Genomic DNA, 57,671 nt, shown 5'->3' on the forward strand with positions numbered 1-57,671 from the left:
TACTTAACATCAATACTAAAATAAGCACTGATGCTGGTACCCAAATCCACCATCTGAATTCAAGAGTTTGCGGATTTCTTGCATAACTGACAAGAGTCCCTAAACTCGGTGTGCTCTCAGGGAAGCCAAATCCTAGGAAAGACAACCCTGATTCCAGCCCAATATTCGCTGCCAAATTCAATGTCATCGTAACGATGATTAACGAACTTAAATTCGGCAGAACTTGTGTGAACATAATTTTAAAATTAGATGTTCCAAGTGTTTTCGAAGCTTGTACGTAATCTAGTTCTTTTTCTTGAAGTGCTTTCGAACGAATTAATCTGGCTATTCCCATCCATAAGAAAGCAGTCATAATTAAAGAGAATGTAAGAATACTATATTTCGGAACAATTGCAACAAACACAATAACAATCATTAAAAAAGGTAAAACTTGGAAGAAATCCAAAATCCTCATCATAATATTATCAACGGTTCCTCCAAAATAACCTGCTACTAAACCATAGATAATGCCAATAGCACCAGTCATTAGCGTAACTAAAATTCCAATAGATAAAGAGTTACGTGTTCCAATAATTAATTGACCAAATACATCCCGTCCACCATAGTCTGTTCCAAGTAGAAACTCTTCGGAAGGCGGCTGATGAATTGAAAATAAATCAACCTTTACTATTTCTCTTACATCCAACAGTAACGAAGTTCCATACACTATAATCATTATGGCTACAAGAAAAATTAATGAAAACAATGCTACTTTATCCCGTACAATCTCCCGGCCGACAATTCTCCAGCCCGAAGGACTTTTAACGATTTCCGTATCTTTTCCAAGGTCTATTTTATTTGTTTCCATTTTGCTCACCTCACAGTTTACGATGCTTATTTAATCCGAATACGCGGGTCAACTAGGCTTAAAATAATATCCGATATCAATGTCCCCAAGATGGTTAAAATTCCAAATAATAATACAAGAGATGTTACAACACTATAGTCACGAAGAAGAATGGAATTTAAGAATAATTGCCCCATACCTGGATACCCAAAAATGTTTTCGATAAAAATGGAGCCTCCGATTAGCCCAGTGATTTCATATCCGAAGAAAGCCGCAATCGGTAACAGTGAATTTCTTAAAATATGGCGATTATACACTCTTGATTCAGATGCACCTTTTGCCCTTGCCGTTAAAATAAAGTCCTTTTGCTTCGTATCAATAATTTCACTTCTTAAATACTGAACAGTCGATACGGTCGTGATCAATGCCATTGATAACGCTGGAAGCAGCATATGATACAGTTTGCTCATTACATATTCAAATGTTCCAGGTGTCAGCCCTGGCGTGACACTGCCTCCTGTTGGAAACCAGCCGAGATGAAAACCAAAGATCCACAGCATCACAAGCGCGAAAATGAAAAGCGGTGCTGCAAAACCAATATACGTATAACCTGTAATTAAACGATCCGCCCACGAATCATTATAGCGTCCACTCGTAATCCCAAGTGGAATCGCAATTAAATATGTTAACACTAAAGTCAGAAGTGAAAGCCAGAATGAATTTACAATTCTTTGCCACACCAACTCTGAAACGGGCATTTTAAAGTGAAAGGATTGGCCTAAATCACCTTTGAATACTCCAGCAACCCAGCTCGAGTATTGCTCATACCACGGATCATTCAGTCCTAACTCTTCCCGTTTTTCGGCGATCGTGTTCGGATCAATATTTGGGTCAATCAACCCGGTTAAAGCGTCACCAGGCATCATTTTTGCTAGCATAAATACGATAATACTGAGTAAAATTACTTGTGGAATCATTATCATGATTCGTCGTATAGAAAATTTCCACATAACAATCAACCTTTCTCAGGCAAAGCCACTAGATGTGTATCCGATACGGGCTGTAGTTGAAAGGCCAAGCCCTCGTCATCAAAGTATTGATTATATGCCTGTTCGTACTCGTTCTTAACTTCTTGGCGGAATTGCAGGTGCTGCTGCCGATTTCGTGGATTCATATCAGGAATCGCTGCAACCAGACGTTTTGTGTATATATGCTGCGGATTATTAAAAATATCCTCTTTCGTCCCAGACTCTACATATCTACCTTTATACATAATGCCAATTTGGTCGCACATATGTTTGATTACTCCTAAATCATGGCTAATAAACAAATAGGTTAACCCTAGTTCTTTCTGAATTTCCTTCATGAAATTTAATACTTGCGCTTGCACAGAAACATCAAGTGCAGATACAGGCTCGTCTGCAATAATTAGTTTAGGCTTCAATGCAATCGCTCTTGCAATCCCAATCCTTTGTCTTTGTCCACCTGAAAACTCATGGGGATATTTGAGAATACTCTCCGGACTTAAACCGACAAGCTCCAATAATTCTTGAACTCTCTTTGTTTCTTCCCCTTTCGTTAACTTTTCATAGTTTCGTAAAGGTTCAGAAATAATATCAATAACCCGTTTTTTAGGATTTAACGAGGAATAGGGATCCTGAAAAATCATTTGAATATCTCTGCGTATATCCTTACTTGCTTTATTTAAATTGGTGATATCATGTCCTTCGAAAAAAACTTGTCCAGAGGTAATTTTATTTAGACCAATAATAGACCTTCCTGTCGTTGTTTTACCGGAGCCAGATTCGCCAACTAACCCATAAGTTTTTCCTTTTTCTATAGAAAAATTTACCCCATCTACTGCTTTGATATGAGCCAATGTTCGACCAAATAGCCCACCTTTCACAGGAAAGTGAACCTTTAAGTCCTTTACTTCAAGATACGACATGCCGATTGCCCTCCTTATCTCGATCAGGGAAATGAAAATCCTTATAACAAGTGCAGCGGACAAAGTGCCCTGGGCTTACTTCATGTAGTTGAGGGTTTTTCTCATGGGCTGAATCCGCAATCCACGGAATTCTCGCACTAAATCGACAGCCTTCTCGCGGTAAATTTTGCAAAGCCGGAACTACACCTTGAATAACATGCAGGGTGGATTGCTCCTCATTTGCCGTCGGCACCGAATTCAAAAGTGATCTCGTATAAGGATGCAAAGGGTTTTCAAATAGTGTATAAACATCAGCTATTTCAACAATTTGACCTGCATACATGACGGCGACTCGATCAGCCATCTCGGCTACCACTCCTAAATCATGAGTAATCAGGATAACGCCAGCTCCAGACTCTTCCTTCAATTCCTTTATTAAATCTAGAATTTGCGATTGAATCGTAACATCGAGTGCAGTCGTTGGTTCATCTGCAATTAACAGTTCCGGGTTATTAGCAATTGCCATTGCAATAACAACCCTCTGTCTCATCCCACCTGATAGCTCATGAGGAAACTGATTAAAAACATGTTCAGGGCGGGGAATGCCAACTTTATTCAATAATTCTATTACTCTCTCTTTTCGTTTTTCCGCAGAATTTGTTCCATGTATGAGCAGTATTTCTCCAATTTGCTCTCCAATAATCATGAGTGGATTCAAGGCTGTTAAAGGATCCTGAAAGATCATCCCCATATCCTTCCCACGTAGTTTATTCAATTTACTCGTCGGTAAATTCGCAATATTCTGACCTTTAAAACTGATGTTTCCTTCAATTTTTGCTCTGCTATGTAGATTCATAATTGAAAAGGCTAAAGCACTTTTACCGCAGCCTGATTCGCCGACAATAGCCAGTAATTCATTTTTATTAACTGTTAAAGAAACTCCATCTACTGCTGGATAATAGTCATCTTTAATTCGAAAAGATGTCCGTAAATTATCTATTTTTAAGATTGGCTCGCCCAAAATAAATCCCCCTACCCTTTCACATAAAACTATGAATAGTGAACTTAAGCTTTTTTAAAAGCCCTATTTTAAAGGCAAATTTGTGTTTTGCCCGTTATTCAAATTATTCTGTTTATTCTTTCGACTGATTAAAATATTATTACAATTTTGTTAAAATAGCAAGAGTTTTTTTACAATTATCAAAGTTCTCTTTATTTATAAATTTTAAAACGCTTGTCCAATAAGGTTTCATTCAGGTTATACTTATTTCATTATATGAAATTTTCGGAATTCGAATAAAAATTTATTTTTTCAGAAAAGTTTCCGTCTTTAGGCATTGCTTTTGTAAGATGATATCCAAGCGCATAACCAAGCAGCTTCGGGTAGCCCCTTTTCCCAAATAAAATCCTGTCATGAAGTGACTGCTCCCTCTTTATTTCAATAATTTTCTCTTTTAGCCCTTGCCAGTATTGCTCTAATTCTTTCTCCTCATAATAATCGCACCATTTTGCCCGATATTTGCTGCCGCAGTAGTACTCTACAGCATATTCTGCAAGCCCCTCTAATATGATGGAATCTAGTAAATTATAGTCAATTATTTCCTTTTTTTGCTTATTCATCCTGCAAACATGGTGGTATTCATGGACAAACAAAGCTTCCAATTCCATCTGGTCTTCAAGTGGAGATAAAAACAAAAACATTTTCTTTTTAAAGGAAACACCGCCTTTATCACCAAATCTGCGATCAATCGGAAATATATAAATATTCACTTCGGGCCCATTCCATAGTTTTTGATATTTCGTTAATAACTTTCTCACTTCTGCCCATATCTTATTTTTTTGTAATCTTTGAAAATAGTCCCACGTCCTTCTATTCGGTGTATACATTCCAAACTGGACTAGATATGAATATAAATCGGGCTTACCCGAATCAATTTGTTCGCATATTTTACTCGGATGATCAAAATTTTCATTTAGCCATTTATCAGTTTCAACAACTCCCACATGCTCCACCCCCAATTTTTCATTAGTTTATGAAAATAAGATTAAAAACGAGACTGGAAGCAGATAAAAAAAACTTAAGAATATTCCTTCTCGACGGTCTCTTGTTACTTTTGAATGGAGCTGCAGTTCCACTTTGTCTACAGCAGTTCTTTTGTTTCTGCACCGGGCAGCCAGATTTTTATAATGCTTCCCTTCAGTGCAAAGAAAAAAGGGTTCAAAAAAGTGAAACACTTTTTTGAACTCTTTCTCATTTCCCCATTATTAACTTTTATTCTTCATATTTGCGAAAAACGATGGTTGCATTATGCCCACCAAATCCCAATGAATTACTGAGAGCAGCATGTACTTCCTGCTTTCTAGCAACATTTGGAACATAGTCTAAATCACATTCTGGATCTGGTGTTTGTAAATTGATTGTTGGTGGTAAAACAGAGTCTTTTAGAGCCAATACGGTGAAAATAGCTTCAACTCCGCCAGCAGCTCCAAGCAAATGACCTGTCATCGACTTCGTCGAACTCACGGCCAGCTTATTAGCATGATCACCGAACACTTCCTTAATGGCTAATGTCTCAAATTTATCATTATAATCTGTACTCGTCCCATGGGCGTTAATATAGCCAATATCTTCTGGCTTAAGCTCAGCGTCCTCGATCGCCATTTTCATCGCTCTTGCTCCACCTTCTCCACCTGGTGCGGGAGTTGTAATGTGATATGCATCTCCTGTTGCGGCATAGCCTACGATTTCAGCATATATTTTGGCGCCCCGTGCTAACGCATGCTCTAATTCTTCAAGCACAACAATTCCCGCTCCTTCTCCCATGACAAAGCCATCTCGATTTAAATCAAATGGGCGGCTTGCTGTCCCTGGATCAGGATTTGTAGACAGTGCCTTGTTTGCACAGAAACCAGCCATTGCCATTCTAGAAATAGGTGCTTCTGCTCCTCCAGTTACCATCGCATCTGCTTCACCACGTTGAATGACCTTAAAGGCATCGCCTATCGAATTTGTACCTGTTGCACAAGCGGTAACCGTACAGGAATTAAATCCTCTTGCTCCCAATGTAATTGAAACCTGACCTGCTGCCATATCAGGAATCATCATCGGAACAAAGAACGGACTCACTCTACGGTGGCCTTTGTTTAAGAATGTTTCAAATTGATTTTCAAACGTCTCCATTCCACCGATGCCTGAACCAATCCAAACACCGACACGATGTGAATTATCATCATTAATTTCTAATCCTGCATCTTTAACCGCCATCAGTGAAGCTGCGACAGCATAATGGGTGAAACGGTCCATTTTTCTAGCATCTTTTTTATCAATAAAGTCTTCAACATTAAAATCCTTAACCTCTGCCACCACTTTGGCAGGATAATCATCTGGGTTCAGTCTTGTTAGGATCCCAACACCTGAAATCCCTTCTTGAATCTTCTTCCAAGTTGTCTCAGCATCATTTCCAAGTGGAGTAACGGCGCCAATTCCCGTTACAACTACTCTTCTCTTCGTCATTTTATCCTTCTCCTTTGCACATAAATAGGTATGCTATCTTCCCCATCTTAATGCTATTGCTCCCCAAGTTAAGCCTCCACCGAAGCCAACCATTACAATAACATCATCATCTTTAATTTTTCCAGCTTCAAGCTCTTCGACAATTGAAATCGGAATCGAAGCTGCCGAAGTATTACCATATTTATGAACCGTTTTTGACATCTTTTCAAGTGGAAGCTCCAGCCTTTGTCTTGAAGCCTCCATAATTCGAATATTCGCTTGATGAGGAATGAGCATGTCTACATCTTCTTTTGTCAATCCAGCTTTATCCAGTACATTGACACTGCTTTCACCCATCTGCCTTACAGCAAATTTAAATACTTCTCTACCATTCATCATAATATATTCGTCTTGATATAGGTATTTTCCTCCTGTACCATCCGCTCCTAATTCAAAAGCTAAAATCCCATGGTTTTCCGATACTTGACCGATAACAGCCGCTCCAGCACCATCACCAAACAATACGGCCGTACTGCGATCGTCCCAATCCATGATCTTCGATAACTTTTCTACCCCAACTACTAGAACATACTTATATGCTCCACCTTCGACAAATTGCTTCGCTGTTACCATGCCATACATAAACCCAGCACATGCTGCACTTATATCCATCGCTGCGGCATTAACTGCCCCAAGCATCTCTTGAATTTTACATGATACAGATGGGAAAGGGGTATCTGGCGTCACAGTAGCGACCAAAATTAAACCAATTTCCTCCGGTGAAATATTTGCATTCTCAATCGCCTTTTTCGCTGCCCTATATGCCATATCAGAGGTATCTATATTGTGATCAGCAATTCGCCTTTCTTCAATTCCTGTTCTTGTGCGAATCCATTCATCAGAGGTATCCATTTTCTTTTCTAAATCCGTATTTGTAACAACATTATCCGGAAGAAATCTACCAATTCCTATAATCCCTGCGTTCATTCCTTATCTCCTTTCATCCAAAAAAGATGTAAGATTTTATTTATTATCCCGATTCATTTTTCCTAAAAAAGATTAGCCAGCCATTTTTTATTATCAATTATTATGACTTGGTACTAATTATTTTATCAAGATACATCGTTTCCTGCAACTTTTTTCGCCAGTATATTAGTTTCCTTCAAACTCCACGTTTGTCTATACCATTACAAATTAATAAGAATAACTTAATATGGGATAAAAATAAGGAGGTGCTAGAAATGGAGGAGAAAAACACAAAAACGGAAGTAACTGATCGCTTTTCAAAATTCATGTTTGGAGAACGAAGCACACCTATTGTTGAGAGAACAACAGAAAATGAACAAAATAATTGGGACTGGATTCTCGGTGCACAGACAAGCAATAAAGCAAAAGCAGTAGGCAAAAGCAGTCATCATAACGGAATCAATAAGTCAATTGAACAATTTTTACAAAATGTTGATTACATGAAAGTAATGCATCATGTCGATACATTAATGACATCGACAAAGGAGCTAAAACCACTTTTAAATAAACTCAAGCCAGTTCTTGAACATTTCATTTCAAAGAAATAATAAAAATAAAAACTGCCTATCTATTTAAACAGGCAGTTTTGTTTAAGAATGTAAAATTATCGATAAATTTCATAATAGCAATTTCAAATATTTTTTTTGGGCAACTTACCTGTTTCCTTATACGTATCGATCATTTTGTTAAGGGTATCGATAAACTCTTGATCGACTAGCGGACTAAATTTCCCTAATGAAATAACATCATCTTGAAAATCAAAAGTGAGATTACCTGATTCCAATTTCCCTTTGTTAAATTGTTCTGCCACCAATTCGTACAATGAGTCGACATGCTGAATCGTACTCGTCAATACAGTTGATTCACCTAAATCGGACTGATCAGAAATATAACCGATCGCATAAAGCCCCTTTTCCTTTATCTTTTCAATAACTGGAACGTTATAACCATCACCAGCAGGATAAATGACATCGACGTCGTTATGAAGCATTTCGTCTAGAAGTAACTGGGCACGTTCATCATCATCCCATTGCCATACAAATTTAATGTCCACTTCAACATCGTTGTTTGCGAAAACCGCTCCCTCATAAAATCCCTCGACCTCAGGCTGCCATTCATATGCAGCAATAATCCCCACATGATTTGTGCTTGTCATATGACCAGCGACCATTCCGCCAAAATAGCCCATAGCATAAGCATCAAAATTCAAGCTTGTCGTATTTTCCTGAGTCGCATTTCCATTAAAACTGACAAAATGAATATCCGGATATTCTTTTGAAAGCCTATTAAAATAATCAGCATACTCATTACCATGGCCAAAAATTAAATTAACACCTTTTTGATCAAATTCCTTTACAGCTCTTTGGACAACCGCTTCTGAATTCATGCCCTCTTTATAGTACACATCCACATTAAAGTGCGATTGGATTTTTAACATACCTTTATAACCTTTTGTACCCCAAACCTGATCATTCACGGTTTCCGGCACTAATAATCCTGCTTTTTTTAGTTCGCCTGTTCTTAATGTTTGTCCACACGCTGAAAGCGTAAAAAGGCATAAAAGAATCATCCCAAAACATGCTAATATCTTTTGCATTCTTTTTCCGCCTCTCAGATAAAATCGAAGATCAATCTTTCGTCCTAGTCGAAATGATGTAATCATTTTAATTCTACATTTATCAGGCATAATTGGGAAGAATTTTTTCTTTAACTCTACATTCCTAACGTTTCAATTATATTTTTCTGTTTTATTAATCCCATTTCAAATGATGTTGCTTGATGAACGATGACCTCACATCCATCGTCTCCCCTGTCAATTGTTCGAACAGGCACTTCTTCTATTTCTAATAACTTTGCACACTTTTCCCAAGCATCTGACACCGCATTTTTCAAAATATATCGTTTCTCGTCTTGCTCCATTAGCTTTAAAATATTGGCAACAACATCCTCAACGTATAAAGCATCAGCGGTCCACTCTCTTGCAGTCAACTTCCATTCATCTCTTTTTTTAACAAATGTTTGTTGAAAGAGGAACGCTTCAGACTGCCATGGTCCATATACGGTAGGTAAAAAAAATTCCTGTACGAACTGATTTTGCTTTTTTACAGACGAAATTAACTTTTCTAAATTATTTCTATTATCCTTAAATTCTTTATTAAATATGGAAAGAGGGAGTAAAAAAATGATTTTTTCGCGATTTTGCAGCAACAACTGATTTTCAGTAAGCGCAACTAATTGCTCTTCATCCTCCCGCATAAAAAAATCATAATAATCCACGATCAGGGGCGTTGATTCAAAGCCTTCCCCATTGAAGGAATTAAACTTCTCCTCCAAAAAATTCGCATTCCTCCCAATTTGTAACCGTTTTTCTTCTATTAAGTATGATTCTTTTTTTTCTTTGTTCAAATGAACACCAACAACTTCCATTCCTTCTTCCAACATTTTCTTAGTAAAATGAAATCCCAAAAACTCAAATGTTCCAATCATAATTACCTTGTCCATAGCAAAAAGCCTCCCTGAGTAAACTCTTACTCCATCATATGCTGCGGGAGGCTTGATTATTTCAAATGACAATCGAACAAGTTTTAAGGATATTTTAAAGAATGCCTTCATGTGTTTTCATAAAGGTAATCATATAATAGTCCATCTGTGCCTTCTTTTCAGGAAGAAGATAGCTGATTGTAATCGGCACTTCTTCGCTTTTCCATATCACGGAAAGATTCTTTAATAATGTTGATTGTTTATAGGCTCGATTTCCTGACAAAACATGAATAATTTTCGTCGGGATATCCGAATGAAATTGGGGACTGGCAAATTCAGGACTGCTTATAATTTCAATAATTTGCTTACTTTCCTTATCGAACGAATAGGAAAGCTCTTTTAATAATTTTTTGTAGAAAAACTTATGATCCTTCTCTTGCTCTAAATGATGCTTTAAAGATAAGACGGGATTTAATAATACAACAGAGCGTATATTGCCGTTCATTTCCTTAATAAGCTTTAGTGCAACTAAAGCTCCCATCCCTTCAGCTAAAATGTGTATTTTGCTATTAATAATTTCAGTGCGAATAATATATTCATATAGGCGCTTTGCCAAATTAACAGCTTTTTCACTTCCCCAATTTTTCCCATATAAATTTGAATAAAATACGGTGTACCCCGATTTCTTAAAACTCTCAATCAATCTTTGCTTCCCTTCATTTTGTGTCCAAAAACTCGACTTCTCATCAACATAATGACGTTCATCACCAATAATAAGGATACCGAAACCAGTAGGTTTTTCGGGATAATGAATCATGTTCCATTCGGTATCCAGCTTAAAGTTTCGGTGCTCCATACGAAAAACTCCTTCTGTGAATTTACTCTTATTAATGTATGAAGTTATGTTTAAAGTGAAAGGGGGTTCGCCCATATTTACATTATTTCTTTACGCTCTTTTTTGCAGTGCTATTTTTAACACCTTAATCGTTCGGTACCAAACTGGCTTCTTACATTCATCAACCTGATTCATCCCCGATATAGCTGCAAAAACCAATCGTGATAAAAAGCTGTGAAAGCTTGGCTATTTATTTACTTTCCAAACCCAAGCTAATATAAGGTATACAAGTAAATATGAAAGCGGTGCATCTCCTTTTACGTCAAAGTTTTACTTTATCAATTGGAGCCACTATGGTAGAATAAAACAGATGTTATTTAGGTAAGAGGTGATTACGGTGAAATACTTTTGGACTTTTTTCTGGACATTCGCTCTAGTTCAAATGTTAACGTACGTAGCAAGCTCAATGATCGGAGTACAATATGAGTTTGTAACTGGTGCCATCTTAGGCGTAGTGGCTACCATTTTTATTTTAATTTTGCCTGCCATTATTCCTAATGAACCAAGTGGAAAAGAAGGGATTCATTAATTAAGGTTGTTTTTTACAGCATTGCCTTGATGATGAATAAGTGAGAAGTACACGAAGCAATAGTACAGTCATACAACAGGCTCGCATGAAAAAGACAAGCCCTTAGTGGAGCGATCATTCTTTAAAGCAACATCTATACGCTTAGGGTAAAAAAGTCATCCTGATTTCAGAGGATGACTTTTTTGTTGCGATTTTTATCTATCAATGGTTGATAATTTGATTGTATCGTTTTGAAGAATGATTTGTACAGCACTATTTTCCCCAATGTGACCAGCAATAATTTCTCTTGCCAGCATCGTTTCAACATTTCGTTGAATAAAGCGTTTCAACGGCCTCGCTCCATACACCGGATCAAATCCATTTGCTGCAATATATTCTTTAGCACCCTCGGTTATGCTTAATTGAATTTGTTGAGCCTCTAATCTTCTCTGTAATTCTGCAATCAATTTTACGACAATCATTTTTATATCTTGCAATGACAAAGGTTTGAAAAGGATCGTTTCATCAACCCGATTTAAGAATTCTGGTCGAAAATGCCCTCTTAACTGTGTCATGACTTGATTTTTAACGTCTTCAGAAATAAACTCATCATTTCGATCTTCTAATAAAAAATTCGAGCCAATATTAGATGTCATAATAATAACGGTATTCTTAAAATCAACGGTTCTTCCCTGGGAGTCAGTTATCCGCCCATCATCAAGCATCTGCAGCAATATATTGAATACATCTGGATGAGCTTTTTCGATTTCGTCCAGCAATATGACTGAATATGGTTTTCTGCGAACAGCTTCCGTTAACTGACCACCTTCCTCATACCCGACATAGCCTGGAGGTGCTCCAACCAATCTTGAAACAGAATGTTTCTCCATATATTCAGACATATCAATGCGAATGATTTGCTCCTCACTATCGAACAAAGATTGTGCCAATGCCTTTGCAAGCTCGGTTTTTCCTACACCAGTAGGACCAAGGAAGATAAACGAGCCAATCGGCCTGTTCGGATCTTTTATCCCCGCTCTTGCTCTAAGAACGGCATCAGATACCAATATTACCGCCTCGTCTTGTCCGACTACACGCTCATGGAGAATTTGTTCAAGGCGCAACAGTTTTTCCCTTTCACCTTCCACAAGTTTTGCCAATGGAATGCCTGTCCACCTTGCAACAATATTGGCAATTTCCTCTTCTGTCACTTCTTCACGCAAAAGTCTTTCATCCGCTTGCTTACTTACTTCATCTTCCAACTCTTTCAATTCTCTTTCAAGGGACGGGATTCGTCCATGGCGGAGCTCAGCAGCTTTATTTAAATCATATTGATTTTCAGCCTCTTCTAATTCTCTTCGCAATCGTTCCAATGTCTCTCGCTTCTCTTGTACTTGTTGAATACTTTCTTTTTCAGCCATCCACTTGGCTTTCATTGAATTGGCTTTATCACGCATATCTGCAAGCTCTTTTTGCAAGGTAGACAATCTAGTTTTGCTTTGATCGTCTTCTTCCTTTTGCAAGGCGGCCTCTTCAATTTCTAATTGCATCACACGACGTGTAACCTCATCAAGCTCTGATGGCATTGAATCAATTTCTGTTCGAATCATCGCACAAGCTTCATCAACAAGATCAATCGCTTTATCAGGTAAAAAACGGTCTGAAATATAACGATCCGATAACATGGCCGCTGTTACAAGAGCGCGGTCATGAATATTTACCCCGTGATGGATTTCAAACCTTTCTTTTAAGCCACGGAGAATGGAAATCGTATCTTCCACATCGGGTTCCTGTACAAGGACTTGCTGAAAGCGTCTTTCGAGCGCAGGATCTTTTTCAATATACTTACGATGCTCATCTAAAGTGGTTGCGCCAATACAATGTAATTCACCACGGGCGAGCATTGGTTTTAACATATTGCCAGCATCTATGGCTCCTTCCGTTTTTCCTGCACCGACAATGGTGTGGATTTCATCAATAAAAAGGAGAATTCTCCCCTCGCTTTTTTTGATTTCATTTAGAACTGCTTTTAACCGTTCTTCAAACTCTCCTCGAAATTTAGCCCCAGCGATGAGTGAACTCATATCAAGTGAAAAAATCGTTTTATCCTTAAGTCCTTCCGGTACATCTTTCCGTACAATTCTTTGTGCTAATCCCTCGACAATGGCCGTTTTTCCAACACCTGGCTCACCAATTAAAACGGGGTTATTCTTTGTTTTACGCGAGAGAATCCGTATCACATTTCGGATTTCCCCGTCACGGCCAATGACCGGGTCAAGCTTGCCAGCCTTCACTTCCGCCACCAAATCTCTCCCATATTTATTTAATACATCGTATGTGGCCTCAGGATTTTGTGAAGTCACTCTTTGATTCCCCCTTATTTTTTTTATTTCTTGAAGCAAAGCATCATATGTGATCCGTTCATTCTTCAAAATTTCACCAATGCTAGATTGCTGATAAATCATTGAAGCAAGCAACACATGTTCAACGGAAAGAAATTCATCTTGAAGTTTTTCCATCTCCCGCTCCGCCTCAGTTAATAGTCTTTGCAATCTAGTTGTGATATAGAGCTTACCTTGCTCTACCCCACTTCCAGATACTTGAGGTTTTTTATGAAGCAATTCATTTATTTTTTGTTCAAATTTTGCAGAAGGAAATTGGATTCTCTCTAGAATAGCAGCGACAAGGCTCTCATCTTGCTTCAGTAAAGCTAAAAACAAATGGTCTTCATCGACCTCCTGATGCTCATTTGAAACGGCTAAAGACTGGGCACTAAACAATGCCTCTTGCATTCGTTCCGTCATTCTGTTCAAATCCATTTTAACTCCTCCTTTGACCTATTTTGACCTTTACTTCATTATAAGCCTTTTTCTGCATATGTAAAGCCACCCATTGAAGAGGGTGGCAAAGGTACATAAAATTTCTGAATTATAAAGTAAAATGACACCAGCCCATGAGTGGAGGGTGTTTAAATCAGCTTTATTACAATCACAAAGACGGATAGGTACGATGATCAACCTGAATCTCTAGGTTTTGTTTTGTAAGTCCAGTGGCGATTATGATTTGAGTTTTCAGGGAAGTGATCACCTGCTTTGAGTTTTATCTTTTTCGGATTCATGACACCATCGCCCTCTTCACCAATCTCTACATATATTCCATTGTTCGGCGCCTTTTGACCTGCACGAAATTTATGGCTCTGTCCCATAGATACTCTCCTTTCCTTTTTGATAAGATTATTATTTCCTTCCATGAATCTTTCATGAATCTCAATGAATGAAACTTTCTATTTTTCTTTTTCGTCTATACTTTACGTACATGAACGCGAATAGGTGTGGTATAGTAGAATCTGTGAATTTTGTTTAAAATCAGGAGGCATATTATGGATTTTTTTGAAATTGTTAAATACTTTCTTTTAGGACTTTTACAAGGTTTTACCGAACCGATTCCGATTTCATCAAGTGGGCATTTAGAAATTGCTGGTCATTTTCTAAACGTTGAAATTAAGGGATTAAGCTTTGCTATTCTTGTAAATACAGCATCATTAATCGCTGTCCTGATTATTTATCGCAAAGATATTTGGAGACTGATTGAGAATGGGCTTGCTTATGTCATAAGAAAAGAAGAATCAGCTAAATCAGATTTTCGCTTTATTATTTACTTAATCATTGGAACAATCCCAGCTGGTGTGGTGGGGATTTTATTTGAAGATTATATCTCATCGCATTTAACAGGCATTAAAGTTACAGGTGCTACTTTATTAATTACAGGGATTGCTTTGTGGCTTATTCGTAATCTACGTGGGCGTAAAAACGACGCAGATTTGACTATGCGTGATGCAATAATTGTTGGACTTGCACAGGCAGTTGCTCTCATCCCTGGAATCAGTCGTTCTGGAGCAACAATTGTTGCAGCGATGGGTTCAGGAATGAAGCAGGAAACTGCTTTAAGATATTCTTTTCTATTATATATACCCGTTAGTGTCGGTGGTATGATTCTTGGATTTAAGGATATATTGGGCGACGAGAATCTTGCTCAATTAGCATTGCCTTATACATTGGCATTTTTTGCTTCATTAGTTGCATCGTATTTTTCCCTAAAGTGGTTTATGAATATTATGGCAAGAGGAAATCTTAAATATTTTGCCATTTACTGTTTTATCGTTGGACCATTAGTATTATTGTTAACTTAGTTGTATTAAATCATTTTACAAAACATATTTTCATGGTGCTTGGCCATTTTTTAGTTCTTGTGCCTTTAATGGTAATCTTTTTTTAGTTTTTGAGCTGTATTGCAGATTACCCAGACGATAGACAAATAATAGAGCAGCCGACTGTTGGCTGCTCTATTATTTGCTTGACAGTATTGTATCTCAACAAGAACCATCTCATTGTGAAATTATTTTAAAATTTCCACTAATAATGCTTTCTGTACATGAAGTCTGTTGCCTGCTTGCTGAAATACAAAAGAGCGAGCCCCATCAATCACTTCTCCAGCAACTTCTTCACCTCTATGGGCAGGCAGGCAATGAAGGAATAAATAATCTTCCTTTGCTCCTGCAACAAGCTTTTCATTCACTTGAAAACCCTTGAAGTCAAGTAGTCTCTGTGCATTTTCAGCTTCTTGGCCCATACTCGTCCACACGTCCGTATAAATGACATCGGCTCCAGCAACAGCTTCTACTGGATCATTCGTGACCGCAATCGCTCCACCACTTTCAAAAGCAAATTTCTTTGCTAATTCAACAACTTTCTCTTTTGGCTCATAGCCAACAGGGGTCGCAACAACTAGATTCATCCCTGTTTTTGCTGCAGCAATCATCAAAGAATGGGCAACATTATTTCCGTCACCTATATATGCCATTTTAACCCTCTGCAATTTTCCTTTTTCCTCTTCAATCGTTAATAAATCAGCTAACGCCTGGCATGGATGATACAAATCAGTCAATCCATTAATAATCGGGATCGTTGCATGCTCAGCAAGCTCTACGACACGCTCATGAGAAAATGTACGGATCATAACAGCGTCAATATATTGTGAGAGTACTTTTGCTGTATCCGAAATCGGTTCTCCTCTACCAAGCTGCATTTCTTGGCCATTTAGATGAATCACTTGACCACCTAATTGCAGCATCCCTGCTTCAAAAGAAACTCTTGTGCGGGTTGAAGGTTTATCAAAAATTAATCCCAATATTTTACCTTTTAGAACAGGGGTCGCTTCTCCAGATAGATAGGCCGCCTTTAATTCCTTTGCTTTTTTTAACAGTCCTGTAATCACTGCAGGAGAATAATCAGCTAATGTTAGTAAATCTTTGCCCTTAATACTTGTGATTTCATCTTTCGCTTGTAATGATAACATCTTCACTTCCACTTCCTCTCCCATTTCACAACTCTTCCTCACACTTTAACAATTAATGAAGAATGCCAATCCTCCAATGCTTTTATCTCAAAATCCTTTACTTTTAAAGCTCGATTATACGCTTTAAGACTCTCCGGTTCAGTGAAGCTTATAATCCTCCTCTTCGTTGCATATTCACGCAATCGTTTATCTTCAAGCTCTTCCTTCGGATTAAAGTAGGCAATCGTCGGTTCCCCCAACAGCTCTTCACTGTCAGACACGACAAGTTCGAAAGGTTCAGCTAAATCAACGAGCTCAATATTTTCTTTCACCACAATCCTACCCGAAGGCCGAATTGCCTGATGGAAAGCTTTTCGCAAAGCTTCTCCCTCCGAGGTTCCTAAACTAATTCCTTCACCAGTGGAACGCATTTCCGCGCTAACCTTCGAATCCATCCCTTTTAAAGCATAATTAGAGAAGACAGGGTATTTTACACAAACAAACGGAATCGCCATTAAATTTTGTTCTTCATCAGCTTTCGACACTTTATATTTCCCAAGCAATATTTTTGTCGCTATTTGCACAAGCGGAACACCTGTTACTTTACTAACGATCGGTACAGTTCTACTAGCGCGAGGATTAACTTCAAGTACATAGACATCATCATCCTCAATGATGAATTGAATATTCATTAGTCCTTTATAATGCAAAAAGGTAGCGATTCTCTTTGCATAATCACTTATTTTCCCTCTAACTGTAGGTGATAGTCTTTGTGCAGGAAGGACAGATAAACTGTCGCCTGAATGAACTCCTGTTTTTTCAATATGCTCCATAATCGTAGGCATAATAATAAACTGTCCATCTGTGACAAGATCAACCTCTGCTTCGGTTGCATGAAGAAACTCATCTACTAAAAACGGGTAACGCGCCAGCCCCTTATCCATATATTCCTGCAATTCAATTTCATTTTGAATGATTTCCATTCCTTTTCCGCCTATAACGAAGGACGGTCTCAATAAAACAGGATACCCGATTTTCCCCACCGTTTTCACTAATTCATCTCCATTATGAACGATGTCTCCTTGTAAATGGGGAATAGCCAAATCGTCTAGTAGCTGATAAAAAAGTTTGCGATCTTCGAGTACATCAATAACATCTGATTTTGTTCCTAAAATATTTACATTCCACGCCTCAAGCTCTTTCGCTAAATTGATCGCTGTCTGTCCTCCAAGCTGGATAATACAATCAGTTACTCCTTCAGCATCGATCACATTTAAAATATCCTCCAGCATTAACGGTTCAAAATACAATTTGTCTGCTGTTGCAAAATCAGTGCTAACCGTTTCAGGATTATTGTTGATCATAATCGTTTCCACCCCTAGCTCTTTAAGAGCAAAGACGCCGTGAACGGAACAATAATCAAATTCCACTCCTTGACCAATGCGGATCGGCCCACTTCCAATAATGAGAACCTTTTGTTTAGAAGATGTAATTTGTTCATTTTCGCCAAAATAAGTCGAGTAATAATAATTTGATTTTGCTTCAAATTCTGCTGCACAAGTGTCGACCATTTTATAAGAAGGGACGATTCCATATTCTTGTCTTTTCATCCTTACAGCCTTTTCAGTTACGTTCCAGCATTTGGCTAAATAGCTGTCACTGAAGCCTTTTTCTTTAAAAAGCTGAAGTTCGTTTCTTGAAACTTGTGTAAAACTCGTGGCATCAATCATTCTCTCAATTGAAACAAGTTTTTTGAAATAGGATAAAAAGAAATGATCTATTTTAGTTATAGTATGAAGTTGTTCGATGTCATAGTCTCGGCGCAAAAGCTCCAATAAGATAAAAAGTCTTTCATCATTTTGTTGGAGTAGCTGCTCGATTAATTGCTCTGTGTTACTGCTAGATAAGCCCGGTAGCTGTAAATCCAGCACATCAATCTCTAAGGAATGGATCGCCTTAAGCAGTGCACGTTCAAAGCTCCGATCGATGCTCATGACTTCGCCGGTAGCTTTCATTTGTGTACCAAGCTTTCGTTCGATTTTTGGAAATTTATCAAAGGGCCATTTTGGTATTTTCACAACGACATAATCAAGCGCTGGCTCAAAGCTCGCAAATGTATCTCCCGTAACGGGGTTAATAATTTCATCTAATCTGTAGCCAACAGCTAGCTTGGCTGCCATACGGGCAATCGGATAACCTGTTGCTTTTGAAGCAAGAGCAGACGAACGACTTACCCTTGGATTCACCTCGATTAAATAATAATTTTTACTCCTCGGATCAAGGGCAAACTGAATATTACATCCACCAATAATCCCCAGTGCAGAAATAATCTTGATGCTTGCCGCGCGCAGCATTTGATATTCATCATCTGTTAATGTTTGTGACGGCGCTACAACAATTGAATCGCCTGTATGGATGCCAACCGGATCGAAGTTTTCCATATTGCAAATGGTAATACAAGTATTGGCTCGATCACGCATGACTTCATATTCCACTTCTTTAAAACCAGCGATGCTTCTCTCAACTAAGCATTGGTGAATAGCACTTTCCTGCAATCCACCTGAAACAAGCTGAGTAAGCTGCTCTTCATCTTCAGCGATTCCACCACCTGTTCCTCCAAGGGTATAAGCTGGTCTTACAATAATGGGAAAATCAACCTTCTGTGCAAATTGTTGCGCTTCTTCAACAGTGTGGACAATTTCACTTTCAGGCACCGGCTCTTGTAAATCTTTCATAAGCTGACGAAACGCCTCTCGATCCTCTCCTCTTTTTATGGAATCAATTGAACTTCCAAGCATTTTAACTCGATACTTCTCCAGAATACCTTGTTCACTTAATTGAAAAACTAAGTTTAATCCAGTCTGTCCTCCTAATGTAGCTAATAACCCATCAGGCCGCTCTTTTTCAATAATTTTTTCTAACACATCCACTGTTAATGGTTCAAAATAAATGCGATCGGCAAAGTTAGAATCAGTCATGATCGTAGCTGGATTATTGTTGACGAGTATGACTTTGTAGCCTTCTTCTTTCAAAGCAATACAGCCTTGTGTACCTGCATAATCAAACTCTGCTGCCTGCCCGATAACAATCGGTCCTGATCCGATAACTAATATGGTTTCTATGCTGGTGTCTTTAGGCATATAATGCGGCACTCCTCTTGTTTTCAGTTATCATCTGTAGAAATTCATCAAAAATATAGTCGCCTTCTGATGGACCGGGATTTGCCTCCGGATGAAATTGCACTGTTTGCAGTGGCAAATCTTTATGAATTAAGCCCTCAACAGATTGATCGTGTAAATGATAAAACCTGCCCACTAATCCCGTTCCTTTTATGCTATCCTCATCAACCACATAACTGTGATTTTGAGATGACATAAATACTCTGTTTTTTTGATAATCCTTAATTGGATGATTGGCACCTCGGTGACCAAATAATAGTTTTTTCGTATTTCCTCCCAATGCTAAAGCAACAAGCTGATGTCCCAAACAAATGCCAAGTGTCGGATACGTTTCAACAAGCTGGCGGATCGTTGGCAATACGTCCTGCAGTTGTTTTGGATTCCCCGGTCCATTCGATAACAGAACCCCATCAGGAGCAATAGCCGTAACTGCTTTGTAAGATGTATTGTATGGGACAACCGTTACTTGGCAATCTCTTTTAAGCAGTGATGACAAAATTGAATTTTTTGCGCCGAAATCGATCAAGACAATATGAAGACTGCCTTTCCCATACGTTTTCATTCGTTTTTCTGACACATGTGAAACCTTTTCCGAATCTAATGATTGTCCGCCAAGTTCACTATTTTCTTGTTTCTTTGAAATAAGAGCTGGCATAGAACCATAGGCACGAATCTTCTTCACAATGGCACGCGTGTCAATATGAGATAGTAGAGGAATTTCCCACTTTTCAAGATACTCTTGAAGAGAGTAAGCTGCTTGATAATGGGACGTTTCCATATTGGCTTCATATACAACAACGCCTGCAACATGAGGTTTCTTGCTTTCAAAATCCTCCTCATTAATCCCATAATTTCCAATAAGCGGATATGTGAAAACAATAATTTGATCCTTATAGCTCGGGTCTGTCAGAACCTCTTGGTAACCGGTCATTCCAGTATAGAAGACAACCTCTCCCTCTATCTGCTGTATCGGAATATTCGTATTCCAGTTTCCTTCATATATATCTCCACTTTGCAAGTGTAAATATCCCTTCATAGCAAACACCTCAAACCTATACGTATATTTATATTCCAAATCACATATTTATGCATTTTCAGGATAAAAATTAAGCCTTTACAACAGGCTCTGCTATTGCTTCAACGACCTTTTTTAAATGAATAAGAAATTCATCAATTTCATGAATGGTTGCCGTTAATGGCGGCAAAAGCCTAAGAACATTTTCTCCTGCAGGTAGGGCAAGAACACCTTCTGTTCTTAATTCTTGTAAAATCGCCTGAATTGATTGTTTAAATTCGATTCCTATCATTAATCCTTTGCCACGAACTTCCTTCACTAAGGTGTTGCTTTGAAAAAACTTTGCTAACTGTGAGATTAAGTAATCGCCTTTATGTTCAACCTCTTTCAGAAAAACCTCATCAAAAATAATGTTCATCGTCGCATTTGCAGCCGCTATACTAATCGGATTACCGCCAAAAGTTGAACCATGGCTTCCAGGTCCAAAAAATGCTTTTAAGCTTTCCTTCCCCAAAACGGCACCAATCGGAACACCACTTCCCAAACCTTTCGCGGAAGTGACTATATCAGGATTTAAGGAAAAATGTTGAAACGCAAATGGTCTTCCTGTTCTCCCAATTCCAGTTTGAATTTCGTCAACGATAAGGAGGGCATTCTTTTCATGACAAAGCTTTTCAACTGCCTGTAAAAAGCTTTTATCCCCAACATGAACTCCACCTTCTCCTTGAATAATTTCTAACATCACAGCAGCGACATCGTCAGTGAATATTTCCTTTACAGAATCGATATCATTATAGGTTGCATAGGAGAATTTCTCCAGCATAGGCCCATACCCAGACTTGATTTTATCTTGACCTGTTGCTGACATTGTCGCAAACGTTCGTCCATGAAATGATTTCTTAAACGTAATAATTTTTGGCTTTCCTGTCGCCTTTCGTGCTAATTTAATTGCCGCTTCATTCGCTTCGGCCCCACTGTTTGCAAAGAATACCGCATCCATCTCAGCGGCCGTTGCCAACTTTTTAGCTGCTTGCTCTTGCTCACCACTAGCAAAAAGATTAGACACATGCCAAAACCGATTGAGCTGATGTTCAATCGATTCCTTTACTACCCGAGGTCGATGACCGAGATTGCAGACACCAATTCCCGATGTAAAATCCAGATACTGTTTCCCTTCGCTATCGGTTAAATAGCTTCCCGCTGCATCAACAGGCTCTACATCCCAACGGGCATAAGTCGGAAATAAATAACTCATTTACATAACCTCTCTTTTCCAAGGATCTTTGTACCAAACCATTGCTCATTCTGATAAATTTTCTTCTTTCCAGTAACAATTCTTACGCTCTCAATTCCTTTTTGTAAAACGGACAACGCTGATGTGACCTTTGGGATCATCCCCCCATATATTTCACCCGAAGCGATGAGGTTTTCAACTTCTTCTGCTGGGAGAATTTCTTGGACTGCTCCGTTTACCATAATTCCTTCCACATCAGTGACAAATAAGCATTGTTCAACTTTAAGAGCATTAGCAACAGCTGCAGCTGCATAGTCAGCATTAACATTCAGCTTTATGCCAGCGTTCGTTATCGCAATTGGAGTGATGACAGGGATGATTCCTTGAGCTAAAATAGAGTCAATAAGTTCTCCATTCACTTCAGTAATTTCTCCCACATAACCTAATTCCTCCTTATTGAGATAGCATCCTTTTAGCAAGCCGGCGTCACTTCCATTTAAACCTAGTGCTGAAAGCTTATGGCTTTCTAGCATATGAACAAGTCTTCGATTTGTCTTGCCTGCTAATACAAGCTCGACTACTTCTAATATTTCTGCAGTTGTTTTTCTTAATCCATTAACATACTCTGCCTGAACATTCAATTGCCCCAACATTTGATTTATATCGGGTCCCCCACCATGAATAATGACAATACGATAGTTTTGTTTCTTCAATTCTTGAAGACTTTTAAAAAATTCTGCCGATAATTCTTCAAGGGTACTGCCGCCACATTTAATTAATATGATCTTCATGTTTCGCTCCCCTATGTTCGATAGCTCGCATTAATTTTCACATAATCATAAGTTAAATCACAGCCCCAGGCGGTACCACTTCCCTCTCCCATATGCAAATCAACAAAAATCTCAATAAAATCTGCTTTTAAATACTCGCTTGCTTCTTCCTCAGAAAATAAAATGATTTCGCTTTTATCAAGCATCTTCACTGGACCAATCGATATCGTGATTTTATTTGCTTTTGCTTTCGTATCCGCTTGCCCGATCGCCCCAATAATTCTTCCCCAGTTTGCATCGGCTCCATATATAGCTGTTTTCACAAGATTTGAACCCACAATTTGTTTTGCAATCTTACGTGCATCCTCCTCATCGTATGCCCCTGTTACATGTACCTCTACAAGTTTTGTAGCACCTTCACCGTCTTTGGCAATTTGCTTTGCTAAGCTTTCACAAGTTTTAGTTAAAAGCTGAATAAATACTTCCCATTCAGGATGTGATGGTGATAGCAATTGATTTTCAGCCAAGCCATTTGCCATTACAAGAACCATATCATTTGTTGACGTATCCCCATCAACGGTAATTTGATTAAAGGTATAATTAGTAACTTCTTTTAAAGCTGCATGCAAGTTTTCAGAAGTGATATTTGCATCGGTTGTAATAAAACCAAGCATTGTCGCCATATTCGGATGAATCATTCCAGAGCCTTTCGCAGCTCCACCCATGTGAACGATCATGCCGTCGATTTCAGCTTGAAAGCCACACTTTTTCATACATGTATCTGTCGTTAAGATAGCCGTCTGGAAGTCCATTGCATTGGTGGAAGCATTCCCTAACTGAATTTGCTCGATTCCTTTCTTAATTTTATCCATTTTCATATATTCGCCAATGACACCTGTAGAAGCAACAGCGACTAAAAATTCATCCACCTGAACTTTATGTGCGGCTAATTCCCTCATTTCATAGGCATCTTTTAAACCTTGTTCTCCTGTACAAGCATTGGCGCAAGCGCTATTGACAACCACTGCCTGCAATTTACCACTATGGCTTATGCTTTCTTTCGTGACAGCTATTGGTGCGGCTTGAAAATCATGTAAAGTATAAACTGCCGCACTCTCAGCAGGAACTTCACTAAAAATCATGCCCACATCTTTTTTAGCATATCTTAACCCTGCATGAATTCCACCTGTATGAAATCCTTGTGGTGATAAAATACTCCCATTCTCAATTTCTATTATTTTGGCCACCTTTATAAGTGTTTCCACCTTTTTTCCTCCTTATGATTATTTCTTTTCAAAGCTATTTCTTCGCCAATTTACGGATAGAGAGGCAGCATTTCTAAGCCTGTAGCCGGATTTAAACGATTGAGAATATTCGCATTTTGAACAGCCTGACCTGCTGCTCCTTTCATTAAATTATCAATGACAGAAACGATTGTTAATCTTCCTGTGCGCTCATCTACATTTAAACCGATGTCACAGTAATTTGAACCTTGCACTTCTTTTACAGCTGGATAGTTTCCATGCGGTCGAACTCTTACAAACGGTTTTCCCTTGTAAGCTTCCTTATACAAATCAACAAGCTGCTCTGTACTCGATTGTGCTCGAAGCTTAACATAGATCGTTGTCATGATTCCTCTCGTCATCGGTAAAAGATGGGTACTAAATGTAATCGGTTCAATGTTCTCATCCCATTCGAGTAGCTGTTGTTCGATCTCTGGTGTATGCTGATGTTCATTGACCTTATAAATCTTAAAATTTTCATTCACCTCTGCAAACAAGGAGGCTTTTGACAATGATTTTCCAGCACCAGAAGTACCTGATTTCCCATCAATAATAATGGAGTCAGGAACAATTAATTTTTCTTTAGCCACTGGTGCTAATCCTAATAGGACAGCAGTTGCATAGCATCCGGGATTCGCAATAAATCTTGCTTTCTCGATTTGTTTTTCATTCCATTCACTTAATCCATAAACAGCTTCTTCTACAATGGACTGATCGGCTCCTGTTTTTTTATACCATGCTTCATATTCACCTGGTTCTTTTAATCTGAGATCTCCAGATAAATCAATTACTCTTATATTGTGATGAAGAAATTGTGCAGCTAGCTTACTAGAAACCCCAGACGGAGTCGCCAGAAATACAAGATCACTGTTTAGTGAAATTTCCTCCACATCAATCTTCTCTAATTGTTTCCCTAATACTTGATAAAGATGGGGATACTCATGCCAGATTGGAACCTCATCCTTTGTAGAATGAATCGATTGTATCTTGAATACAGGATGATGATGCAATATTCGAAGTAGTTCAACACCACCATACCCTGTCGTTCCTATTATTGATATCTTCATCCTTTATCCCTTCCTCATCAAAATTATGTATATTTAATCACTTTTATTAATTTTTATTAATTTTATGTTGTTCTTATTATAAGAACTCATATCTCTAAAAGCAACCCGTTTTGATAAATTAATAAAAATATAGGTACGATTAACCGGAAGTGCTTTAAATTGGTTGACTATACATATGTTTATTTCTAAACTGTTTGTAGGGAGAAGTTTTTTTGCCTCACAGAAGGGGGTAATAGCATGCAAGCATTTACGAAAGTATCGAACGAGCTTCAATCCCTTTTAGAAACAGTCCATCATATTCGTAAAATGGAAAAGGGGACATATCTGTTTCAAGAGGGCAGCAAAGCAAAGGAGCTATTCGTTGTGATCAACGGAAAGATACAAATGAGCAAAATGATTCCAGACGGACGTGAGTTAACATTAAGAATGGCTTCTGCAGGAGATCTTATCGGTGAGCTCTCTCTGTTTTGTTCTGCCCAAACACATATGCAAAATGCAAAGGTAATAGAAAGTGGAGAAGTAGCCGTTATCTTCAAAAATGATTTAGAAAAAAAACTCGGGGAAGATCACGCCATTGCCTTAGAGTTTATGAGATGGATGAGTCAAGAACATCGCAAATCCCAAACAAAATTTCGCGATCTCGTTTTACATGGCAAAAAAGGGGCCCTCTATTCAACGTTAATTCGTCTTTCAAATAGCTATGGCATACACACAGATGCAGGAATTATCATTAATACATCGCTAACTAACCAAGAATTGGCCAATTTTTGCGGAACCTCCCGTGAAGTGGTTAATCGCCTATTAAGTGAGTTGCGTAAAGCAGACATAATCAGCATTGACAAAGGAATTATTACAATCCACGATTTAGATTATATAAAACTTGAAATTGATTGTGAAAATTGCCCTATCGATATTTGTAACATCGAATAGCTTAGCTTATAACAGCAAAAAATCGGTCTCATTTTTGAATTGAGACCGATTTTTTGCTGTTAAGTATTTTGGCTCATTTCGTGTGAGGCCAAGATTTCACACGAAATGAGCCAAACTTCACTATATCATCACTATTGTTTAACAAAACTAATCGCAAAAATAATCACGATAAAAAATAGAACGGAATTGACAATTTCAAGAATCCCGACTTTTTTCATTGAATAGGGCTTACCGTAAAAATATATTGCTCTTACCAAGCTTGGAACGTATGCAATAGCCACTATTGAAAAACCAATAAGGAGAAAACAAATCGGAACTAATCCATGATATATCCAGGAAATCCATTTATATACTATATTTTTCTTTTCTCGAATCATTGTTTTTACATAAAAAGTAGAGCCGATGAAAAATAGTATTGATGTAATAAAGACTAGAATGGTGGCTTCATTGATTTTCCCATTTGCTAAAAATCCACTTGCCAAGCCACCAATCGCAAATACAATGATAGCACTAAAATCATTCCATAATGCCCGATCCTGCTTCCTTTTCGAGAAATATAAATTAACAATAAAAAACGGTAGCATCAACAAACCAAAAATAGCGATGGAAGGTCTCGTCACGAAAGGGATCATCAAAAATAAGAATGCTGGAATTAAATAAATGAAAGTCCACTTTCGATAAAAGGAAACATTTTTTCCTTTTGCCATTTGCAGCATTGGAAACGTTGCAAAATATAACAGCAACCATCCGCTAAATAAAGGAATGTGCTGCCAGATAAAACCAGATGCTACGACTGAAAGCCAAAATGGTATGATTAACATGGCCCAAGCGCCATGCTGCTTTGGTAAAAATAATTTCATTAAAAAAGCACTCCTTTCTTTTCCTATCATAACTATATCGAGACAAGAAAAGAAGTGGAGTGAATGACATCACATATATAAAATTTGACACACAATGTTCATTTTAAGCCAGTTCTCATTGATTTCGACCAATTCCTTTAAAAAGTTGTATTGGCCTTGATAATAATCCGATATATTTAGAGAACGACAAAGCCAGCAATAATGTCAACAATAATAGGAAATGTGTGCGCGACAAAAAAGAGATACTGCCAATTAAATCGAGATCAGGCTGCAAATATATTAAGCTTCTAACCCAATAAAAGAGCTTCTCTGGCTCATTCGTCATACTGTAGAAGGCAATGACACCGAAACCTGAAAGAAAGCTTAATACCATTAACACGAGAATCATTCGATTGACGATCGCACCTAGCTTATAAAGAAACTTCATTTCCTCTTGTACCGAAGGCCCATTAACTCGCCAGATCAGCGCCATTCCCAAAACAGCTACTACGACATACGGATAGATTAACCATATGATTATTTGCAGTAAATCCATTTTTCTCTCTCCCTATCGCTCATAAAAGCCCTTACAAATATAGTAGTAAGATTCAAGGGAGAACACAGTGACAAAAGTTACGTTTTTGACAATTTTTTTAACATTTTTCGACTATTTTTTGAACTGCAAATAGTTGGCTAACCATTCATATCCAGCAGGATCATTGATAGAGAAACCTTTTATGTCTGTCATATTTTTGCTTGCTTCCAATAATTTCTCATCCCAATAAAAAATTACACGAATATTGTCAAGCTTCAAAAGTATTTCTACATCGGCTTGAGTTCGAATTAAAACTGCTTTTGGATATGGTTCTCTCTTATGCCCTTCGATTAATATAAGATCAGGACGAAAATAAGAAAGGAGGTGCAACTTCTCCTCAAGAGACCAATGGCTTTTTTCCGCATGCAACAGCAAATGTCCATCACCTTCTACAAGAGAAGCAACGGCACCAGCTTTCAAATGCTGATGCGAGTCCTTCTCTTCTTGAAAATCTGGTTTTCCGCCATGACCATGATGCTTTAATGTCACAATCGAGAGATTACTCTGCTGCAATTGTGAAAGCATTCTCTTGATAAAGGTTGTTTTGCCACTATTTTGATAACCTACTATTTGAAAAATAGTAGCATCTACCATGGCCACTCGCTTCCTTCATGATCTTCAAGCATGAGTACAGCTACTTCATCTCCAGCCGAAAATCCTCTCGTCCCACCTGGGAGGACGGTTAAAGAATTGGCCCCTGCTAAACTCATGACGATATTTGATTTATCCAAACCACTTGGGGTGACAATTAGCTTCCCGTCTGACACCGATAATTTACTTCGAACAAAACGAGTAAATGGATTTGCTTTGGGAAAATCGACATCAAGTATTGCTTTTTCTTTTCGGAGATGCGGTTTTGGCGAGAAAAGCATTTTCCGAATCACCGGTCTGGCAAAAAGCTCAAACCCTACATAGCAAGCAGACGGATTCCCTGATAAACCAAATAGAATCTTGCCGTCCAGCTCCGCTACTGTTGTCACACTTCCTGGGCGCATGCTTACTTTATTAAATAAAACCGAAGCATTAAGTTTTTCATAAATAGCAGGTAAATAGTCAAAATCTCCAACAGAAACACCGCCTGTTGTCACAAGCAAATCTACTTTATTTAGCGCTTCCTTTACTGCTGTAAAACAAGTATCAAAATCATCTGGAAGCGTACCGAAATATAAAACATCTGCACCAGCTCTTTCAATTTGTGCACTTATCATATACGAATTGCTATTCCGAATCTTCCCGGGCTGTAGCGGCTCATCTACAGATAATAATTCCGTCCCGGTTGCAAATAACCCCACCTTCGGCTTCTGTGCAACATGAACCTTCGCATAGCCAAAAGTAGCAAGCATCGCTTGAATGCCTGGGTTTATTTTTGTCCCTTTCTCTACTAAAACTTCCCCTGTTCGGGCATCTTCACCACGGCGAGAAACATTTTCGCCAGGACGATGCTTACGCTTTGTACTCATGTAGGACTTGCCATCTTTAATATAATCCTTTGCAAGCTCCAGCATGACAACACAATCACAAGACTCTGGCATTTGTGCTCCCGTCATAATTCTAACTGCCTGAAATGGACCAACATTTTTATTTGAGACAAGTCCAGCTCCAATATGATCAACTACTTCAAATTCTATCGGATTATCGCGGTTCGCCTCCTCTGTATCGATTGAACGCACTGCATAACCATCATACGGAGCCCGATCGAAATGAGGTACATCATTTGTTGCCAGCAAGTCTTCTGATAGAAAGCGCCCATAGCTTTCATTTACTGAGACATACTCAGATTTTCCTTCAATATTAATTGCCATAATACGAGAAACTGCTTCTCCAATCGGGATTGATTTTCTAAATTCCACCATCTCAACCACTCCATTTATGTACGTTAATTTTTTTATTGAGTCTCATTCATACCGGCTTACTTAACCTATATTTGCTAAATATGCCTCATAAAATTCATGACTGTATACTCTCTATTATAATCGTACATAAATGTGTTCTACAGGACAAATATCACAATATTGTGAGAGTGAAGGTTTTTATTATTTACAAGTTAAAAACGATGTTACTGACTAGATTGACGATGAATTTGATGTTACCTAATCCATTTAATCTTGCACTTAACTTTTCACCATTTTCATCAAGAGAAGTTGAACTCTGATTGCTTAAAAAAATCCATTCGTTCCTAACAAAATAGCTATTATCCTAGTTCAAGCCCCTGTTTTTTCAAGTGATTTACACCATTCGCCAGTTTGTCATCGACTATTTGAGCATCTTCTATATGCTTTACAATCAAGCCTTCGATTTCTTCAAAAATCCGACTTGTTAAATTCATTTCCTTTAATGTATTTTCACAATAACTATTTTGACTAGCGATAATGTCACTTGCATCACCCACCATTGTTTTGACGTGATCAATAATTTTTACCACTTCAGTCATTTTTTCTGTTGTTTTTTCACTTAATTCTATTCCAGAATGAACAAGATCAAAGCATTCTTTCGTATTATCGACTGCCTTTTCAATATCACCTTGAAAACTCTTCGTCAGTTCCATAATATTATGTGAGCTTGTTGACGTTTCTTCCGCAAGCTTTCGAACTTCTTCAGCCACAACTGAAAATCCTTTTCCATATTCTCCCGCCCTTGCTGCTTCAATTGATGCATTTAAAGCAAGCAGGTTCGTTTGCTCTGCAATTCCTTTTATTAAATAGACAATGTCGTCAATTTCTTTTGATCGCTTTCCTACTGTCATAATAGAGTCCATATTGGTTTTAATTTCCCCACCAAGCTTTTGCATTAAACCTTCTAAATCCTTAACAATCAATTGGCCTTCCTCACCGCGTTGCTTGAGTATGTCGGCAGATTGATGCAATTCTCTTCCTGTTTCATTTAACTGATTCGCACATTGACCTGAACTTGTTACCAATTCGCTGACTGTTTCGAAATGACCTTTAATTTGTTCCACTAGAGCTCCAAGTAAACCATGCTGCCCATTCACGGTTTCATGCTGTTCAATCGTTGTAACCAGCTCTTCTTGAAGCTCATTCATCAATAAGGTCAGCACCTCTTCTTTCTCCCTTACCGTTTCATGCAAATTATTTATTTCATCTTTCAATTGTTGATTCTCCATCAATAATTTTTTCATCTGGCTGCGTTTAAACATCCTTGCTTCCTCCGTTCTGCGAAAACATCTCTGTCTTTCATTCATCATGGCACATTATAAAAATGACCTAAGTGACATTGGTCACATATTTTATCAGAGCCATTTAACGAAATTTGAAATTTCCCTGATTTATATAATCAGGTCTATATTCCTATTCTGATTGAAAAACAAAAGTGCATTTTTGAAAATTAAAGGTGTGGATTCATTCGAAACAATAAAGAGCATTTTCTGACGGCTCCTCATATCTGAATTAAGGAAAACTGGTAATCAATCTAATGACTTATCAGATAAGAAAGAGCTAATACCTTTTCAATAAAAATTGATTTTCACTTAACGGAAATATTCATGACAACGAGTTTTTTCATTGCTTAAACAAAAAAAAACTGACTACAAAAAGTCGTTTTGGTACTGCACCCCAGAAGTTAGAGTTAAAAATCTAACCTCTGGGGTGTTTTTGTATGGCGAAGTATAGTGAAGAATTTAAATTAAAAATTGTAATGGAATATCTAAGGGGCAAACTAGGATATTACTTATTAGCCCAAAAATATGGTATTCCTGCTGAATCTCAAGTCAGAAGATGGGTTCGTGCTTATAAAGAATTTGGAGAAGACGGACTACGTAGGAAGCATTCTAAACAAGTTTATTCTGTCAAATTTAAGTTAGATGTATTAAACTTTATGAAACACACAGGTGCTTCTTACCAAGATACTGCGATTATCTTTAAGATGAACAATCCTTCATTGATTACCCATTGGTACAGAACCTTTTTGGAGGAAGGTATAGAAGGCCTGCAGGATAAAGTGAAAGGGCGGTCTTCTATGTCTAAAAATCAGAAAGCAAAATTACCAAAACAAGAAAAAGAGTTATCTCGTGAAAAACGATTAGAACGAGAAAATGAACTTCTACGTTTAGAGAATGCCTATTTAAAAAAGTTAAAAGCTTTTCAAGAAAATCCGAATGCCTCCCTCGAAAAGCACAAACAGCGTTGGCATTCGAACTCAAAGAAGAAGGATTCAAATTAAAAGATGTTTTAGAAATAGTGGGGATTCCAGAGGCAACTTATCATTACCATGTGAAGCAACTACAGAAAGAAGATCCAGATAGAGAATGGAAGGAAATAATTACTGAAATTTTTCAAAAGCACGAGGGTAGATACGGGTATCGTCGCATTTGTTTAGAGTTAAGAGGTCAAGGTTATATCATTAACCATAAAAAAGTTCAACGAATAATGAGTGAACTAGGGTTGAAATGTGTAAAATTCACACGTAAATCTCGTTATCAATCGTATAAAGGCACGATTGGTAAAGTAGCCAAAAACCGCTTGAATCGTAGATTTAATACATCTATCCGTCTCCAAAAACTAGTAACAGATGTGACCGAATTCAAATGTACTGAAAATCAGAAACTATATTTAAGTCCCATTATGGATTTATACAACGGCGAAATTATATCTTTTGGTCTATCTAACAGACCAACATTAGACTTCGTTCTAGAGCCATTAATTGAAGCATTAGGAACCATTACAAATGAAGCAGAATATCGCACCACCATTCATTCGGATCAAGGTTGGCATTATCAACATAAGACTTGGGTAAAAACATTAAAGAAAAATAAAATCTTTCAAAGCATGTCTCGAAAAGCAACCTGTGCGGATAATGCGGCAATGGAAAATTTCTTTGGGGTCCTCAAGCAAGAGATGTATTATGGAGAAGAATTAGTATCTTATGAAGAGCTAAAAAAACAAATTGTTGAGTACATAGATTACTACAATAATAAGCGTATAAAAGTAAAATTGGCTGGTTTAAGTCCAATACAATACCGAACTCAAACCAGCCAATCAGCTGCTTAATAAAAACTCTAACTTTGTGGGGTCACCACCTTTACATGACCTTTTGAGCCAGCCTTTTTATCCACCAATATAAGACATTTCTATTTTTTTGCGATTGGCAACTGTTTCCGCCGTTCTTAAATCTGAATAGCGATCATCCCTGCCATTCCAGACCTCACAGATTCGCTCTGCCAGTTGTCTGTCGTTAACACCTGAACGCATAAAATCTCTTAAATCATGACCATTCCCATTAAAGAGGCATGTATAAATTTTGCCATCTGCGGACAATCTTGAGCGTGTGCAACTTGAACAAAAGGATTCTGACACAGATGTAATGAATCCAACATCAATATCTGTTCCCTGATGGCGATAGCGTTTTGCCACTTCACCATAATAATCTGGATCAACTGGAACTAAGGAGTAGTGTTCCCGCAAAATGTCGTAAATCTCTTTTTTCGTCACAACATCATCCATTTTCCAACCATTGGAACTCCCAACATCCATAAATTCAATATAGCGAAGCTGTAAATGATTATCTTTGCAATATTGAGCCATCGGAATGATTTCTGAATCATTCAAACCCTTTTTTACAACCATATTAATTTTCACGCCAAGCCCTGCCTCTTGAGCAGCTTTTATCCCCTTAAGGACAGGTCCAACACCCACATTTCGACCATTGATTTGACCAAACAATTCATCTTTTAGACTGTCTAAACTGATGTTAACACGCTTTAATCCAGCCGCCTGCAATTCTTTTGCATACTTAGGCAGGAGAACTCCATTTGTCGTTAAACCGATATCTTTTAAATGCTCAATTCTTGAGAGCAACTTAACTAAGTATGGGAGATCTTTGCGCAGAAGAGGCTCACCGCCAGTCAAGCGAATTTTTTCCACGCCCAATTCAACAAAAATTTGCGCCAATCTTTCAATTTCTTCATATGATAATAATTCACTTTTAGGAAGAAATACAAAATCGGGGCCGTAAATTTCAGCCGGCATACAATATTGACAGCGAAAATTGCATCGATCTATTACAGAAATTCGCAAATCTCTTAATGGTCTCTTTAGTCTATCCTTCACTTTCGCCAATCCCATCAACTCCATGCTATAGAGTGGTTTATCTATTATATTAACAATTACTTATTTCGATTACTGTTACCTTTCTCACTAAGCAAAGCTTCATAATGTTATTACATCATAAAACCTAAATTTATAGTGCTAAATTGAATTATTGTCATAAACTTGTCAACAACTTACCAATTTTTCCCATTTCAACATTTTCTCTATCCGTTCCTTATGTAATGAATACAAAATTTAATTTCTATTGGCATATCCGGTAGTTTTTAGCTAATCAAAAGCCCTTACTGCCCCACTGCAATATATTTTGCCAATCCCTTATATTATCAAAATCCCGTAACCATGAAAATAACAGATTTATTATTACCATTTAAAACGTGAACATATTGTTAAATATTCGGTGATTCAATTGACACTCCCATTTATATAGGGCATTCTTAGGGAACAAAGATGTTAACGGATGATGAAACAAAGGGGCGAGTCAAATGACGTACCAATTAAAAGCCACACAATCAGTGGAAATAAAAGAAATGCTTACATTGACCGACCGACGCTTTAAAATGGCAAAAGGAACTTTTTTATATCAAGAAGGAATGACTGCAAATGAAGTTTACATCATTCTTTCAGGAAAAATCCAGATCAGCAAAATTTCAGCAGATGGCAGAGAGCTGTCATTACGGATATGCAGTACGAATGATATTTGTGGGGAACTATCGATTTTTACACATTCCCCCAAATATATGTTAAACGCCCTTGTTATTGATGACGCGGAAATAGCAGCTGTCAAAAAAGATACTCTTGAAAAGGAAATGCTTAGAAACGGTTCACTTGCTTTTGAATTTATGAAGTGGATGAGTGATCACTCTAGGAAAACGCAAACAAAGTTTCGCGACCTCGTTCTCAATGGCAAAAAAGGTGCGCTATACTCCACTCTTATCAGAATGACAAACAGCTATGGAGTTCATTTATCCGATGGAATTTTAATCGACTTACCTTTAACCAATCAGGAACTTGCCAATTTTTGCGGCACTTCCCGTGAGAGTACGAACCGGATATTGAACGAACTAAAAAGGGAGAATATCATTTCCGTTACCAAAGGGAAAATTATCATTCATGATTTACAGTTTTTAAAGGACGAGATTGGCTGTGAAGATTGCCCGATCATCTATTGCAACATTGAGTAATTCCACTTCTTTGACGCTTTTTATGCAATGATAAAAATAGAGTGAGCCGTGCTGTTCCCCCAAAAGTTAGTGCAATAATAAACTTCTGGGGACACCATCACGACACTCTATTTTTGTTTTTGTCTTAACGATTTTGGAATATAGACACAGAATGGCTCACTTTCTAAATAATCCCCGGTCATTGCGTAAGCTCGTGAACGGGACCCGCCACAAACGTATCTAAATTCGCAAACGCCACACTTGCCTTTGTATTTATCTGGATTTCGCAAATCCTTAAAAATAGGAGATTCACGGTAAATTTCTGCCAGCGGCTGTTCCTTCACATTTCCAGCTTTTATTGGCAGTAAGCCACTAGGGTAAACATCCCCGATATGAGAAATGAAAACAAATCCATTTCCGTCATTAACCCCTTTTGGAGCTCTTCCTAAACCATCAATTGAACCTGTTAAGCCTTGTTCAGTTAAAGCATCTAAGTAACGGATTTCATCTGCTTGTCCTTTTGCTTCACGCATTTTTTGCTGAATAAATACACGACGATAATGCTGAGCCGCTGTTGTTTTAATATCAAACCTAACCCGTTTGCTTAAATCATGAAGCCATATAAATACCTTCTCGTGTTCCACCGGTGATATCATGTCGCTTTCTTGCCCTCTGCCGGTTGGCACCAGAAAAAAAACACTCCATAACACACAATCCAATTCCTCAATTAATTGTGCCATCTCATTTAAGTATTCAACATTATACCTTGAAATAACTGTATTTATTTGAATCGGGATCTCCAGCTCATGCAAATAACGAATTCTCTCCATTGTTAAATCAAAAGAACCTTCAGTACCTCTAAAATGATCGTGTATTTTGGCGTTATGCCCATCCAGGCTAAAAGCCCAACGTGAAAGTCCAACTTCTTTTGCTTTCTCAATTGCTTCCTTCGTCACATTTGGAGTCGCACTCGGGGTCATAGAGACCCGCACTCCTTTTTTAACAGCATACTCAGCGATGTCAAAAACATCCGGACGCATTAGAGGATCCCCACCTGTAAATACAAGCATTGGATTATTCATTTCATAAATTTGTTCAATTAAATCCTTCCCTTGTTCAAATGTAAGTTCTCTCGGATCTCTTTTATATTGGGCTTCTGCCCGACAATGCAGGCACTTCAACTGACAGGCCCTTGTGAGTTCCCAAATTACGATAAAAGGGTCTTTATGAAAATCTCTCGTAAATATCATTTACAAATGACTCCCTTCTTTTCAATGGGCTTATTTCAATAAAAACCAAAAAAGCCCCTATAAAAGAAGTATATGCTTTCTCATTTCATAAAAAAGTGAAGGAGATCACAAATATCGGGAACTATTAACGATTTTGAGCCCATTTTGTACAAAACAGCTCTTTCGTACAAAATGGGCTCAGCTATCTAAAAAACTCTATGCAAATTTCAACGATATAAATTTATATTAGCGAATTCCCAATGCAATCTTAGCATATCTAGACATTTTGTCCTTTGTCCAAGGTGGATTCCAAACAATATTCACTTCTGTGTCTTTTACTTCTGGAATTTCTGCAAGGGCTGCTTTCACTTGATCAACAATCGTTCCTGCTAACGGACACCCCATGGAGGTTAAGGTCATCGTTACAGTTGCCATCCCTTCCTCATTCATTTCTACATCATACACTAAGCCTAAATTTACAACATCTATACCAAGCTCTGGGTCTACAACAAGTTCTAATGCTCCCATAATGCTATCTTTTAATTCTTGTTCCATATCTTTCACTCCTCATTTCGTTATAGCCTTACTTCACTATACCTATCATCTTAGACAAAGAAGCCATCGTTTTCAAACGATAACCTTTTTTTGCTTTGTTAGATATTGTGTTGATTTTTGGCATTCCGTTTGAAACCAAGGTCTCACCCGTCATTAAGGTCTTCAAATTCCGTGAAACAACGTAAGGAACACAAGTTTTCTCCATCGCATCATGGAATCAGAGAGAAAAACCAATCATCATTTGACCGAAAACTTTATTTTTTACTTAGTAATTTCAAGAATTTCAGCTTCCTTAACATGCTTCTCAAACCATTCGACAAGCTTAAGAACGCCAACTCGACTTACTTTATGATCAGCCTTTTCATCCGTAATAAACTGAAGATTTTCTGGACTATGCTGATAGAGCGGTTTAATGCTCTCGTAAAATTGATACGTGTACTTATACGGCACAATCGGATCCTTCATTCCATGCCAAAACAGCAATGGGCGCTCATTTAATTTTTCCGTCTGCATACTTAAATCATATGTTCTTAAATGCTCCAGAATTGCTTCTTTTTCTTGTTCCGTAAAAGGTAGCTTCACCCCTTTAGCCGCAAATTGTTCAATTTGGTATTGTGAGAATTGTTCATAATAAGGCATCCCCATCAAACTGACAGCAGCTTTAATCCACGAATATTGAGTTAAAGCTCCTAAAGTAATGATGCCTCCCATAGATGTTCCTGCCAACCCAATTTGATTTGGAGTAATTTTATTTTCACTTTCATAATAGTCTTTTATTAATTGAAGCTCATCAATCGTTTTTGTGACAATTTCCCAGAACTTAATATTCATCTCTAGGGAATTTAATCCTGTCTGTCTCTCTCCATGGTAGATTGCTTCTGGCATCACCACTCTAAATCCCTTGTTTGCCAGTAAATAAGCATAATGTAAGTTATTTTCCTTGACGCTCTCAAATCCATGGATAAACAGAATAAACGGAAGAGACTTGTCATTGTTTTTCTGCTCTACTACATGTAATAATGGAATATCAGCGATTGATTTATTTTCTATAATGATCAACTGCGAGTCCCTCCAAACAAATGATGATAAACAAATTCTTTTACAAAACTTTGCGAAAATTGGTAACCTATAAGTAGGAATACATTAACTGCTCAAGTATAGAGCCTATTATGTAAAGTTTTCCTATATTTTTAGTGTAACATGTAGACGAATAAATTCCTAAAGCTTTACACTTAGGATAAGACCTTACATTATTCATGGTTAATGATAGGCTTTGTTAAACAATGTAACTGATAAAACTCAGCACCGACATATAACAAAGCCAATGAATAAAATATAACATCATAACGAAGGAGACGTTTATGGCTGAAAAACATTTAATTGCATTAGATTTAGATGGCACTTTATTAACAGATGATAAAACGTTGTCAGAAGCAACAAAAAAAGTCATTAAAAAGGCAAAAGAAGATGGACATGTCGTTATGATAGCGACTGGAAGACCTTATCGTTCCAGTGAACAGTATTATCATGAACTGCATTTAAATACACCGATTGTTAATTTTAATGGAGCATTTGTCCACCATCCACTTGCAAAAAATTGGGGTGCTTATCACACACCATTAGATATTCAAGTTGCAAAAGAAGTTGTCGATATTTGTTACCACTATCAATTCCACAATATCGTTGCTGAAGTCATTGATGAGGTCTATTTCCATTATCATGATGAGAAACTTTTGGATGTATTTTCAATGGGAAATCCATCCATTACAACAGGAGATTTACGCGAATTTTTAACCGATTCTCCAACGAGTATGCTTATCCATACTGAGGAAGAACATTTAAAAACAATTCGCTCTCACCTTTCCGATATTCATGCTGAATTGATAGACCATCGAAGCTGGGCTGCTCCATGGCATGTCATCGAAATTGTGAGACATGGTCAAAATAAGGCCGTTGGAATCCAAAAAGTTTCCGACTATATGAATATTCCGAAAGAGCGAATTATTGCTTTTGGAGATGAGGACAATGATTTAGAGATGATTGAATATGCTGGTCGTGGAATCGCAATGGGCAATGCCATTGACCAATTAAAAAATATTGCTAATGATACAACATTAACAAACGAACAAGATGGAGTCGCTGTCTATTTAAATGAACTGCTAAATCTGAAAGCATTATAAAGCAATCATAGCGATTAACCAGAATGTTCCCCTTGTATGACTTACAAAGTTGTGAGCATACTAAGACGTGAAACAGCTGCTAGCTGTTTCACAAGCTCAAGGCTGGAGGGATTGCAATGGGTAGAAGTAGCAAATCTAGACGTTTTGTACAACGCGGGGTTGACGCTGTTTCGAAACATGATGAACGCATTCCTTATCACACCACCTATGCAGAAGCAGAGGCAAAGAAAATGGCAAATGTGAAAGACTCCTCATTGGGAGGAATTTAACCATGGCCAACCGACTTTTTATCGAAGCAAGAAATGCGGTAGATATGGCTAAAAATGCGACGGGCAGTGGTCAGCATACTGCTGTCGAACGGGCCAGAAACGCGATTTCTTCGGCATTTGCCAATTCAACTATAGCGGAGCAACGATTATTAACACAGCTGCAAAATGAGCTTGATCATTTGACTTAATATAAAAAGCTGGCCTGGGGCCAGCTTTTTATATTTGTTCTAACACAACCGGATAGGAATGAATGATCCTTCCCTGCTTATCCTTTTCGTATAAATGGAGAATTAAAGTTGCATTTTTCGGAAGCTTCTCTTTTGCAATTTTAATCTCCAGTTCGAATAAAGCCATGGCTGAATTTTTCTCCGCCAATGGCAGCACCTTCTCATTAATATATTGATAATGCCCATCCTCAACAGTGTAAAATAACTTTCCTGCGTCTGCACTTACTTTTCCTTTAACACGATACTCTCCTAGTTCACCTTCCACCTGAACATTTTGAAAAATTTCTTCTTGCTGCACATCGCCAAATGCTAAATTCACGAAAAAGGGAATCAGGAATAACAAAGTAAATTGCTTTAACATTACGTTTCCTCCTGTTCACGTTTGCTTACTTTTTTTGCAATAAAATTGTCGGACAATAAAAAATTAGGCAAAAGGAGTTCGTACTAAAGTATACATGCAAGTAATTCATTTCATGCCAGTTAATCTCTGCGAAAGAAACCAACTATCCCTGTGGTTTGTACAATATTCGTAAATGCATGGGAATCCACTTCTTTAATGATTTGTTCCAATTCAAATAATTCATATCGTGTGATCACGATAATCAACATATTTTTTGCTTCTTTAGTAAATGCTCCTTTTGCAGGAATCATCGTAATGCCTCTTAACATCCTCGAATGAATCGCTTCTGTTAACTCCTCCGCTCTCTTCGTCACAATCATTGCTGTTACTTTTTCATGCCTTGTATGGATGGCATCAATTACTCTCGTAGACGCATACAGGGTGACAAGTGTATATAATGCTTTTTCCCAACCATATAAGAAGCCGGCAGTAATAATAATTAACCCATTTAACGTAAAAAAGTAAGTCCCCACCGGACGGTCATTCATCCTTGAAAGCACCATTGCGATAATATCCAATCCTCCAGTAGAAGCTCCCCATTTTAAGGTAAAGCCAATTCCGACTGCTGAAATCACTCCTCCAAATACGGCATTTAAGAGGATATCAGAAGAAAGCTGGTAGACAGGAATAATCTCTAAAAATAACGACATCAAGACGACGCTTATAAAGCTGTATAACGTAAATGATTTCCCTACTTTTAGCCAACCTAAAATCGTCACCGGCACATTCAAAAGAAACAATAAAATTCCAGTGGAAATACTTCCACCAAAAATGCTTGAAAGCAGCTGTGCCGTCCCTGTAAAACCACTTGCATAAACATTGGCAGGAATTAAAAATAGGTTCATCGCAAGCGCATTTAAAAGGGCTCCGATAATGATGACAATCATTTTTTTCGCATGAAGCAGGTTGACCACCTCCTTTTTCTTCCTTAATCAAGCACATCGATTATATCTTTATTATTTCAATCCCCTACATTCTTTAATCAAAGCAATATGATCTTTAGCGATTCTTGTGCAGCCAAATTGGACAAAATGTGCTCAGTTTTTTCATCACGCCATTTTACTAGTATTCATTGAGTTTTTCTCATAAATTCTATAAACTAAAAGAAATGATTTGAAAGCAGGTGTAGTCTATGTCAGTAAAAATTTTAGCTGACAGCGCATGTGATTTGCCGTTGAATTTTTATGAAGAAAGCGGCGTCACCCTTTTTCCTCTTGGTGTCCACTTAGGTGAGAAGGAATACGAGGATTTATTAACAATCGATCCATCAACCGTCTATAAGGCGATTCGCTCTGGGGAAATGCCGAAGACATCCCAAGCCTCACCATTGAAATTCGAAGAATATTTTAAGGAAATGGCAAAGAATAAGGAGGAAGGAATCTATATTGCCTTTTCATCTGAGCTATCCGGCACCTACCAAACGGCTGTAATGATCCGCAATCAAGTGAAGGAAGAATATCCAGATTTCAACTTATCGATTATTGATTCAAAATGTGCCTCTCTTGGCTGTGGCTTAGTTGTTATGGAAGCGCAAAAACTTGCCGCAAGCGGTGCATCTTTTGCGGAAATCGAAAGAGATATTAAATTTCGTTGTGAGCATATGGAGCACTTATTTACAGTAGATGACCTCAACCATTTAGCAAAGGGCGGCAGATTATCGAGAGCCTCTGCATTTATGGGCGGTCTCTTAAACATCAAGCCTCTGCTCAACATGGAAGACGGCAAGTTGATTCCAATCGAAAAACATCGGGGACAAAAAAAACTCCTTCGCCGAATTATTGAAGTAATGAAAGAACGAGGTCAGCATTTTGATAAGCAAACAATTGGAATCAGTCATGCTGATTGTCTTGAGCTGGCGCTCGATATGAAAGAGCAAATCAAAGCAGAACTTAATGTTGAGGAAGTAGTGATTACAGACATCGGCGCCGCTATTGGTTCCCATACTGGACCAGGGACGATTGCTATCTTTTTTCTTAACGAGCTTCCAGCTTAAAACACTGGAAAGTTTTGAAGTACATACTCCTTTTTCAAATGGCAGACAATAAGACGACTCTTCAATAGAAAGGAGTATTTGTCATGCCTCATACTTCTGATAACGACAAAAAAGCGCAAGATCATAACGCCTTGCGTCACGAAAAAAATATGATGCGCGAAAAGAATCGCAAAGCAGGAAAACATCAATATTCCAAAAAAACAGACCATCTATAGACCAGAAGCGAAAAAACCCATAAGCAATTAATACTCTGCAGAGATAACTCAATGGAGCTTCTTTAACAATCGTCATCCAATCAGGATTGACTTTCTTTCAATGGAAAATCCGATACGGGAGTAGATAAATTTCGCTTATCATTGAATGAGGATTGAAGTTTGCTAGGCGCCAAACCAAGACGACCTAATGTATCTTAAAAGGCAAACGACCAGTTCACACTGGGGTTTTCTCTCCGTATAAGCCAGTTTATCAGCACTGCAATCAAGCACACTACACTAGACACCGCCTTAGTGAAATTACAGGCGGTGTTTTTTATATGGCAACAAGCAATTTTTGTAGGTTCATCTACAAAAGATTTGCAACTGTGCCCACAGTTATCCTTTTATGGCCCTCCTCGAACGCATGAAAACAAAACTGATTAAGTAACCAACAGATTATAAAACCTTTGCAAAACAGTGATGAAAACAAAATTTAAGTTTGATACCTTGTTAAATACATTTTAGACAATTGTAAAAAATTTTAGGGAATAAGCGTGAATGGAAGGCACCGACTGTCATTTCTCTGATGCTCCGGCTGGTAGAAAAGGGGTTTTTGCGAACGGAGAAGAATGGGAAGGAACGTACCTACTTCCCTCTGGTAGACAAAGAGGACTATTTGAAGTTTGAAACAGGTAACTTTATGAAACTTTATCACGGAAACTCATTTCTTAGTTTTGTCAATACCCTTTATGATGGGAAACAGCTTAACGACGACGACATTGAAGAATTGATGAAATGGGTGAAGGAACGGAGGACGTAATATGCAGGAATTTATGACTGCATTAATTGAATGCTCTGTTACCATGTCAGTGCTCGTTTTGGTCTTCATTGCCGCTACTCCATGGCTGTCAAAAAGATACTCTGCAAAATGGTTGTATTACATCTGGTTAGTTCTCGTGATAGGTTTAATTATTCCATTCCGGTTTCATCCCGACACAGCCTTGATTCAGATGAACGACGGACCCGCTTATATTCAGCAAATGATACCGGGAAATCCGGGGAATATCGTTGACCCAACCATTACAACTAACAAACTGACACAAGAGCTGTCGACAATCTCATGGTATCAAATCGGCACTTTCCTATGGATAGTCGGTTTTTTGGCTTTTATGATATATCATGGGCTAAGGCATTTTCGCTTTCTTAAAATGGTAAGCAGATGGAGCGAGCAGCCCGATCAACAAATGAGTGAAACCTTACAAAAGATTAAAACAGAGATGAAAATAACCACGCCAGTTAAGTTATATATTTGTTCCTGTATCTCAAGTCCTATGATGATCGGTTTTGTAAGACCCGCCATTTTGTTGCCGTGGACTGACTTTTCAGAGGATGAACTATCATTCATCCTCAAACACGAATTGATTCACTACAAGCGTAAAGATTTATGGTTTAAAAGTCTGGTGCTTTTTGCAACCGCTGTTCATTGGTTTAACCCTGTAATATATATAATGGCAAAGGCCATCGCATCACAATGCGAAATATCATGTGATGCGGAGGTAGTAAACAAAACCGATATTGGCACGAGGCAACAATATAGTGAAACAATCATTGGAGTTATCAAAAATCAATCAAGAATGCCAACGGCATTCTCAACAAATTTTTACGGAGGAATAAGAGGGATGAAGAAAAGAATATTTTCCATTATGGACACAAGTAAGAAAAGAGCAGGCGCTCTTATTCTCTGCTTAGTTGTATTAAGCACGCTAGGGACAGGAGCGTCATTTGCAAATAATCATGCAGGAGCCGGAGCATATTCCACCAATACCCCAACATTCGCACAAGAACAAGAAAAACTTAACCGGCAGCCAAAAGAAGATACTGCTAAGAAGTATGCAATTTATGAAAAATACGGCTTGACTTATGACAAACAAACTGACAGCTTCTACTATGATGGTAAGCTGGTGCGATACTTTTCTGATAAATTGGCTGCAGATGGCACATACAATTCATTTACCCGAACAAACGGTGTCGTGGATTTAAAGGCTGTCCGAAATACCGATTATGAGCTAACTGGTATTACACCTGTGAGCCAAGAAATATTTGATAAACACACGGAATCTATAAAAAACGCACAGATGTCTAATAAACAGGGTGCTGCACAGGAAAATAGTTCTGTAAAAAAAATAAGCGCCGCAAGTAGCGCCGAAGAGCATAATGGAAATGATACAGGTGATATTGTTAATGGTCCTACTAATGCCTCTTCCGAAGGCGATCCCAACTATGTCGATACTTCTTTAAATGCTTACTTGAACTATGGCGTTTCTTATGATAAGACCAATAAGCAATGGTTATTTGATAACAAACCAATTCATTATCTCAACGATGGAGATAATGCCACTTTTGTCGATAATCGTAATCATGCTACAAAAAATGGAGTATCCCTCAAGGTCATTAGGAAAGCCAACGGTGAAATCGATAAGTTGGTTAAAATATTTGATTGAGAAATATCGAATTATGAATTTTTAGACACTAAGAGGCATAGAGGAAAGAGCTTACAATAATATAAATAATACCTTGGCTCCTTTCTCTTTTCATTTTTCGACTTGCAAAAATGTAAGACACTATAGAAAATCAATAGCACAAGGCACACTTATCAAAAGATAAAGCAGCAAAGCAAAGGGTCTAAGGTGCAAACGCACAATGACAGCATGTGCTGCCCAAGATGGCATATTTAACCCGCCTTATGTGGCAGGTCTTTCTATATAAAGCAATGTTGTCCATTTTGGTGAGGGTTTCTCCAAGCTCAATACACTGCACCCCTAAACTCACAGGTTTTCGGGGTGTTTTTATGCGTTGATATAACTGCTGCAGGGAGAAACTGTCATATTGTTGTTACGGTTTGCTCTATTCCTTCACAATATAAAAATTATGGGTGACGATCAAACAATCCTAAATTTCCTTTTTCTCATAAGTCCAGCCATCTTCTTGATAAACAAGGCCGTCCTTCATCAGTTTACCAAGAGCTCTTTTAAAAGCACCTTTGCTCAATCCGAAGCGCTCTTCGATATCTTCTGGCATACTTTTGTCTCCATATGGCATCGCACCATTCCTAGACTGCAAATAAGAGTAAATTTTCTCTGCATCTGCCCCTAATGCTTCTTGTTTCCGTGGAGTTAACGAAACATTGATCGTTCCATCCTCTTTTACATCTATAATCCTGCCCTCAACTTTTTCACCGAGTCGCGGTTCAGCTAGACGCTGTGACTCGTGAATAAAGCCTTTAAAGCCTTCAGCAGTAAAAATCCAGCTTCCCACCTTTGCCGTACGATAAATATGCCCTTGAATATTTTTGTTAAAATCAGCACGGGTTGCCTTGACTCTCTTTTCATCAATGACAGGATCCGTTGCAAGCTTCACATAAATCCGATTATTTCGATTGACCCGCAATGTGATATAAAGCAAATCTCCGACCGCTGGCCAAACGGACTTCTTCGTTGGTAAATCCTCTTCCCCTAAAAGCATATCCTTATTGATGCCAATATCTAAAAATACACCGAGTCCCGGCTTTGTATCACTAACCTTTGCCCAGCCATACTCGCCCACTTTGATTTTCGGAATCGTTGATGTTGCTGAGGCTCGCCCATGGGAATCAGCATACAAGAAAACCTCTACTTCATCGCCCTCTTTTAATTCAAGCTCCGTATCATTTTCATGCATCAGAATATCTTCTTCTCCGTCCGTTAAAAAGTAGCCAAACTGGGCATACCTTGCAACAGTTAAAGTTAATACCTGCCCTACATAATCATTTAAAGCCATTGTCACACACTCCTCTATTTTACACTTCATGCGAAAGTAGTCTTTCCGAAAGTTGTTTGAACTGCTATATTTTACTATAATGGTGCCTAGAAGGGAAATTATACATGTATTTAAAGGAGGGCTCATTATGGCAAAAGATAGCTCATTTGATATTGTATCAAAAGTAGATTTTTCCGAAGTGACGAACGCAATTAATATAACGATGAAAGAAATCTCCACACGTTATGATTTTAAAGGAAGTAAGAGTAAAGTAACCCTTGATAATGAAGAACTTGTCCTTGTATCAGATGATGAATACAAGCTCGAACAATTAAAGGATGTTCTCCTCAGTAAAATGATTAAAAGAGGCATTCCCATTAAGAATCTTGATTATGGCAAAATTGAAGGTGCTTCTGGAGGAACTGTAAGACAACGGGCAAAGCTTGTGCAAGGAATCGATAAAGAAAACGCCAAAAAAATTAATACTTTAATCAAAAATAGCGGTTTAAAGGTTAAAAGCCAGGTGCAGGATGATCAAGTCCGAGTTACAGCGAAAAGCCGCGACGACTTGCAGGCAATAATTGCCGCAATAAAAGAAGCCGATTTATCAATCGATGTTCAATTCGTAAATTATCGCTAAAACGGTTGTCATTTTAAAATAGATCACTTATAATAAAACAAACTTACATATATAGTAAGGGTAACAACCATATACCACAATATATAGTATACAACCGATAAATTAGGTGTCTGTAATAGACTTAATAGGGAATCTGGTGAGAATCCAGAACTGTACCCGCAACTGTAAGTGTGACGAAATAGGGAACGCCACTATCATCTCGATGGGAAGGCCCTAAAGTAGGATGAAGCACAAGTCAGGAGACCTGCCTTTTTTATACGTCATTATCTTCTTCGGGAGTTGGGAAGGTAAAACGAAGGTGTTTAAGCAAAAAAGGCTTGTTCCTTTTCTACTAAATATCAGCGTTTTAACCCATCTTCATTTTTGAAGGTGGGTTTTTTAGTTACCTTTCTCTCTTCCGAAAAATTAAGGGAGAGATTTTGAACAATGAGTACACTCGCAACCAAAAATGAAAGGGTTCTTGAAGCCCTGAAGAACACGGCAAAAAAATATAACTTAAATGTTACGGAAATAGAGCAACAACTGCTTACAACAGATGAACGTACTTCCAAGCAAACGGTTCTCCAATATGCATTAAATCACGTCGATATGATCGAACCAAACTGGACTTTTCTTGCTGCACATATGCTCCTGCTTGAGCTTTACGAAAAAGCGGCAACCTCTCGCAAGTATGAACCAAGGCAAAAATATGGCGATTTCTTTCACCTCATTCAATACTTAAGCGACATCGGGATTTACTCAAACGATCTTCTTCAAGCCTACAGCAAGGAGGAAATTGAACAATTGGGCCAAGAAATTGACCCAAATAAAGATACCCTTTTTACATATATGGGATTATTTCTTTTAGCCGATCGTTATTTAGCAAAGGACTATCATCAAAATGTATATGAACTTCCACAGGAACGGTTCATGATCATCGCCATGACCTTAATGAAAGATGAAGCAAGGCAAAAGCGATTGTCGTATGTGAAAGAAGCGTATTGGGCCTTAAGCAACTTGTATATGACCGTTGCTACACCGACTCTAGCAAATGCCGGTAAGAGCTATGGTCAGCTATCCTCCTGTTTTATTGACACAGTGGACGACTCATTAGACGGCATTTACTTAAACAACTGGGATATTGCGCGATTGAGTAAGGATGGAGGCGGCATCGGAATTTACTATGGAAAAGTAAGGGCGCTAGGCTCGGATATTAAAAAGTTTAAAGGAAATTCTTCAGGGGTTGTCCCTTGGATTCGCTTAATTAATGACACTGCTGTAAGCGTCGATCAGCTTGGTCAACGGCAAGGTGCTGTCGCCATTTATTTAGATATTTTTCATAAAGATATTATGAATGGCTTTTTAGATTTAAAAACGAATAATGGCGACGAGCGAAGAAAAGCGCACGATATTTTTACAGGCGTATCCATTCCTGACCTTTTTATGAAAAAGATCGAAGAGGTCGATGAAAATGGAAAAAGTATCGGGGAATGGCATACCTTCTGTCCTCATCAAGTAAAACAAATAATGGGCTGGAAAGATGAAAACGGAAATCCACTTGGTTTAGAGGATTTTTACGACGAAACAGATGAAAAGTTTTTCACACAAAAATATGAGGAGGCTGTCAACCATCCACTTCTTCCCCGAAAATCATACCGGGCAATGGATATTATGGTTCGTATCATGGTTGCTCAGCTGGAAACAGGAACGCCTTACATGTTTTATCGCGATGAAGTTAATCGGCAAAACCCGAATAAGCATGTGCTTGGACGCGGTCGTACAGCGATATTTTGCAGCAATCTGTGCACGGAGATTAGTCAGAACATGTCAGCAACTACGATTCAAAGCGAATTTACAGATGCAGATGGAAATATCGTGATAATTAGAAAGCCCGGGGACTTTGTCGTTTGCAACCTCTCATCCATCCATTTACCAAACGCGATCAGAGCGAATGTTTTAGAACGATTAATTGCCATTCAAATGAGAATGCTAGACAACGTGATTGATATAAATGATATTTCTGTCCATCAAGCTAAAGCAACGAACGAGAAATATCGCGCTGTCGGACTTGGAACATTTGGCTGGCATCATCTCCTTGCCTTAAAAGGAATCGAGTGGGAATCAGTTCAAGCTGTTCATTATGCCGATGAAGTCTATGAAGACATCGCTTTTTACACGATTAAAGCTTCGATGGAATTAGCGAAAGAAAAAGGGGCGTATTCCTTATTTAAAGGGTCTGAATGGGAATCGGGAGACTATTTTCAACGCAAAGGATATACATCGTCTAGATGGGTCAATCTGCAGGAAAACATTCTAGCATTTGGGGTAAGAAATGGCTGGATGATGGCAGTTGCTCCTAATTCTTCCACAGCGAAAATCGGTGGCTCAACAGACGGTATCGATCCGCTCTATGCTCTTGAATACGCAGAGGAAAAGAAAAACTTTAAATTTAAGGTGACAGCGCCAGATATAAATCATCAAACTTATTATTACTATCGTAAAGTCCGGCATGAACTTGATCAAAAATGGAGCATTAAGCAAAACGCTGCTAGACAGCGCCATATCGATCAAGCCATTAGCTTCAATCTTTATGTGCGCCATGATATTAAAGCAAAGGAGCTGCTTGAGCTTCACCTAGAAGCGTGGAAGTCCGGCATGAAAACAACCTATTATGTTCGCAGCACCTCACAAACTGAAATTGAAGAATGTGAAGCATGCCATAGTTAATAAGAACAGCATAAGGCACCATTATAACATCTCGCCACATTAATGATGAAATCCCGAGTTTCAGACTTAATGGATGCCTTGTGCTGACAGAATCGAAACTTCAACAGTTAACTGCTAAAGAAGGGAGCCCTCTTTCATGACTGGCACTTTAAAAAAAATTAAATTATTAAATCCCGAATTTCCTAATAAAGCAACAGGCGTTATTAACGGAAAAGCATCCGGAATTCTTAACTGGAATGATATCGCCTACCCGCAAATGTACCGCATGTATCAAACACTGCTAGCAAATTTTTGGAAAGCGCAAGAAATAAATATGCAAGATGATATTAAGCAATGGGATCATTTAAGCTCCATTGAAAAGGACGTGTTTTTACGGGTCAACACGCAGTTGGCATCCTTAGATAGTCTGCAAACGCCAACGATGACACAAGTTATGGATTATGTAACCGATCCCAGCTTTAAAGCCATTTTTGCTGTCATAGCTCAGCAAGAGGCGGTTCATAATGAATCCTATTCCTATATTTTAAGCTCTCTTATTCCTTTAAGCGAGCAGATCGAACGCTTTAATCAAGCAAAAGATGATCCAATTGTGCGAAAAAGAAATCAAATCATTTTAATCGCCTATGAGAATTTCCGTCAGGAACCAACTCCACAGCACTTATTTCAACTAGCGGTACAGTCGATTAATTTAGAAGGTATTTATTTTTATGCAGGATTTGCCTTTTTCTATCATCTTGCCAGACAACAAAAAATGCTTAAGACAAGCACGATGATAAGCTATATTCAAAGAGATGAAATGCAGCATGCCTACTTTATTGCCCAATTCATCAGAATTTTGCTGACCGAAAACCCAGAACTTAATACGCCAGAAAATATTCAATATGTTTATCATTCCATTTCAGAGGCTGTTGAGTTGGAGAAGGAGTGGGCCCGCTATATTTTAAAAGAGATTGAAGGAATCAATTTAGAGGAATTCGAAGGTTATGTTGAATATCTAGCAAATAAACGTTTTCGCCAATTAGGACTTGAAAACCATTATAGCGGCCGTGACAACCCGATGCCATGGATTCATGTGTTTAGCGATGAAATGATGAATGAAACGAAATCTGATTTCTTCGAACAAAAATCAAGAACCTATACGAAAGTAACTGAATCGAATGGGTTTGATGAGCTATGAAGCTAGCGATCGTCTATAGCTCCATCAGTGGCAATACAGAAGAACTTGCCCATATGATTATGGAACAGTTCAAGCTAAAAGGGCTCGATATCGCTTGTTATCGCGTGGAGGATTTTCCATTACATTTGCTCCCTACATTTGATGGTCTCCTAATTGGAACTTATACTTGGGGTGATGGAGAAGTACCGCTAGAAATGATCCCATTACAAACTCAGTTAAATAGTCGTTCATGGGAACATCTTATCACAGGTGTGTTCGGTACCGGAGATAGTTTTTATCCAAAATTTTGCGGAGCTGTAAATGCCTTTCGCGACAGCTTAAAAGATAAAACGAATCTAGCTGTTACATTAAAAGTGGAACTTTTACCACAAGAGAGCGATATGGGAAGAATTGCAACCTTTGTTGATCGAATTATTGAGAGAATGAGCATTCTTGCTTAATATTGATAAAAAATGGAGAAAAACAGTTTTGTTTTTCTCCATTTCCTTATTGTTTTCGAGCCTTCCTTTTGACAAGAATCAAAAACACGATAAACAAAATAACGACACTTGCAGTAGCTCCAATAAACGGAAGATTGAGTCCTGATTTTTCCGCTAGTACATATATTTCTGCCATTTCTCGATCAAGAATAATTCGGTACTGTCCGTCTTCACTGCGCACTAAATCACCATTCAACAAACCGCGAAGTTCTTTTTCATCTTCCAGTTCTTCAGCCAATGTTACCGATTGTGATTTCGTTGTATTATTAATGGCAATGACTGAGGTTTCCCCTTCGTATTCCCGCTTAAATACGATCATTCCATCCTGCTCAAAAATGACTTCCATGCTCCCTCTTGTTAGCACAGGATGTTCATTCCTAATTTTGGCAATGCTCGTTATATAGTCAACTAATTCCTTATCGGTTCGAAAATCCATTTGCCTTTGATTATCAGGCTCTTCCCCACCATCTAAGGCAATCTCACTCCCATAAAAGACAAATGGAATGCCAGGTGTTGTATATAAATACGTTAGAGCCATCTTCCATCTTGGACCAGGATGCTCATTTTGTACGACCGCATCTCTCGTAAAACGGTGTACATGTTGATTATCCATAAATCTTGTTAACAAATATGGATTTTCATAGATGTCTTGATTTTGTTGCGATTGCTCGACTATCGGCTGTAGAGACTGATCAGGCCTTGAAAATCCTTCTCTTAAATCACTATTAGATAAATAATCGAGGAAACCATCAATACCTACTTCTTGATATCGTTCCAATAAATCCGGTTCCTCTGTTTGGATATCTCCAAGTAAAAAGAAATCTTCTTTCACTTTTCGAACTTCCTGTGCAAACTCAAGCCAAAATTGAACTGGAATTTGCTCGACATATTCAAGTCGAAAACCATCAATATTCGTTTCTTCAACCCACCATTTAGCCATCTCAAGCAAATAACTTTTCACTTCTAAATTTTCATGTGCTAAAGTAGGAAGTCCATTGACCTTTTCTTGCCGAAACCATTCTTTTTTATCAGCCTCGCTTAACCATGAATGATTCGGACCAACGTGATTAACATTAAAGTCGATTACGATTTTTAATCCTAGCTCATGAGCCCTTTGTACAAGCTTCTTAAATGTTTCGAGAGTGCCAAAATGCTCCTCAACCTGATAAAAATCTTTTGTCCATTTGCCATGATACCCATTATCTTCATTATCAAAAACTGAAGATAGACCGATTGTTGTAAAGCCCATTCCTTTAATATAATCAAGTCGGTCAATAATTCCTTGGAAATCACCCCCATGATAGCGATTTGGATCATTGACATCGACGCTAAAATCGATTGAAAAATCACTATTATTAAACCGATCAATCATTATGTAATAAATAGATTCATCCTGAAAACTATGCTCTTCTTTTTCTACTGCACCAACTGGTAGTCCACAGAAAAGAAGCAACGGGATCAAAATGAACAAAATATACTTTTTCATTCACCGTTCCTCCTACCCTATTCGTTTGATATACCCCGACTATAAGATTATCGTTAAGTCTAGTTGCCCGTCAACTTTATTCAACTATCAAAACATGTTACGATAGAGTTGGATAAAAATTGAAAGGTTGTGATCCATCGATTCTTTTACCTCGTTTTGAATCCCCAGAGTTATTGCTTCTACGCTCTTTAGCCCGTCGAAAACATTTATCAGACAAAGACTATCATTACTATGAAAATCTTGAAAAAGGATTTGAAGGAGAAATGAAATTTGATGAATTATTGCAGAGTTTTTCAGAAGAGTGGTTGTTTTTAAATGGTCTTCTATTAGAGTACAATAATTCATTTTTTCAAATTGATACTTTAGGTATCGCTCAAGATAGTTTGTACATTTTTGATGTAAAATACTTTGAAGGAGATTTTACTATTGACGGTGAACTTTGGAAGTATGTTAGTGGAACCCCCCTAAAAAATCCACTCCATCAATTACAACGATGCGAATCATTATTAAAGAGGTTTTTACAAGAAAAAGGGCAGCATTTTCCCATTAAATCATATCTTGTTTTTAATCATCCCCACTTTACTTTGTATCAGGCTCCGCCTAATCAAACGATTATTCTCCCCTCACAAATCAATCGCTTCATGACAAAATTAAAACATTATAAATCCACTTTAAATGATAAACACAGAAAACTCGCTGACATCATTTTAGCAGAAAACCATCCCCACTATCCAAACGCTTACATGCCAAAATATCAATACTCTGAACTAACGAAAGGGATCCATTGTTCCAAATGTCATTCATTTTGTCTAAAAAAGCTACACCCTGGAACTTTAATTTGTCAAAGCTGTTCATATGAAGAAAATATAGAAAATGCCGTTTTACGTAGTCTACAGGATTTTCGCTTACTTTTTCCTGAAAGAAAAGTAACAACGAACGAAATATTTGAATGGTGTAAATCTCTTCTGAGCAAAAAACAAATCCAAAGAACTCTTAGTAAAAATTTCAAACGAAAAAGCTACGGCAAATATTCACACTACGTTTGATTTTTGCATCTCTCCCTAATGTTTTACAGTAAGGAGACAGCCTCTTTGCTAATCTCTTCCGTTTGGGAGAGCACTCGTTTAAACAAGCAATTTTGCGAGAATATTATTTTAGGAACTACTTAACATTCAACTCGCGAAGCCTTCATCCGAACATGATTTGCTTGAGGGTGTCCTCATGGACCCTTCTTTTGGACACCATTTGGCTTTTTCTGCTTGAGTTTGTCCTCATGGGCCCTTCATGCGGACATCGTTTTGCTTTTTCCGCTTGAGGGTGTCCTCATGAGTACTTCATGCGGACACCATTTTGCTTTTTCCGCTTGAGGGTGTCCTCATGGACCCTTCATGTGGACATCGTTTTGCTTTTTTCGCCAGAGTGTGTCCTCATGAACCTTTTCATACGGAACGTACAACTATTCCACAAGCTGAATATTGTATTCTTCAAACCAATAATGGAGCTGTACTAAATAGGCAAGAAGCTGCGGCCCTGTCATTAACTGACCAAACCATGGTTCTTTAAAAGCGGCACCCTCAGAAGCAATTATTGCTTTCAGTTTTTCTTCATTGAAAAATTCATAGAGAACGGTGCCACGGTTTTTCATAATGTCTGTTAATAAATTTTGAACTTCTTTTGTGTATTTCGGATTATGCGTTTTTGGATAAGGACTTTTTTTCCGATACAATACATCATGCGGTAAAATACCTTCCAACGCTTTACGGAGTAAGCCTTTTTCCCTGTTTCCGTACATCTTCATTTCCCATGGGATGTTCCACACATATTCAACCAATCGATGATCCGCAAAAGGAACGCGTACCTCCAGGCTTGCCCCCATGCTCATGCGATCCTTTCGATCTAGTAAAGTGGTCATAAACCAGATCATATTTAAGTAAAAAAGCTCTCTTCTTCCAGCTTCCAAAGAATTTTCTCCATCGAGCCTTGGAGTTTCTGCGACTGTCGCATTGAATTTTTCCATCATATAATCTCGTAAACTTAATTTTTTTTGCCATTTTTCTTGTAATAAACTTTGGCGCTCATGAATGGAGCGCATCCAAGGAAATCCTTCTCTTTGCAGATCTTCTGGGCGATGAAACCATGGATAGCCGCCAAAGATTTCATCAGCGCATTCCCCAGACAAACCGACAACAAATTCTTTTTTTATCTCGCGACAAAACCATAATAATGAGGAATCAATATCAGCCATTCCTGGCAAATCGCGGACTTGAACAGACTCTTTTAAAAATTGCGCTAGCTCTTCTTGGGTAATCACATAATTATGATGGATGGTGTTAAATTCCTGCGTCATCTGCTTTATAAAAACCGCATCTGAATTTGGTTGAAATTCATTCGCTTTGAAAAATTGTTCATTCCCCTCATAATCGATTGAAAAAGTATGCAAAGGACCTTTTCCCGTTTTCTCATATTCGAGCGCCGCAATGGCCGTAATCGCACTTGAATCGACGCCCCCTGATAAAAATGTGCACAGTGGGACATCGGAAACAAGCTGGCGCTCAACCGCATCTTTAAATAGGAAACGTACTTTTTCAACCGTTTCGTCGATTGTGTCCTCGTGCTTCTCACTTTTCACATTCCAGTAACGCCAAATCTTCAAACCGTTACTCGCTGAAAGGGTTAAAGCATGGGCCGGTCTTAATTCAAGTATACCTTTAAAAACACCACTTCCTGGGGATCTTGATGGTCCTAGTGCGAATATTTCTGACAAACCTTCCCGATCTATCTCTGTCTTCATTTCCCGATGTGCAAGAAGTGCCTTTATTTCCGAAGCAAAAATTAACCCCTTATGATGCTCTGAAAAAAACAATGGCTTCACACCTAAGCGGTCTCTTCCAATAAAGAGCTGCTGTTTATTTTCATCCCAAATCGCAAAGGCAAAAATCCCATTTAAAAAATCAACGCATTTTTCTTCCCATTCCATATAGGCAGATACCAGAACTTCTGTATCAGAATGACCTTGAAACGAATATCCTTTTATTAGGAGTTCTTTGCGAATGTCTTCCGTATTATAGAGCTCACCATTGTAACAAATGATGTAGCGGTTGCCACTTTTCGTACGTACCATCGGCTGTTTGCCACCCTCTGCATCGACAACGATCAACCGCTTATGTCCAAAACCAACATGTGTGTCTGTCCATATATTTGTATCGTCTGGACCTCGTTTCGCCAGTGTCTCTGTCATTTTTTCGAGCGTGTCTTTTTCATTTGAGAGGTTGCGGTGAAAATCAACCCATCCGGTAATTCCACACATTGTCATCATCCTTTCTAAGCTGAACGTGTGTCCTTTTATTTCTTTAGCTTTGTTAAATATCGATGTTAATTTTTAACTCATTTTCTCCCTCATTCCATAAATCGATAGAGACAAATGAGATTGCACCTAACGTTTCATGGAATAAGAAGACCTTTCAGTATAACTGAAAGGCGCGCGAAACCAGGGTTTCACACGAAATAAGTCAAAAATCGATTTCTCATCAATTCTGTTTTACAAAGCTACTTCTTTAAGAGCAGCATTTCACAATGTACGTGTAAACATCATATGCTGGGCTCAAAAATTGGTTAATTGTCCTAAGCTTCAGACAAAAATAATTAACTTTAAAAAAAGCAGGGCCTTGCAAGTTTAAAATAAATGGAAAATGTCTAGAAAGAATGTTGAGCAGATCCTTTTTAACGATTAAAGGCAATGTAAGAAAGCCTTGGTACTTCGTATCAATTGCTATGATGACTGCAGTAATTATTTTTGGAGGTTAACGATGAATAGACAGCAACGATCCAAACTAATTGAGTTCCAAATTCGTGCCTATATTGAAGGCACAATTGAGTATATTAATGACCAATGGGTCTTTTTTGAAAATGAATCTGAGGAAGCTTCCCTTTTAGAAGAATATTTGCATCAAGAGCTTGAAGTGCTGCGACATTCTCGTTGGAGAAAAGGAGTTTTATTTGAAGATGGGAAGATGGCAATGGCAGACGAAATTCTCCTTCTTAAAAGCAGTGATACTCTTCGAATCCGAAAAAACCTCATTTATTCGCTGGAACGACTACTAGAAGAAATATCTGACGACGCCTTTTACCAATTCATCACCCATTTAAACTCGCTTCATTTTTCAGTTTATGATTGTATTTACTGCTATAATCATCTAACTTTTTTGAAAGGAGAAGATCGCAAAGAAGGGGTCAATTTCATTATTTTTGACAACCAAGAAGACATTTGCAGCATTCAGCACCATTTCTGCTATTATGAAAAGAAAAATGACCGATTCGAATTCACATTAAATAATGGAAAAAGAACGATCATTGAGAAATTATCTTCTTAACTAAAGGCGTCCTAATTATGGACGCCTTTTGATACGTGCAGCTTTATACGCTCCTATGAGATCGACTTTGCCAACAGCACTTTTTCAAAATCAACGGCTGTCAGCGGTTGATGAAGATAAAAGCCTTGGGCGTAATGGCATTTTAAATCCTTAAGAAGCTTGATTTGTTCTTCTGTTTCTACCCCTTCAGCCACAACCTTGACGGCAAGTCCGTACCCCATTGTTATGATGGCCTTAACAATGGCAATATCCGTTGTTTCAAGACTTAAGTTATTGATAAAAGAACGATCAATTTTTAAAGTGTTAATCGGGAGATCTTTTAAATAACTTAACGATGAATAACCAGTGCCAAAATCATCAATTGAAACACGAACCCCTAATTCCTGCAAAGATTTCATCACTTCAATGCTATGATCAATATTGCGAAGCATTGTACTTTCTGTTAATTCGAGCGTTAAATACTTCGGTTCGAGCTTCGCATCCGCTAATGCCCTTTTCACTTCTTTCACAAATTTGGTTTGCTGAAATTGATTTGCCGACACATTGACAGAAACCGTTAACCCTTCCATCCCTAAATTTTGCCATTGTTTATTTTGTTTACAAGCTGTTTTCAACACCCAGCTTCCAATTTCCTCAATTAACCCTGTTTCTTCTGCCAATGGAATAAACTCTCCTGGTGGAACGAGCCCAAGGACAGGATGATTCCAGCGAATAAGCGCCTCACTTCCGTAGAGCTTGCCAGTTTTCAGATCAATTAACGGTTGATAACAAAGAAAAAATTCTTGTTTTTGCAGCGCTTTTCGTAAATAACTCTCCAGCTCCAGCCGTTTAAAAGCTTCTTCATTCATTTTTTTAGAATAGAGAGTAATTCGATTTCCTCCCGGATATTTGCCCCGATTCATGGCAATATCCGCATTTTTTAGCAATGTTATTTCATCCTTCCCATCATTAGGAAAAAGGCTGATCCCGATGCTCGCGGTAATGTAAAACTCCTTCTCAGAATAATGAATTGGATCTGTCACCTTGCGCAAAATCATTTTAGCCACTTTGATAATTTCTTCCATATCAACATTTTTAGAAAGAAGTAAATTAAACTTATCTCCACTAAATCTTCCTAAATAAGCACCGCTTGGAATGGCATCTTGAATTCGTTCACTAATTTCCTTTAAAATTTCATCACCTGCGTCATGTCCGAGGCTATCATTAATCATCTTAAAGCGGTCAAGATCAATTGCCAATACAGCGATTTGCCGTTTTTTCTTTTTTGCTCTTTGCAATGTTTCACTAAGCTTCTCTGTAAATTTAATTCGATTCGGCAGCCCGGTGTCCTGATCAAAATAGGCGAGC

At 38.1% G+C, this 57,671-nt stretch carries 54 protein-coding genes and 2 riboswitches (2 of these 56 only partly in view); of the genes, 20 read left to right on the forward strand and 34 right to left on the reverse strand.

Going from position 1 to position 57,671, the window contains the following annotated elements; translation table 11 throughout:
• The 7 genes from NST02_RS17360 to NST02_RS17390 all read right to left on the reverse strand — a co-directional run.
• Window positions 1-847, reverse strand: the 5' portion of a protein-coding gene (locus NST02_RS17360; RefSeq protein ID WP_212933989.1) for an ABC transporter permease. It extends 59 nt beyond the left edge of the window; 847 of the gene's 906 nt are visible here — the first part of the coding sequence; it begins with the start codon at window positions 845-847; the stop codon falls past the left edge of the window.
• A gap of 26 nt (window positions 848-873) precedes the next feature.
• Window positions 874-1,836 (reverse strand): oligopeptide ABC transporter permease, encoded by a 963-nt coding sequence (gene opp4B / locus NST02_RS17365; RefSeq protein WP_212933988.1) that lies wholly within the window; start codon window positions 1,834-1,836, stop codon window positions 874-876.
• 5 nt (window positions 1,837-1,841) lie between these two features.
• Window positions 1,842-2,774 carry an ABC transporter ATP-binding protein gene (locus NST02_RS17370; protein WP_095310040.1) on the reverse strand — a complete coding sequence of 311 codons (933 nt, stop codon included), beginning with the start codon at window positions 2,772-2,774 and terminating at the stop codon, window positions 1,842-1,844.
• Window positions 2,761-3,774, reverse strand: a complete 1,014-nt coding sequence (locus NST02_RS17375; RefSeq protein ID WP_095310039.1) for an ABC transporter ATP-binding protein — start codon at window positions 3,772-3,774, stop codon at window positions 2,761-2,763. Before NST02_RS17375 ends, NST02_RS17370 begins: the two co-directional genes overlap by 14 nt.
• Window positions 3,775-4,025: 251 nt before the next feature.
• Complete coding sequence (locus NST02_RS17380; RefSeq protein ID WP_340949319.1) at window positions 4,026-4,757, reverse strand: DUF2268 domain-containing protein; 732 nt, start codon at window positions 4,755-4,757, stop codon at window positions 4,026-4,028.
• A gap of 268 nt (window positions 4,758-5,025) precedes the next feature.
• Window positions 5,026-6,267: a beta-ketoacyl-ACP synthase II gene (fabF, locus tag NST02_RS17385; RefSeq protein WP_340949320.1), complete on the reverse strand. Its 1,242-nt coding sequence runs from the start codon at window positions 6,265-6,267 to the stop codon at window positions 5,026-5,028.
• Between the two features lie 33 nt (window positions 6,268-6,300).
• On the reverse strand, window positions 6,301-7,233 hold the full coding sequence (locus tag NST02_RS17390) for a beta-ketoacyl-ACP synthase III (RefSeq protein ID WP_095310033.1): 933 nt from the start codon (window positions 7,231-7,233) through the stop codon (window positions 6,301-6,303).
• Between the two features lie 254 nt (window positions 7,234-7,487).
• Here NST02_RS17390 and NST02_RS17395 point away from each other — a divergent pair, with 254 nt between their 5' ends.
• Window positions 7,488-7,820 carry a hypothetical protein gene (locus NST02_RS17395; protein ID WP_340949321.1) on the forward strand — a complete coding sequence of 111 codons (333 nt, stop codon included), beginning with the start codon at window positions 7,488-7,490 and terminating at the stop codon, window positions 7,818-7,820.
• An 83-nt stretch (window positions 7,821-7,903) separates the two neighbouring features.
• On the opposite strand, the gene NST02_RS17400 is transcribed toward NST02_RS17395, so the two are convergent.
• The 3 genes from NST02_RS17400 to NST02_RS17410 all read right to left on the reverse strand — a co-directional run bounded on the left by NST02_RS17400 (window position 7,904) and on the right by NST02_RS17410 (window position 10,609).
• Window positions 7,904-8,869, reverse strand: coding sequence for a BMP family ABC transporter substrate-binding protein (locus tag NST02_RS17400; protein WP_340949322.1), 966 nt, complete (start codon window positions 8,867-8,869; stop codon window positions 7,904-7,906).
• 116 nt (window positions 8,870-8,985) lie between these two features.
• Window positions 8,986-9,774, reverse strand: a complete 789-nt coding sequence (locus NST02_RS17405) for a hypothetical protein (RefSeq protein WP_340949323.1) — start codon at window positions 9,772-9,774, stop codon at window positions 8,986-8,988.
• A gap of 94 nt (window positions 9,775-9,868) precedes the next feature.
• Window positions 9,869-10,609, reverse strand: coding sequence for a hydrolase (locus NST02_RS17410; RefSeq protein WP_340949324.1), 741 nt, complete (start codon window positions 10,607-10,609; stop codon window positions 9,869-9,871).
• Window positions 10,610-10,985: 376 nt separating this feature from the next.
• On the opposite strand from NST02_RS17410, the gene NST02_RS17415 reads away from it, so the two are divergent.
• Window positions 10,986-11,177 (forward strand): YjzD family protein, encoded by a 192-nt coding sequence (locus tag NST02_RS17415; RefSeq protein ID WP_137742676.1) that lies wholly within the window; start codon window positions 10,986-10,988, stop codon window positions 11,175-11,177.
• Between the two features lie 194 nt (window positions 11,178-11,371).
• Here the strand turns inward: NST02_RS17415 and clpB are convergent, their stop codons facing one another.
• Together clpB and NST02_RS17425 are read right to left on the reverse strand one after the other, a co-directional pair.
• Window positions 11,372-13,975: an ATP-dependent chaperone ClpB gene (gene clpB, locus NST02_RS17420; RefSeq protein WP_137742675.1), complete on the reverse strand. Its 2,604-nt coding sequence runs from the start codon at window positions 13,973-13,975 to the stop codon at window positions 11,372-11,374.
• Window positions 13,976-14,169: 194 nt separating this feature from the next.
• Window positions 14,170-14,361 carry a YjzC family protein gene (locus tag NST02_RS17425; protein ID WP_095310019.1) on the reverse strand — a complete coding sequence of 64 codons (192 nt, stop codon included), beginning with the start codon at window positions 14,359-14,361 and terminating at the stop codon, window positions 14,170-14,172.
• A gap of 171 nt (window positions 14,362-14,532) precedes the next feature.
• On the opposite strand from NST02_RS17425, the gene NST02_RS17430 reads away from it, so the two are divergent.
• Window positions 14,533-15,345, forward strand: coding sequence for an undecaprenyl-diphosphate phosphatase (locus NST02_RS17430; RefSeq protein ID WP_137742875.1), 813 nt, complete (start codon window positions 14,533-14,535; stop codon window positions 15,343-15,345).
• A 206-nt stretch (window positions 15,346-15,551) separates the two neighbouring features.
• Here NST02_RS17430 and argF read toward each other — a convergent pair whose 3' ends face one another.
• The 7 genes from argF to argC form a co-directional block, all read right to left on the reverse strand.
• Window positions 15,552-16,511, reverse strand: a complete 960-nt coding sequence (gene argF / locus NST02_RS17435; RefSeq protein WP_137742874.1) for an ornithine carbamoyltransferase — start codon at window positions 16,509-16,511, stop codon at window positions 15,552-15,554.
• A gap of 38 nt (window positions 16,512-16,549) precedes the next feature.
• Window positions 16,550-19,630, reverse strand: coding sequence for a carbamoyl phosphate synthase large subunit (locus tag NST02_RS17440; RefSeq protein WP_340949325.1), 3,081 nt, complete (start codon window positions 19,628-19,630; stop codon window positions 16,550-16,552).
• On the reverse strand, window positions 19,623-20,705 hold the full coding sequence (locus NST02_RS17445) for a carbamoyl phosphate synthase small subunit (protein WP_340949326.1): 1,083 nt from the start codon (window positions 20,703-20,705) through the stop codon (window positions 19,623-19,625). Before NST02_RS17445 ends, NST02_RS17440 begins: the two co-directional genes overlap by 8 nt.
• Window positions 20,706-20,775: 70 nt before the next feature.
• Window positions 20,776-21,939 carry an acetylornithine transaminase gene (locus NST02_RS17450; RefSeq protein WP_340949327.1) on the reverse strand — a complete coding sequence of 388 codons (1,164 nt, stop codon included), beginning with the start codon at window positions 21,937-21,939 and terminating at the stop codon, window positions 20,776-20,778.
• Entirely contained in the window at window positions 21,936-22,709 is a 774-nt protein-coding gene (argB, locus tag NST02_RS17455) for an acetylglutamate kinase (RefSeq protein WP_095310009.1), read from the reverse strand. The genes NST02_RS17450 and argB overlap by 4 nt, the downstream gene beginning before the upstream one ends.
• A gap of 11 nt (window positions 22,710-22,720) precedes the next feature.
• Entirely contained in the window at window positions 22,721-23,953 is a 1,233-nt protein-coding gene (gene argJ, locus NST02_RS17460; RefSeq protein WP_095310007.1) for a bifunctional ornithine acetyltransferase/N-acetylglutamate synthase, read from the reverse strand.
• A gap of 50 nt (window positions 23,954-24,003) precedes the next feature.
• Window positions 24,004-25,038: an N-acetyl-gamma-glutamyl-phosphate reductase gene (argC, locus tag NST02_RS17465; protein ID WP_095310005.1), complete on the reverse strand. Its 1,035-nt coding sequence runs from the start codon at window positions 25,036-25,038 to the stop codon at window positions 24,004-24,006.
• 237 nt (window positions 25,039-25,275) lie between these two features.
• Between argC and NST02_RS17470 the strand changes: the two genes are divergently transcribed.
• Window positions 25,276-25,968: a Crp/Fnr family transcriptional regulator gene (locus tag NST02_RS17470; RefSeq protein WP_095310003.1), complete on the forward strand. Its 693-nt coding sequence runs from the start codon at window positions 25,276-25,278 to the stop codon at window positions 25,966-25,968.
• Between the two features lie 131 nt (window positions 25,969-26,099).
• Here NST02_RS17470 and NST02_RS17475 read toward each other — a convergent pair whose 3' ends face one another.
• The 5 genes from NST02_RS17475 to NST02_RS17495 all read right to left on the reverse strand — a co-directional run bounded on the left by NST02_RS17475 (window position 26,100) and on the right by NST02_RS17495 (window position 30,556).
• Complete coding sequence (locus NST02_RS17475; RefSeq protein WP_340949328.1) at window positions 26,100-26,828, reverse strand: YwiC-like family protein; 729 nt, start codon at window positions 26,826-26,828, stop codon at window positions 26,100-26,102.
• 115 nt (window positions 26,829-26,943) lie between these two features.
• Window positions 26,944-27,363: a respiratory nitrate reductase subunit gamma gene (locus NST02_RS17480; RefSeq protein WP_137742670.1), complete on the reverse strand. Its 420-nt coding sequence runs from the start codon at window positions 27,361-27,363 to the stop codon at window positions 26,944-26,946.
• Window positions 27,364-27,474: 111 nt separating this feature from the next.
• Entirely contained in the window at window positions 27,475-27,996 is a 522-nt protein-coding gene (gene mobB / locus NST02_RS17485) for a molybdopterin-guanine dinucleotide biosynthesis protein B (protein WP_137742669.1), read from the reverse strand.
• Window positions 27,990-29,255 carry a molybdopterin molybdotransferase MoeA gene (locus tag NST02_RS17490; protein ID WP_340949332.1) on the reverse strand — a complete coding sequence of 422 codons (1,266 nt, stop codon included), beginning with the start codon at window positions 29,253-29,255 and terminating at the stop codon, window positions 27,990-27,992. Before NST02_RS17490 ends, mobB begins: the two co-directional genes overlap by 7 nt.
• Window positions 29,256-29,593: 338 nt before the next feature.
• Window positions 29,594-30,556, reverse strand: a complete 963-nt coding sequence (locus tag NST02_RS17495) for a methyl-accepting chemotaxis protein (protein ID WP_170211175.1) — start codon at window positions 30,554-30,556, stop codon at window positions 29,594-29,596.
• 458 nt (window positions 30,557-31,014) lie between these two features.
• On the opposite strand from NST02_RS17495, the gene NST02_RS17500 reads away from it, so the two are divergent.
• Together NST02_RS17500 and NST02_RS17505 are read left to right on the forward strand one after the other, a co-directional pair.
• Window positions 31,015-31,578 carry a transposase gene (locus NST02_RS17500; RefSeq protein WP_340947816.1) on the forward strand — a complete coding sequence of 188 codons (564 nt, stop codon included), beginning with the start codon at window positions 31,015-31,017 and terminating at the stop codon, window positions 31,576-31,578.
• Complete coding sequence (locus NST02_RS17505) at window positions 31,542-32,405, forward strand: IS3 family transposase (RefSeq protein ID WP_340947818.1); 864 nt, start codon at window positions 31,542-31,544, stop codon at window positions 32,403-32,405. Before NST02_RS17500 ends, NST02_RS17505 begins: the two co-directional genes overlap by 37 nt.
• Before the next feature lie 57 nt (window positions 32,406-32,462).
• Here the strand turns inward: NST02_RS17505 and moaA are convergent, their stop codons facing one another.
• On the reverse strand, window positions 32,463-33,479 hold the full coding sequence (gene moaA, locus NST02_RS17510; protein ID WP_137743582.1) for a GTP 3',8-cyclase MoaA: 1,017 nt from the start codon (window positions 33,477-33,479) through the stop codon (window positions 32,463-32,465).
• A 467-nt stretch (window positions 33,480-33,946) separates the two neighbouring features.
• On the opposite strand from moaA, the gene NST02_RS17515 reads away from it, so the two are divergent.
• Window positions 33,947-34,645, forward strand: a complete 699-nt coding sequence (locus NST02_RS17515) for a Crp/Fnr family transcriptional regulator (RefSeq protein WP_137743583.1) — start codon at window positions 33,947-33,949, stop codon at window positions 34,643-34,645.
• Between the two features lie 107 nt (window positions 34,646-34,752).
• On the opposite strand, the gene NST02_RS17520 is transcribed toward NST02_RS17515, so the two are convergent.
• The 3 genes from NST02_RS17520 to NST02_RS17530 all read right to left on the reverse strand — a co-directional run bounded on the left by NST02_RS17520 (window position 34,753) and on the right by NST02_RS17530 (window position 37,467).
• Complete coding sequence (locus tag NST02_RS17520) at window positions 34,753-35,874, reverse strand: TIGR04053 family radical SAM/SPASM domain-containing protein (protein WP_137743584.1); 1,122 nt, start codon at window positions 35,872-35,874, stop codon at window positions 34,753-34,755.
• Window positions 35,875-36,099: 225 nt separating this feature from the next.
• Window positions 36,100-36,408 (reverse strand): metal-sulfur cluster assembly factor, encoded by a 309-nt coding sequence (locus NST02_RS17525; RefSeq protein ID WP_095309987.1) that lies wholly within the window; start codon window positions 36,406-36,408, stop codon window positions 36,100-36,102.
• Window positions 36,409-36,669: 261 nt separating this feature from the next.
• Window positions 36,670-37,467, reverse strand: coding sequence for a prolyl oligopeptidase family serine peptidase (locus NST02_RS17530; RefSeq protein WP_340949340.1), 798 nt, complete (start codon window positions 37,465-37,467; stop codon window positions 36,670-36,672).
• Between the two features lie 302 nt (window positions 37,468-37,769).
• Between NST02_RS17530 and NST02_RS17535 the strand changes: the two genes are divergently transcribed.
• The 3 genes from NST02_RS17535 to NST02_RS17545 all read left to right on the forward strand — a co-directional run bounded on the left by NST02_RS17535 (window position 37,770) and on the right by NST02_RS17545 (window position 39,045).
• Window positions 37,770-38,588 carry a Cof-type HAD-IIB family hydrolase gene (locus NST02_RS17535; protein ID WP_095309983.1) on the forward strand — a complete coding sequence of 273 codons (819 nt, stop codon included), beginning with the start codon at window positions 37,770-37,772 and terminating at the stop codon, window positions 38,586-38,588.
• A 116-nt stretch (window positions 38,589-38,704) separates the two neighbouring features.
• Window positions 38,705-38,857, forward strand: coding sequence for a hypothetical protein (locus NST02_RS17540; protein WP_170211279.1), 153 nt, complete (start codon window positions 38,705-38,707; stop codon window positions 38,855-38,857).
• Between the two features lie 2 nt (window positions 38,858-38,859).
• Window positions 38,860-39,045 carry a DUF3813 domain-containing protein gene (locus NST02_RS17545; RefSeq protein ID WP_095309981.1) on the forward strand — a complete coding sequence of 62 codons (186 nt, stop codon included), beginning with the start codon at window positions 38,860-38,862 and terminating at the stop codon, window positions 39,043-39,045.
• Window positions 39,046-39,073: 28 nt separating this feature from the next.
• On the opposite strand, the gene NST02_RS17550 is transcribed toward NST02_RS17545, so the two are convergent.
• Window positions 39,074-39,445, reverse strand: coding sequence for an intracellular proteinase inhibitor (locus tag NST02_RS17550; RefSeq protein WP_095309979.1), 372 nt, complete (start codon window positions 39,443-39,445; stop codon window positions 39,074-39,076).
• Window positions 39,446-39,564: 119 nt separating this feature from the next.
• Window positions 39,565-40,371, reverse strand: coding sequence for a YitT family protein (locus NST02_RS17555; protein ID WP_137743664.1), 807 nt, complete (start codon window positions 40,369-40,371; stop codon window positions 39,565-39,567).
• A 245-nt stretch (window positions 40,372-40,616) separates the two neighbouring features.
• Here NST02_RS17555 and NST02_RS17560 point away from each other — a divergent pair, with 245 nt between their 5' ends.
• The 4 genes from NST02_RS17560 to NST02_RS17575 all read left to right on the forward strand — a co-directional run bounded on the left by NST02_RS17560 (window position 40,617) and on the right by NST02_RS17575 (window position 44,172).
• Window positions 40,617-41,477 (forward strand): DegV family protein, encoded by an 861-nt coding sequence (locus tag NST02_RS17560; RefSeq protein WP_095309978.1) that lies wholly within the window; start codon window positions 40,617-40,619, stop codon window positions 41,475-41,477.
• 83 nt (window positions 41,478-41,560) lie between these two features.
• On the forward strand, window positions 41,561-41,692 hold the full coding sequence (locus NST02_RS17565) for a DUF3941 domain-containing protein (protein WP_137743587.1): 132 nt from the start codon (window positions 41,561-41,563) through the stop codon (window positions 41,690-41,692).
• A gap of 517 nt (window positions 41,693-42,209) precedes the next feature.
• Window positions 42,210-42,491, forward strand: coding sequence for a BlaI/MecI/CopY family transcriptional regulator (locus NST02_RS17570; protein WP_280526674.1), 282 nt, complete (start codon window positions 42,210-42,212; stop codon window positions 42,489-42,491).
• A gap of 1 nt (window position 42,492) precedes the next feature.
• Window positions 42,493-44,172, forward strand: coding sequence for a M56 family metallopeptidase (locus tag NST02_RS17575; RefSeq protein WP_340949345.1), 1,680 nt, complete (start codon window positions 42,493-42,495; stop codon window positions 44,170-44,172).
• Window positions 44,173-44,304: 132 nt separating this feature from the next.
• A riboswitch (cyclic di-GMP riboswitch) is annotated at window positions 44,305-44,392 on the forward strand.
• A 228-nt stretch (window positions 44,393-44,620) separates the two neighbouring features.
• On the opposite strand, the gene NST02_RS17580 is transcribed toward NST02_RS17575, so the two are convergent.
• Window positions 44,621-45,487 carry a CvfB family protein gene (locus tag NST02_RS17580; RefSeq protein WP_340949346.1) on the reverse strand — a complete coding sequence of 289 codons (867 nt, stop codon included), beginning with the start codon at window positions 45,485-45,487 and terminating at the stop codon, window positions 44,621-44,623.
• A gap of 127 nt (window positions 45,488-45,614) precedes the next feature.
• Between NST02_RS17580 and NST02_RS17585 the strand changes: the two genes are divergently transcribed.
• From NST02_RS17585 to NST02_RS17600, 4 genes are all read left to right on the forward strand, one after another.
• Window positions 45,615-46,106 carry a YajQ family cyclic di-GMP-binding protein gene (locus NST02_RS17585; protein ID WP_095309970.1) on the forward strand — a complete coding sequence of 164 codons (492 nt, stop codon included), beginning with the start codon at window positions 45,615-45,617 and terminating at the stop codon, window positions 46,104-46,106.
• Between the two features lie 87 nt (window positions 46,107-46,193).
• Window positions 46,194-46,372: riboswitch (cobalamin riboswitch) on the forward strand.
• 160 nt (window positions 46,373-46,532) lie between these two features.
• On the forward strand, window positions 46,533-48,812 hold the full coding sequence (locus NST02_RS17590; RefSeq protein WP_095309969.1) for a ribonucleoside-diphosphate reductase subunit alpha: 2,280 nt from the start codon (window positions 46,533-46,535) through the stop codon (window positions 48,810-48,812).
• Between the two features lie 136 nt (window positions 48,813-48,948).
• Complete coding sequence (locus NST02_RS17595; RefSeq protein ID WP_095309967.1) at window positions 48,949-49,989, forward strand: ribonucleotide-diphosphate reductase subunit beta; 1,041 nt, start codon at window positions 48,949-48,951, stop codon at window positions 49,987-49,989.
• Complete coding sequence (locus NST02_RS17600; RefSeq protein ID WP_340949347.1) at window positions 49,986-50,429, forward strand: flavodoxin domain-containing protein; 444 nt, start codon at window positions 49,986-49,988, stop codon at window positions 50,427-50,429. Before NST02_RS17595 ends, NST02_RS17600 begins: the two co-directional genes overlap by 4 nt.
• Window positions 50,430-50,475: 46 nt before the next feature.
• Here the strand turns inward: NST02_RS17600 and NST02_RS17605 are convergent, their stop codons facing one another.
• Complete coding sequence (locus NST02_RS17605; RefSeq protein WP_095309965.1) at window positions 50,476-51,954, reverse strand: alpha-amylase family glycosyl hydrolase; 1,479 nt, start codon at window positions 51,952-51,954, stop codon at window positions 50,476-50,478.
• 119 nt (window positions 51,955-52,073) lie between these two features.
• On the opposite strand from NST02_RS17605, the gene NST02_RS17610 reads away from it, so the two are divergent.
• The gene (locus NST02_RS17610; RefSeq protein WP_340949348.1) at window positions 52,074-53,000 is read left to right on the forward strand and encodes a nuclease-related domain-containing protein; all 927 of its coding nucleotides are present in this window, start codon (window positions 52,074-52,076) and stop codon (window positions 52,998-53,000) included.
• 410 nt (window positions 53,001-53,410) lie between these two features.
• Here the strand turns inward: NST02_RS17610 and asnB are convergent, their stop codons facing one another.
• Window positions 53,411-55,261, reverse strand: a complete 1,851-nt coding sequence (gene asnB, locus NST02_RS17615) for an asparagine synthase (glutamine-hydrolyzing) (RefSeq protein WP_340949349.1) — start codon at window positions 55,259-55,261, stop codon at window positions 53,411-53,413.
• 499 nt (window positions 55,262-55,760) lie between these two features.
• Between asnB and NST02_RS17620 the strand changes: the two genes are divergently transcribed.
• Window positions 55,761-56,324 (forward strand): DUF2777 domain-containing protein, encoded by a 564-nt coding sequence (locus tag NST02_RS17620; RefSeq protein ID WP_095309955.1) that lies wholly within the window; start codon window positions 55,761-55,763, stop codon window positions 56,322-56,324.
• A 53-nt stretch (window positions 56,325-56,377) separates the two neighbouring features.
• Here the strand turns inward: NST02_RS17620 and NST02_RS17625 are convergent, their stop codons facing one another.
• A protein-coding gene (locus tag NST02_RS17625) for a bifunctional diguanylate cyclase/phosphodiesterase (protein WP_340949350.1) crosses the window boundary here: on the reverse strand, window positions 56,378-57,671 show its 3' portion. The gene runs 1,616 nt beyond the window's last position; 1,294 of the gene's 2,910 nt are visible here — the last part of the coding sequence; its start codon lies off the right edge, out of view — the gene reads right to left on this strand; its stop codon occupies window positions 56,378-56,380.

The sequence above is a fragment of the Robertmurraya sp. FSL W8-0741 genome (assembly GCF_038004005.1).
Classification (GTDB): domain Bacteria; phylum Bacillota; class Bacilli; order Bacillales; family Cytobacillaceae; genus Robertmurraya; species Robertmurraya siralis.

Coding starts and splice junctions, on each gene's coding strand:
- opp4B (WP_212933988.1), bottom strand. CDS start 1,836: ATGTGGAAATTTTCTATACGACGAATCATGATAATGATTCCACAAGTA.
- NST02_RS17370 (WP_095310040.1), bottom strand. CDS start 2,774: ATGTCGTATCTTGAAGTAAAGGACTTAAAGGTTCACTTTCCTGTGAAA.
- fabF (WP_340949320.1), bottom strand. CDS start 6,267: ATGACGAAGAGAAGAGTAGTTGTAACGGGAATTGGCGCCGTTACTCCA.
- NST02_RS17390 (WP_095310033.1), bottom strand. CDS start 7,233: ATGAACGCAGGGATTATAGGAATTGGTAGATTTCTTCCGGATAATGTT.
- NST02_RS17395 (WP_340949321.1), top strand. CDS start 7,488: ATGGAGGAGAAAAACACAAAAACGGAAGTAACTGATCGCTTTTCAAAA.
- NST02_RS17400 (WP_340949322.1), bottom strand. CDS start 8,869: ATGCAAAAGATATTAGCATGTTTTGGGATGATTCTTTTATGCCTTTTT.
- NST02_RS17405 (WP_340949323.1), bottom strand. CDS start 9,774: ATGGACAAGGTAATTATGATTGGAACATTTGAGTTTTTGGGATTTCAT.
- NST02_RS17410 (WP_340949324.1), bottom strand. CDS start 10,609: ATGGAGCACCGAAACTTTAAGCTGGATACCGAATGGAACATGATTCAT.
- clpB (WP_137742675.1), bottom strand. CDS start 13,975: ATGGATTTGAACAGAATGACGGAACGAATGCAAGAGGCATTGTTTAGT.
- NST02_RS17425 (WP_095310019.1), bottom strand. CDS start 14,361: ATGGGACAGAGCCATAAATTTCGTGCAGGTCAAAAGGCGCCGAACAAT.
- argF (WP_137742874.1), bottom strand. CDS start 16,511: ATGTTATCATTACAAGCGAAAGATGAAATCACAAGTATTAAGGGCAAA.
- NST02_RS17440 (WP_340949325.1), bottom strand. CDS start 19,630: ATGCCTAAAGACACCAGCATAGAAACCATATTAGTTATCGGATCAGGA.
- NST02_RS17445 (WP_340949326.1), bottom strand. CDS start 20,705: ATGAAGGGATATTTACACTTGCAAAGTGGAGATATATATGAAGGAAAC.
- NST02_RS17450 (WP_340949327.1), bottom strand. CDS start 21,939: ATGAGTTATTTATTTCCGACTTATGCCCGTTGGGATGTAGAGCCTGTT.
- argB (WP_095310009.1), bottom strand. CDS start 22,709: ATGAAGATCATATTAATTAAATGTGGCGGCAGTACCCTTGAAGAATTA.
- argC (WP_095310005.1), bottom strand. CDS start 25,038: ATGAAGATATCAATAATAGGAACGACAGGGTATGGTGGTGTTGAACTA.
- NST02_RS17470 (WP_095310003.1), top strand. CDS start 25,276: ATGCAAGCATTTACGAAAGTATCGAACGAGCTTCAATCCCTTTTAGAA.
- NST02_RS17475 (WP_340949328.1), bottom strand. CDS start 26,828: ATGAAATTATTTTTACCAAAGCAGCATGGCGCTTGGGCCATGTTAATC.
- NST02_RS17480 (WP_137742670.1), bottom strand. CDS start 27,363: ATGGATTTACTGCAAATAATCATATGGTTAATCTATCCGTATGTCGTA.
- mobB (WP_137742669.1), bottom strand. CDS start 27,996: ATGGTAGATGCTACTATTTTTCAAATAGTAGGTTATCAAAATAGTGGC.
- NST02_RS17490 (WP_340949332.1), bottom strand. CDS start 29,255: ATGGTGGAATTTAGAAAATCAATCCCGATTGGAGAAGCAGTTTCTCGT.
- NST02_RS17495 (WP_170211175.1), bottom strand. CDS start 30,556: ATGTTTAAACGCAGCCAGATGAAAAAATTATTGATGGAGAATCAACAA.
- NST02_RS17500 (WP_340947816.1), top strand. CDS start 31,015: ATGGCGAAGTATAGTGAAGAATTTAAATTAAAAATTGTAATGGAATAT.
- moaA (WP_137743582.1), bottom strand. CDS start 33,479: ATGGGATTGGCGAAAGTGAAGGATAGACTAAAGAGACCATTAAGAGAT.
- NST02_RS17515 (WP_137743583.1), top strand. CDS start 33,947: ATGACGTACCAATTAAAAGCCACACAATCAGTGGAAATAAAAGAAATG.
- NST02_RS17520 (WP_137743584.1), bottom strand. CDS start 35,874: ATGATATTTACGAGAGATTTTCATAAAGACCCTTTTATCGTAATTTGG.
- NST02_RS17525 (WP_095309987.1), bottom strand. CDS start 36,408: ATGGAACAAGAATTAAAAGATAGCATTATGGGAGCATTAGAACTTGTT.
- NST02_RS17535 (WP_095309983.1), top strand. CDS start 37,770: ATGGCTGAAAAACATTTAATTGCATTAGATTTAGATGGCACTTTATTA.
- NST02_RS17540 (WP_170211279.1), top strand. CDS start 38,705: ATGGGTAGAAGTAGCAAATCTAGACGTTTTGTACAACGCGGGGTTGAC.
- NST02_RS17545 (WP_095309981.1), top strand. CDS start 38,860: ATGGCCAACCGACTTTTTATCGAAGCAAGAAATGCGGTAGATATGGCT.
- NST02_RS17550 (WP_095309979.1), bottom strand. CDS start 39,445: ATGTTAAAGCAATTTACTTTGTTATTCCTGATTCCCTTTTTCGTGAAT.
- NST02_RS17555 (WP_137743664.1), bottom strand. CDS start 40,371: ATGATTGTCATCATTATCGGAGCCCTTTTAAATGCGCTTGCGATGAAC.
- NST02_RS17560 (WP_095309978.1), top strand. CDS start 40,617: ATGTCAGTAAAAATTTTAGCTGACAGCGCATGTGATTTGCCGTTGAAT.
- NST02_RS17565 (WP_137743587.1), top strand. CDS start 41,561: ATGCCTCATACTTCTGATAACGACAAAAAAGCGCAAGATCATAACGCC.
- NST02_RS17575 (WP_340949345.1), top strand. CDS start 42,493: ATGCAGGAATTTATGACTGCATTAATTGAATGCTCTGTTACCATGTCA.
- NST02_RS17580 (WP_340949346.1), bottom strand. CDS start 45,487: ATGGCTTTAAATGATTATGTAGGGCAGGTATTAACTTTAACTGTTGCA.
- NST02_RS17585 (WP_095309970.1), top strand. CDS start 45,615: ATGGCAAAAGATAGCTCATTTGATATTGTATCAAAAGTAGATTTTTCC.
- NST02_RS17590 (WP_095309969.1), top strand. CDS start 46,533: ATGAGTACACTCGCAACCAAAAATGAAAGGGTTCTTGAAGCCCTGAAG.
- NST02_RS17595 (WP_095309967.1), top strand. CDS start 48,949: ATGACTGGCACTTTAAAAAAAATTAAATTATTAAATCCCGAATTTCCT.
- NST02_RS17600 (WP_340949347.1), top strand. CDS start 49,986: ATGAAGCTAGCGATCGTCTATAGCTCCATCAGTGGCAATACAGAAGAA.
- NST02_RS17605 (WP_095309965.1), bottom strand. CDS start 51,954: ATGAAAAAGTATATTTTGTTCATTTTGATCCCGTTGCTTCTTTTCTGT.
- asnB (WP_340949349.1), bottom strand. CDS start 55,261: ATGTGTGGAATTACCGGATGGGTTGATTTTCACCGCAACCTCTCAAAT.
- NST02_RS17620 (WP_095309955.1), top strand. CDS start 55,761: ATGAATAGACAGCAACGATCCAAACTAATTGAGTTCCAAATTCGTGCC.